The organism is Streptomyces sp. NPDC050508, assembly GCF_040655155.1.
In the GTDB taxonomy this organism is placed as follows: domain Bacteria; phylum Actinomycetota; class Actinomycetes; order Streptomycetales; family Streptomycetaceae; genus Streptomyces.
Genome location: NZ_JBFAJJ010000001.1, coordinates 1 through 56,065 on the forward strand (window position 1 = coordinate 1; position 56,065 = coordinate 56,065).

56 protein-coding genes, 2 pseudogenes and 1 riboswitch (1 of these 59 cut by a window edge) are annotated in these 56,065 nt (G+C 70.8%); of the genes and pseudogenes, 22 read left to right on the top strand and 36 right to left on the bottom strand.

Features of this window, described 5'->3' with window-relative positions:
* The 5 genes and pseudogenes from AB0I69_RS00005 to AB0I69_RS00025 all read right to left on the bottom strand — a co-directional run.
* Positions 1–335: pseudogene (locus AB0I69_RS00005) on the bottom strand (GNAT family N-acetyltransferase); the annotation flags it as partial.
* A gap of 144 nt (positions 336–479) precedes the next feature.
* Complete coding sequence (locus AB0I69_RS00010) at positions 480–3,143, bottom strand: DUF6493 family protein (RefSeq protein ID WP_363093139.1); 2,664 nt, start codon at positions 3,141–3,143, stop codon at positions 480–482.
* Positions 3,140–4,549, bottom strand: coding sequence for an SWIM zinc finger domain-containing protein (locus tag AB0I69_RS00015; protein WP_363093140.1), 1,410 nt, complete (start codon positions 4,547–4,549; stop codon positions 3,140–3,142). The genes AB0I69_RS00010 and AB0I69_RS00015 overlap by 4 nt, the downstream gene beginning before the upstream one ends.
* Before the next feature lie 141 nt (positions 4,550–4,690).
* Positions 4,691–6,274, bottom strand: coding sequence for an alkaline phosphatase D family protein (locus AB0I69_RS00020; RefSeq protein ID WP_363093141.1), 1,584 nt, complete (start codon positions 6,272–6,274; stop codon positions 4,691–4,693).
* 136 nt (positions 6,275–6,410) lie between these two features.
* On the bottom strand, positions 6,411–7,841 hold the full coding sequence (locus AB0I69_RS00025; protein WP_363093142.1) for a PLP-dependent aminotransferase family protein: 1,431 nt from the start codon (positions 7,839–7,841) through the stop codon (positions 6,411–6,413).
* 47 nt (positions 7,842–7,888) lie between these two features.
* On the opposite strand from AB0I69_RS00025, the pseudogene AB0I69_RS00030 reads away from it, so the two are divergent.
* Positions 7,889–8,725: pseudogene (locus AB0I69_RS00030) on the top strand (DMT family transporter); the annotation flags it as partial.
* A 45-nt stretch (positions 8,726–8,770) separates the two neighbouring features.
* Here the strand turns inward: AB0I69_RS00030 and AB0I69_RS00035 are convergent.
* Positions 8,771–9,601: an alpha/beta hydrolase gene (locus tag AB0I69_RS00035; protein WP_363093143.1), complete on the bottom strand. Its 831-nt coding sequence runs from the start codon at positions 9,599–9,601 to the stop codon at positions 8,771–8,773.
* 248 nt (positions 9,602–9,849) lie between these two features.
* Between AB0I69_RS00035 and AB0I69_RS00040 the strand changes: the two genes are divergently transcribed.
* On the top strand, positions 9,850–10,734 hold the full coding sequence (locus AB0I69_RS00040; protein ID WP_363093144.1) for an RNA polymerase sigma-70 factor: 885 nt from the start codon (positions 9,850–9,852) through the stop codon (positions 10,732–10,734).
* 239 nt (positions 10,735–10,973) lie between these two features.
* Positions 10,974–11,735, top strand: coding sequence for a GntR family transcriptional regulator (locus AB0I69_RS00045; RefSeq protein WP_363093145.1), 762 nt, complete (start codon positions 10,974–10,976; stop codon positions 11,733–11,735).
* Positions 11,736–11,931: 196 nt separating this feature from the next.
* Here the strand turns inward: AB0I69_RS00045 and AB0I69_RS00050 are convergent, their stop codons facing one another.
* From AB0I69_RS00050 to AB0I69_RS00060, 3 genes are all read right to left on the bottom strand, one after another.
* Positions 11,932–13,086: an ROK family transcriptional regulator gene (locus AB0I69_RS00050; RefSeq protein ID WP_363093146.1), complete on the bottom strand. Its 1,155-nt coding sequence runs from the start codon at positions 13,084–13,086 to the stop codon at positions 11,932–11,934.
* Between the two features lie 99 nt (positions 13,087–13,185).
* Positions 13,186–13,848, bottom strand: coding sequence for a response regulator transcription factor (locus AB0I69_RS00055; RefSeq protein WP_363093147.1), 663 nt, complete (start codon positions 13,846–13,848; stop codon positions 13,186–13,188).
* A 14-nt stretch (positions 13,849–13,862) separates the two neighbouring features.
* Positions 13,863–15,017, bottom strand: coding sequence for a histidine kinase (locus AB0I69_RS00060; protein WP_363093148.1), 1,155 nt, complete (start codon positions 15,015–15,017; stop codon positions 13,863–13,865).
* A gap of 108 nt (positions 15,018–15,125) precedes the next feature.
* Between AB0I69_RS00060 and AB0I69_RS00065 the strand changes: the two genes are divergently transcribed.
* The 3 genes from AB0I69_RS00065 to AB0I69_RS00075 all read left to right on the top strand — a co-directional run bounded on the left by AB0I69_RS00065 (position 15,126) and on the right by AB0I69_RS00075 (position 17,267).
* A complete protein-coding gene (locus tag AB0I69_RS00065) occupies positions 15,126–16,046 on the top strand; it encodes an ABC transporter ATP-binding protein (protein WP_363093149.1) in 921 nt (306 codons plus the stop codon).
* 2 nt (positions 16,047–16,048) lie between these two features.
* Positions 16,049–16,771, top strand: coding sequence for an ABC transporter permease (locus tag AB0I69_RS00070; RefSeq protein ID WP_363093150.1), 723 nt, complete (start codon positions 16,049–16,051; stop codon positions 16,769–16,771).
* A gap of 82 nt (positions 16,772–16,853) precedes the next feature.
* The gene (locus tag AB0I69_RS00075) at positions 16,854–17,267 is read left to right on the top strand and encodes a hypothetical protein (protein ID WP_363093151.1); all 414 of its coding nucleotides are present in this window, start codon (positions 16,854–16,856) and stop codon (positions 17,265–17,267) included.
* 4 nt (positions 17,268–17,271) lie between these two features.
* On the opposite strand, the gene mug is transcribed toward AB0I69_RS00075, so the two are convergent.
* From mug to AB0I69_RS00130, 11 genes are all read right to left on the bottom strand, one after another.
* On the bottom strand, positions 17,272–17,817 hold the full coding sequence (mug, locus tag AB0I69_RS00080) for a G/U mismatch-specific DNA glycosylase (RefSeq protein WP_363094136.1): 546 nt from the start codon (positions 17,815–17,817) through the stop codon (positions 17,272–17,274).
* On the bottom strand, positions 17,814–19,256 hold the full coding sequence (gene purB, locus AB0I69_RS00085) for an adenylosuccinate lyase (protein WP_363093152.1): 1,443 nt from the start codon (positions 19,254–19,256) through the stop codon (positions 17,814–17,816). Before purB ends, mug begins: the two co-directional genes overlap by 4 nt.
* A gap of 73 nt (positions 19,257–19,329) precedes the next feature.
* Positions 19,330–19,680 carry a DUF4326 domain-containing protein gene (locus AB0I69_RS00090; RefSeq protein ID WP_363093153.1) on the bottom strand — a complete coding sequence of 117 codons (351 nt, stop codon included), beginning with the start codon at positions 19,678–19,680 and terminating at the stop codon, positions 19,330–19,332.
* A gap of 6 nt (positions 19,681–19,686) precedes the next feature.
* Positions 19,687–20,469, bottom strand: a complete 783-nt coding sequence (locus tag AB0I69_RS00095) for an SGNH/GDSL hydrolase family protein (protein ID WP_363093154.1) — start codon at positions 20,467–20,469, stop codon at positions 19,687–19,689.
* 140 nt (positions 20,470–20,609) lie between these two features.
* Positions 20,610–20,786, bottom strand: a complete 177-nt coding sequence (locus AB0I69_RS00100) for a hypothetical protein (RefSeq protein WP_363093155.1) — start codon at positions 20,784–20,786, stop codon at positions 20,610–20,612.
* Between the two features lie 15 nt (positions 20,787–20,801).
* Positions 20,802–21,815 carry a hemolysin family protein gene (locus AB0I69_RS00105; protein WP_363093156.1) on the bottom strand — a complete coding sequence of 338 codons (1,014 nt, stop codon included), beginning with the start codon at positions 21,813–21,815 and terminating at the stop codon, positions 20,802–20,804.
* Positions 21,812–23,158, bottom strand: coding sequence for a hemolysin family protein (locus tag AB0I69_RS00110; protein WP_363093157.1), 1,347 nt, complete (start codon positions 23,156–23,158; stop codon positions 21,812–21,814). Before AB0I69_RS00110 ends, AB0I69_RS00105 begins: the two co-directional genes overlap by 4 nt.
* 220 nt (positions 23,159–23,378) lie before the next feature.
* A complete protein-coding gene (locus tag AB0I69_RS00115; protein ID WP_363093158.1) occupies positions 23,379–23,798 on the bottom strand; it encodes a GNAT family N-acetyltransferase in 420 nt (139 codons plus the stop codon).
* 120 nt (positions 23,799–23,918) lie between these two features.
* Positions 23,919–24,839 (bottom strand): LLM class F420-dependent oxidoreductase, encoded by a 921-nt coding sequence (locus tag AB0I69_RS00120; RefSeq protein ID WP_363093159.1) that lies wholly within the window; start codon positions 24,837–24,839, stop codon positions 23,919–23,921.
* 84 nt (positions 24,840–24,923) lie between these two features.
* Positions 24,924–27,494, bottom strand: coding sequence for an ABC transporter permease (locus AB0I69_RS00125; RefSeq protein ID WP_363093160.1), 2,571 nt, complete (start codon positions 27,492–27,494; stop codon positions 24,924–24,926).
* Between the two features lie 4 nt (positions 27,495–27,498).
* Positions 27,499–28,365 (bottom strand): ABC transporter ATP-binding protein, encoded by an 867-nt coding sequence (locus AB0I69_RS00130; RefSeq protein ID WP_363093161.1) that lies wholly within the window; start codon positions 28,363–28,365, stop codon positions 27,499–27,501.
* Between the two features lie 266 nt (positions 28,366–28,631).
* On the opposite strand from AB0I69_RS00130, the gene AB0I69_RS00135 reads away from it, so the two are divergent.
* Positions 28,632–28,871, top strand: a complete 240-nt coding sequence (locus AB0I69_RS00135) for a toxin-antitoxin system HicB family antitoxin (RefSeq protein ID WP_363093162.1) — start codon at positions 28,632–28,634, stop codon at positions 28,869–28,871.
* A 4-nt stretch (positions 28,872–28,875) separates the two neighbouring features.
* On the top strand, positions 28,876–29,250 hold the full coding sequence (locus tag AB0I69_RS00140; RefSeq protein WP_363093163.1) for a fic family toxin-antitoxin system, toxin component: 375 nt from the start codon (positions 28,876–28,878) through the stop codon (positions 29,248–29,250).
* Here AB0I69_RS00140 and AB0I69_RS00145 read toward each other — a convergent pair whose 3' ends face one another.
* Positions 29,251–29,946 (bottom strand): class I SAM-dependent methyltransferase, encoded by a 696-nt coding sequence (locus tag AB0I69_RS00145; protein ID WP_363093164.1) that lies wholly within the window; start codon positions 29,944–29,946, stop codon positions 29,251–29,253. It abuts the gene before it with no gap.
* 106 nt (positions 29,947–30,052) lie between these two features.
* Entirely contained in the window at positions 30,053–30,739 is a 687-nt protein-coding gene (locus tag AB0I69_RS00150; RefSeq protein WP_363093165.1) for a triacylglycerol lipase, read from the bottom strand.
* A gap of 115 nt (positions 30,740–30,854) precedes the next feature.
* Here AB0I69_RS00150 and AB0I69_RS00155 point away from each other — a divergent pair, with 115 nt between their 5' ends.
* Positions 30,855–33,131, top strand: coding sequence for a LuxR C-terminal-related transcriptional regulator (locus tag AB0I69_RS00155; RefSeq protein ID WP_363093166.1), 2,277 nt, complete (start codon positions 30,855–30,857; stop codon positions 33,129–33,131).
* A gap of 51 nt (positions 33,132–33,182) precedes the next feature.
* On the opposite strand, the gene AB0I69_RS00160 is transcribed toward AB0I69_RS00155, so the two are convergent.
* From AB0I69_RS00160 to bioB, 4 genes are all read right to left on the bottom strand, one after another.
* Positions 33,183–33,653, bottom strand: coding sequence for a DinB family protein (locus tag AB0I69_RS00160; protein WP_363093168.1), 471 nt, complete (start codon positions 33,651–33,653; stop codon positions 33,183–33,185).
* Positions 33,654–33,719: 66 nt separating this feature from the next.
* Entirely contained in the window at positions 33,720–34,460 is a 741-nt protein-coding gene (gene bioD, locus AB0I69_RS00165) for a dethiobiotin synthase (protein ID WP_363093169.1), read from the bottom strand.
* Between the two features lies 1 nt (position 34,461).
* The gene (locus tag AB0I69_RS00170; RefSeq protein WP_363093170.1) at positions 34,462–35,754 is read right to left on the bottom strand and encodes an adenosylmethionine--8-amino-7-oxononanoate transaminase; all 1,293 of its coding nucleotides are present in this window, start codon (positions 35,752–35,754) and stop codon (positions 34,462–34,464) included.
* Positions 35,747–36,955 carry a biotin synthase BioB gene (gene bioB / locus AB0I69_RS00175; RefSeq protein WP_363093171.1) on the bottom strand — a complete coding sequence of 403 codons (1,209 nt, stop codon included), beginning with the start codon at positions 36,953–36,955 and terminating at the stop codon, positions 35,747–35,749. The genes AB0I69_RS00170 and bioB overlap by 8 nt, the downstream gene beginning before the upstream one ends.
* A 147-nt stretch (positions 36,956–37,102) precedes the next feature.
* On the opposite strand from bioB, the gene AB0I69_RS00180 reads away from it, so the two are divergent.
* Positions 37,103–38,230: an 8-amino-7-oxononanoate synthase gene (locus AB0I69_RS00180; protein ID WP_363093172.1), complete on the top strand. Its 1,128-nt coding sequence runs from the start codon at positions 37,103–37,105 to the stop codon at positions 38,228–38,230.
* A 41-nt stretch (positions 38,231–38,271) separates the two neighbouring features.
* Here the strand turns inward: AB0I69_RS00180 and AB0I69_RS00185 are convergent, their stop codons facing one another.
* Positions 38,272–38,496 carry a DUF397 domain-containing protein gene (locus AB0I69_RS00185; RefSeq protein ID WP_363093173.1) on the bottom strand — a complete coding sequence of 75 codons (225 nt, stop codon included), beginning with the start codon at positions 38,494–38,496 and terminating at the stop codon, positions 38,272–38,274.
* Positions 38,497–38,505: 9 nt separating this feature from the next.
* Positions 38,506–39,375, bottom strand: a complete 870-nt coding sequence (locus tag AB0I69_RS00190) for a helix-turn-helix transcriptional regulator (protein WP_363093174.1) — start codon at positions 39,373–39,375, stop codon at positions 38,506–38,508.
* Positions 39,376–39,587: 212 nt separating this feature from the next.
* Between AB0I69_RS00190 and AB0I69_RS00195 the strand changes: the two genes are divergently transcribed.
* On the top strand, positions 39,588–40,058 hold the full coding sequence (locus AB0I69_RS00195; protein WP_363093175.1) for an ATP-binding protein: 471 nt from the start codon (positions 39,588–39,590) through the stop codon (positions 40,056–40,058).
* Between the two features lie 82 nt (positions 40,059–40,140).
* Here AB0I69_RS00195 and AB0I69_RS00200 read toward each other — a convergent pair whose 3' ends face one another.
* From AB0I69_RS00200 to AB0I69_RS00210, 3 genes are all read right to left on the bottom strand, one after another.
* A complete protein-coding gene (locus AB0I69_RS00200) occupies positions 40,141–40,614 on the bottom strand; it encodes a C40 family peptidase (protein ID WP_359610411.1) in 474 nt (157 codons plus the stop codon).
* Positions 40,615–40,617: 3 nt separating this feature from the next.
* Positions 40,618–40,829: riboswitch (cyclic di-AMP (ydaO/yuaA leader) on the bottom strand.
* 338 nt (positions 40,830–41,167) lie between these two features.
* Positions 41,168–41,476, bottom strand: a complete 309-nt coding sequence (locus AB0I69_RS00205) for a hypothetical protein (RefSeq protein ID WP_363093176.1) — start codon at positions 41,474–41,476, stop codon at positions 41,168–41,170.
* 7 nt (positions 41,477–41,483) lie between these two features.
* Entirely contained in the window at positions 41,484–42,119 is a 636-nt protein-coding gene (locus AB0I69_RS00210; protein ID WP_363093177.1) for an ATP-dependent Clp protease proteolytic subunit, read from the bottom strand.
* Positions 42,120–42,201: 82 nt separating this feature from the next.
* On the opposite strand from AB0I69_RS00210, the gene AB0I69_RS00215 reads away from it, so the two are divergent.
* From AB0I69_RS00215 to AB0I69_RS00250, 8 genes are all read left to right on the top strand, one after another.
* Complete coding sequence (locus tag AB0I69_RS00215; RefSeq protein WP_363093178.1) at positions 42,202–42,480, top strand: type II toxin-antitoxin system Phd/YefM family antitoxin; 279 nt, start codon at positions 42,202–42,204, stop codon at positions 42,478–42,480.
* Between the two features lie 167 nt (positions 42,481–42,647).
* Complete coding sequence (locus AB0I69_RS00220; RefSeq protein ID WP_019059531.1) at positions 42,648–42,950, top strand: urease subunit gamma; 303 nt, start codon at positions 42,648–42,650, stop codon at positions 42,948–42,950.
* A 17-nt stretch (positions 42,951–42,967) separates the two neighbouring features.
* Positions 42,968–43,279: an urease subunit beta gene (locus AB0I69_RS00225; RefSeq protein WP_329245133.1), complete on the top strand. Its 312-nt coding sequence runs from the start codon at positions 42,968–42,970 to the stop codon at positions 43,277–43,279.
* Positions 43,272–44,993 carry an urease subunit alpha gene (locus AB0I69_RS00230; protein WP_363093179.1) on the top strand — a complete coding sequence of 574 codons (1,722 nt, stop codon included), beginning with the start codon at positions 43,272–43,274 and terminating at the stop codon, positions 44,991–44,993. Before AB0I69_RS00225 ends, AB0I69_RS00230 begins: the two co-directional genes overlap by 8 nt.
* The gene (locus AB0I69_RS00235; RefSeq protein ID WP_363093180.1) at positions 44,993–45,667 is read left to right on the top strand and encodes an urease accessory UreF family protein; all 675 of its coding nucleotides are present in this window, start codon (positions 44,993–44,995) and stop codon (positions 45,665–45,667) included. The genes AB0I69_RS00230 and AB0I69_RS00235 overlap by 1 nt, the downstream gene beginning before the upstream one ends.
* Positions 45,668–45,898: 231 nt before the next feature.
* The gene (ureG, locus tag AB0I69_RS00240) at positions 45,899–46,576 is read left to right on the top strand and encodes an urease accessory protein UreG (RefSeq protein WP_363093181.1); all 678 of its coding nucleotides are present in this window, start codon (positions 45,899–45,901) and stop codon (positions 46,574–46,576) included.
* On the top strand, positions 46,564–47,331 hold the full coding sequence (locus AB0I69_RS00245) for an urease accessory protein UreD (RefSeq protein ID WP_363093182.1): 768 nt from the start codon (positions 46,564–46,566) through the stop codon (positions 47,329–47,331). Before ureG ends, AB0I69_RS00245 begins: the two co-directional genes overlap by 13 nt.
* 164 nt (positions 47,332–47,495) lie before the next feature.
* Positions 47,496–49,076 (top strand): alpha/beta hydrolase, encoded by a 1,581-nt coding sequence (locus tag AB0I69_RS00250; RefSeq protein ID WP_363094137.1) that lies wholly within the window; start codon positions 47,496–47,498, stop codon positions 49,074–49,076.
* Positions 49,077–49,163: 87 nt separating this feature from the next.
* On the opposite strand, the gene AB0I69_RS00255 is transcribed toward AB0I69_RS00250, so the two are convergent.
* The 4 genes from AB0I69_RS00255 to AB0I69_RS00270 all read right to left on the bottom strand — a co-directional run bounded on the left by AB0I69_RS00255 (position 49,164) and on the right by AB0I69_RS00270 (position 54,610).
* A complete protein-coding gene (locus AB0I69_RS00255) occupies positions 49,164–49,883 on the bottom strand; it encodes a lysophospholipid acyltransferase family protein (RefSeq protein WP_363093183.1) in 720 nt (239 codons plus the stop codon).
* A 202-nt stretch (positions 49,884–50,085) separates the two neighbouring features.
* Entirely contained in the window at positions 50,086–51,963 is a 1,878-nt protein-coding gene (locus tag AB0I69_RS00260) for an alkaline phosphatase family protein (RefSeq protein WP_363093184.1), read from the bottom strand.
* Between the two features lie 173 nt (positions 51,964–52,136).
* On the bottom strand, positions 52,137–53,354 hold the full coding sequence (gene efeB / locus AB0I69_RS00265) for an iron uptake transporter deferrochelatase/peroxidase subunit (RefSeq protein WP_363093185.1): 1,218 nt from the start codon (positions 53,352–53,354) through the stop codon (positions 52,137–52,139).
* Positions 53,351–54,610, bottom strand: coding sequence for an EfeM/EfeO family lipoprotein (locus AB0I69_RS00270; RefSeq protein ID WP_363093186.1), 1,260 nt, complete (start codon positions 54,608–54,610; stop codon positions 53,351–53,353). The genes efeB and AB0I69_RS00270 overlap by 4 nt, the downstream gene beginning before the upstream one ends.
* A 274-nt stretch (positions 54,611–54,884) precedes the next feature.
* Between AB0I69_RS00270 and AB0I69_RS00275 the strand changes: the two genes are divergently transcribed.
* The 3 genes from AB0I69_RS00275 to AB0I69_RS00285 all read left to right on the top strand — a co-directional run bounded on the left by AB0I69_RS00275 (position 54,885) and on the right by AB0I69_RS00285 (position 55,944).
* The gene (locus AB0I69_RS00275; RefSeq protein ID WP_363093187.1) at positions 54,885–55,118 is read left to right on the top strand and encodes a hypothetical protein; all 234 of its coding nucleotides are present in this window, start codon (positions 54,885–54,887) and stop codon (positions 55,116–55,118) included.
* Between the two features lie 72 nt (positions 55,119–55,190).
* Complete coding sequence (locus AB0I69_RS00280) at positions 55,191–55,628, top strand: HEAT repeat domain-containing protein (protein WP_363093188.1); 438 nt, start codon at positions 55,191–55,193, stop codon at positions 55,626–55,628.
* A gap of 88 nt (positions 55,629–55,716) precedes the next feature.
* Complete coding sequence (locus AB0I69_RS00285; RefSeq protein WP_363093189.1) at positions 55,717–55,944, top strand: hypothetical protein; 228 nt, start codon at positions 55,717–55,719, stop codon at positions 55,942–55,944.
* Positions 55,945–56,038: 94 nt separating this feature from the next.
* Here the strand turns inward: AB0I69_RS00285 and rocD are convergent, their stop codons facing one another.
* On the bottom strand, positions 56,039–56,065 hold the 3' portion of the coding sequence (gene rocD, locus AB0I69_RS00290; protein WP_363093190.1) for an ornithine--oxo-acid transaminase. Its footprint extends 1,200 nt past the window's final position; the window shows 27 of its 1,227 coding nt (coding positions 1,201–1,227); the start codon falls outside the window, past its right edge; the stop codon is at positions 56,039–56,041.

Here is a 56,065-nt window from a genome sequence, read left to right on the forward strand (position 1 = left end):
AAGTCCAGCGCCTCCCGCCAGCCTGCGCCCTCGGCGAGGAAGAACTCCTCGTGCCCGGGTTCGGCGGGCCGCGACTCCGCGGCCTGCCGGGCACCGGTATCGCCCGTCGGCGGCGCATGACCGTGGCGGCGTGACCACCATGTGTGGAACCCCGTCGTGGCGATCAGCGCCAGCGCGGAGATCGCCAGGAGCACCGGACCGTCGGGCCCGTGCCCCACCAGATCCGCCACGACGTCCGCCACCGCGACCGCCGTGAACAGCGCCGCCAGCTCCACCAGGTCCCGCCGCCAGTGGTGCACCGGACGCCCGTGCCTTGCGCGCGTCACATCAGACATGTCTCGACTCATGCAACCACTGTGAAGGAAGGGTGTTGCGTGATCACGAACGCTCTGTGACCGACCGGTAAAAGCGTGGTTCTGTACCTTTTGCAGTTCTTTTTATGAGTGTGGTGCCCTGAAGGTCAGCCTTACCGCCCTACGTCACGCGGCCACCTCCGCCACCAGCGCAGTGCGCAGCCGACGCGCCTGCGCGACCAGCCGGGACGAGCCGCTCCGGGACGCCGTCTGCGCCAGATGCGGTAGCTCGCCACGGGCCCCGGACCGCTCCGCGCATTCGGCGGCCACGGCGAGGAGGTCCCCGAGCCCCCGCGTATGGGCGGGTTTGGCGTCGCCGTCCGCGTCGGCGAGCAGCGCGGGCAGGGTGTGGCCGAGGATCCCCCATATGGTGGCGTTCGCCCCGGTGGCAGCCGCTGTCCGCACCGACTCGACGAGCCGCGACGGCTTCACGGCCCCGCTCCGCACCAGCTGCCCGAGATCCGTACCCAGCCGAGCCGCGTCCAACTGTCCCCGCGCCGCGAGCACCAGCAACGCGTCCACGGCGGCGAGCCGGTCCTCGGGGTGCCGCGCACCGAGCCCGTACGCCAGACACAGGTGCGTCGCCTCGCCGGCTCCGCCCCCGGATTCGGCCAGCAGCGGGAGTACGGCGGCTGCGCCGCGGGTGTCGTCCACGGCGACGGCGGACACGTCACGCAGCACCCGCACCGCCACCAGTTCGCGCAGCTCGGGGAGTATCGCGAGCCAGTGCCGCTGCATGTCCAGGCTCCAGTGGTAGCAGTACCCATGCTCGCCGTAGACCGTGTTCGGTTGCCCCAGCGCCCGGAACCCGGCCGGGAAGTCGGCCTGCAGCGAGACGAGTTCACCGAATTCGAGCAGGACGCGGGCCCCGGATGCCCGGCGTCGGCTCGTGGGCAGGACGGGGCCCCCGGACGTCAGCCATCGGGCGAGCCGGACGCCCTCCGCCGTGCCGAGAGCCCGCGCGCGCTCGGCCGCCGTTGCCGCCGCCGCCCCGTCCCCGCGGCGCACCCGCAGCAGTGCCTGTGCGAAGTCGGCCGCGGACGCCCGCGTGCCCAGGCGCCGGTATGTGTCGAGCCGGTCCACCAACTCGTCCGGCTCCAGCAGACCGGTACTCCAACTGGGAGTCGACAGCAGGAACGGCAGCGGCTCCGCGCGGAGCCGGTACGCCACCTCCCACACGCGAGCCGCGAAAGCCCGGGACAGCGCGCTGTGTCCGCACTCCCGGGACCGGGAGCCGTGCTGGACCGCGTCGTGGAGCGTGACGGTGCGCACCTTGTCCCGGAGGGTTGCCAGAAGGAGGTCGAGACCGTCCGACACACTGTTGAGGCCGTGGCGCGTCCTGCTGAAGTGGTCGTCCGAACGTCGGACGTACTCGGGATCGACGCTGTCCCACCAGCGGCGCGCGACCACCGGCCCCAACGCCTCCACCAGGGCATCCCGGTCCCGGTAGGCATGACGGACGAGTCCGTCCAACGTGCGCTCGAACGTGGTCACATCGCCGTTGGTCGCCAGCAACGCGCCCACCTCCTCGGCGAGTTCGACCACCGATTCGGGCGCCGGTGCGAGGCGAGCCGCCTCCGGGGACGGCGGGAGCACCTCCTCGTAGACCGTCGCCGCTGCTGTCACCGGAGCGGCGCCCAGCGTCTCGACCGCGCGTGCGCGCAGGGTGGGCACCAACTGGTCCGCCGCACCGGCCAGTTCGGCCCGCACGTCGGGGGAGTCGATCTTCTTGAGGTGTCGCTCGACCAGCTTCAGGGCCCGCTCCTGCACCTCGGCGTCCTCGTGCCCGAAGGCCTGCGCCAGGGCGGGCAGGACCTCGGCGGCGGCGGACGCGTCCCGCGCCAGCACCTTGCCCAGTAGTACGAGCTGTGCCCGGACGAGCTTCTTCTCGGTCCGGAACAGCACCGCGTCGGACATCTCCGCCAGCCGGCGTGACGTCAACTCCCCGTCCAGAACAAGGGAACCGAGCACCGACTGGGCATGCGACGCCACCACGGACACCGCGTCCGAGGCCAGCGCCAGCCAGTCGGGGGTACGCTCCCGCTCCTCCTCGCGAGTGAGGGCGAGGGCCTTCAACACGCGCAGGAACACCCGGTGATCGACGGTCGTACCGCCCCTCAGCAGCCGGGCCACGCACGCGTCCACCGTCCGCTTCCGGTCCAGGGCGCCTTCGGCGGTGAGCGCGGCAAGCGCGTCGACCCAACTGTTCGGGCCCTCGGTCGAGGTCCACTCCAGCGGGCTGCCGATGTCCTCCGTCTCGAAGACCGCGGTCACCAGCTCCGCGAGATGCGGATCCTGGCGCAGCCGGTCGAGGAGGGTGTCACCGCGCTGCCACAGGTGGCCGATGTGCTCCACCCAGCCCCGCACGTAGGAGTCCGTCGTCGGCACCGGGCAGCCCGAGAGCCGCACCAGGCCGGCCATCAGCTCGTACGGCACGCTGGAGGAGGCCGGACGCGCGGCGAGACGGTGCGTCACGTCGGCCAGCCAGACGGTGTCGCGGTCGCCCAGGATGTGGATCAGCAGCGCGGGGGACGACCGCGACCAGCGCATGTCGGTGGCGGCGATCCAGGTCGCCGCAGCTGCCGCTCCCGTCTCGCACGCCGCGCCGGCCGCGTGCAGAGCCGGATAGGCGCGGCGGGACGGCTCCTCCCACGGTGCCTTGCGCAGCTCCTTGCGAAGTTCCTTCAACTCCGGGAGAAACGCTCGCCGTTCGGTGTCGGTCAGCCCGTCGAGCAGTCCCACCGCCTCGGCCGTCCGCCCCGCCCGCACCGCTTCCATCAGCGAACTCATCGCACACCCCCGTCGACCCGCACCAGTTCCTGTTCCTGCTCCACCGCGGCACCCCGCCGCACCATCCGCACCGCCAGCGCGTGCTTGCACGGTCCGCGTCCGCCCCGGTACTTCGCCCACCACACACAGCTGCAGCTCAACACCCCCGCCTCGTCGCGCACCCGGTGCACATGACCGTCCTCGGCGGTCACCGTCCCGATCGCGCCCGCCAGAGTCACCGCCCCCGCGGCCACCAGCGCACGGGCCGAGCGCAGCCGCGGATTGTGACGCTCCACGCGCTGCGCGTCGTACGGCAGTTCACGGTGGAAGTAGGCCGCCTCCGCCGTGTCGTACCCGACGCGTCCCGAGGTGCCCAGTCGCGTCAGCGCGGCGCGGACCCGCTCGGGGGCGAGTCCCGAGGCGGCGGCCATGTCGGCGATGTCGATGCGGGGCTCCCAGGCCAGCAGCACGGAGATCAACTCGGCGTCCTCACCGGCCTCGTCGGCGGAGAGCGCGTCCAGGACCCCGCCCTCGCCGGAGAACCCGCGTGAGGCGTCCGGCGACAGGGTGAGGGTGAGCCGCATGCCCGGAAGGACGGCCTCCCAAGCACCGGCCGTCGCCGAGGCGCCGATGACGGAGGGGCCGTAGATCCGCAGGGCCGTCGCGTGACGCAGGACCCGCTGGAGTGCGATCAGCCGCTCCGGGCCCGGGAGGCACACCGCGCCCGGTACGGGGCGGGTGGTCGGGCGCAGGCCGCGGCCCGCCGGTACGACCCAGCGCGGGCCGCTCGTGGCGCCGCGTGCGCCGGCCTTCGGCAGTGAGCGCAGGAACCGCACCGCCTCCGCCGCGGGCAGCTCGGCCCGCAGGTCGAAGCCGGCCGCTATGACCTGGGCCTCCGCGAAGCCCCGCAGCCACCGGTCCGGCAGCGGCACCTTCTTCTCCACCACCGGGCCGTCCAGCGTGGTCACGGCCAACTCCTCGGGCCCGACCCGCAGATGGAGCGGATCGTCCGAGCCGATCCGCGACAGGGCCTCACGAAGCGGGTTGTTGACGTCGACGTTCGTCGTGCCGTGTCCCACCTCCCCGCCGTCGAGACCGGGGCCGAGGACGTCCAACCGCGCGTACACCCCGCCGCAGCCCGAGAAGGACTCGAAGCGGAGCCGGTCGCCGCCCGCCGTCACCACCGGGTCGAGGGAGGCGGCCAGTTGGCGCTGGTAGTACCGCGCGCCCGCCACGTCGGCCACCGCCAGCAGTGCGGCCGAGGCCACCTGAGGGGACGTCAGGAAGCCCGCGAAGAAGCGCGGATGGTCGGTGACACCCGAGGGAGTCGCACCTCGTGAGGTCTCCAGCCCGAGGCGCCGTCCATCCGCCGCGGACTCCAGTACGGAGGGTCGGCAGTAGGTCACGGCCTGCAAAGATCGCGTCATGGAAAAACCGTAGAGGCCACCACTGACAATCGGCTCTGACCTGCGAAAACACGGTTTTCGAGCGGGAGTTGGGGTGTCGCGGAGCGTGCCGCGCACCGGGGGATGACGCCGGTGCGCGGCACAGGTCCGAGGGTAGTGGAGTTACTGGCCGACCCGTCCCGGCTGGAGGGTCTGCGTGAACAGCACGGTCCCGTCCTGTTCGCGCAGACGCACCGTCAGTTCCCCGCTGTGGCCGTCGATGTCGACCTCGCCGAAGAACTGGTAGCCCTCGGCCGGCGACACGTTCGCCACGGTCGGCGCCTTCACGAACACCCGCTCCGGACCGAACGTGTTGTCGAGGTCGTTGGCCGGGAAGGCGCCCGCGTTCAGCGGACCGGAGACGAACTCCCAGAACGGCTCGAAGTCGGTGAACGCGGCCCGCGAGGGCTGGTAGTGCTGGGCGGAGGTGTGGTGCACGTCGGCGGTCAGCCACACGGTGCCGGTGATCCGCCGGTGCTTGATGTACCGCAGCAGCTCGGCGATCTGCAGTTCACGCCCCAGCGGCGCACCCGGATCGCCCTGCGCCACCGCCTCGATGTTCGCCCTGCCCTCGGTGGCGTCCGGCACGACCAGGCCGAGCGGCATGTCGGCGGCGATCACCTTCCACACCGCACGCGAGCGCGACAACTCCCGCTTGAGCCACTCCAGTTGCTCACTGCCGAGGATGCCCTGCGGGTCCACGGTCTGCTTGTCGGGCGAGTTGGCGTTGCGGTACGTCCGCATGTCCAGGACGAACACGTCGAGCAGCGGACCGTGCCGCATCACGCGCTGGACGCGGCCCTCCTTGGCGCCCGGTCGCAGCGTCGAGACCGGGAAGTACTCGCTGAACGCCCGCCGGGCGCGCGCCGCCATCACGTCGACGCTCTTCTCCGTGTAGCGGGTGTCGGAGGCGGCGATCACCTCGCCCGGGTACCAGTTGTTGCGCACCTCGTGGTCGTCCCACTGGATGATCGACGGAACCTGGGCGTTGAACCGTTTGAGGTTCTCGTCCAGCAGGTTGTAGCGGAAGTTGCCGCGGAACTCGGCCAGGGTCTCGGCGACCTTGGACTTCTCCTCGGTGGTGACGTTCCGGTAGAGGCTGCCGTCGGGCAGGGCCTGGGTCGCCGTGATCGGACCGTCGGCATAGATGTTGTCGCCGCTGCACACGAAGAAGTCCGGGTCGAGCTCGGCCATCGCGTCGTAGATGCGGTAGCCGCCGAGGTCGGGGTTGATGCCCCAGCCCTGCCCCGCCAGGTCCCCGGACCACAGGAAACGCACGCCGCGCCGCCCGGTCGGCACCGTGCGGAACGTACCCGTGACCGGCTCACCGGTACGGCGCGGGTCGTCGGGGTCGGCGAGCAGGACCCGGTAGTGGATCTGCTGCCCCGAAGGCAGCCCGCACAGCCGGGTGGTACCGGTGAAGTCGGTGTCCGCGCCGAGCAGCGGACCGTGCCACCTGTGCGCATTGCGGAACGACTCGGTGGCCGAGGTCTCCACGATCATCCGGGCCGGGCGGTCCGAACGCACCCACACCAGACCGGAGTCGGAGGTCACGTCCCCCGCCTGCACTCCCCAGCCCGCCTCGGGACGCCCGGACAGGGCGAAGGCCGGGGCGGCACCGAGGGCGGCGGGCACGGTCAGGGCCGCCGACGCGGCCAGGGAGCCGCGCAGGACGCTACGGCGGGCGGGGAACGGACGATGTGACATGGGGTTGCGCCTCCACGGACGGGATGCGGTCAGGGTGCACTGCCACAACTACTGGTGCGCCGCAGCGCACACGGAAACCAGAGGTGAACAACGGAACGCGGTGACATGGGAGCCCGCACGCCACGTCCGAGGCCCTCTACGGGCGTGCGGCGCCGGCCATCAGACGCACACCGGCACGAATCCGTGCGGGAGACAGATGCGCGTATCCCAGGACCAGCCGTACGACCGCGTCGTCCACGCGCGCGTGGGCGTAGGCGGTGAGCGGGCACACCGCGACACCGGCGGAGGCCGCGCGTTCCAGGAAGTGGTCCTGAGGGCCGTACGTCTCCGGCAGTTCGGCGATGACGTGCAGTCCCGCGGCGATCCCGGTCACCCGCGCTCCGGGGAAGTGTTCCTCCAGGGCGGCGACAAGGGTGTCGCGGCGCTGCCGGTAGGCGCGCTGGCAGCGGCGCAGTTGGCGGTCGTAGTCACCGCGTTCCACGAAGCGGGCGAACAGCGCCTGGTCGAGAGTCGGGTGGCCGAGGTCCATGGTCCGCTTGCGCTCCACGACCTCGTCGGCCAGCGACTCGGGTACCAGCAGCCAGCCGAGCCGCAACCCCGGCGCGAGGGACTTGCTGACCGAGCCCGCGTAGGCGACATGCTCCGGGTCGAGGCCCTGAAGTGCGCCTACGGGCGCCCGGTCGTAGCGGAAGTCGCCGTCGTAGTCGTCCTCGAAGACCAGACCGTCCACCGACCGTGCCCAGTCGAGGAGTTGGGCGCGTCGCCGCGCGGAGTAGGCGATGCCCGTGGGGAACTGATGGGCGGGCGTCGTCACCACGGCCCTGACGCCCGATGCCCGCAGCGGCCCGATCGCCAGGCCCTCGTCGTCCAGGGGCAGCGGTACGGTGCCGACGCCCGCCGAGCGGTAGAGGGCGTCGTGCTGGGGGCTGCCCGGGTCCTCGACGCCGACGGTGCGGGTCCCGCGCGCGTGGAGCACGAATCCGAGCAGGGCCGTCGCCTGCGCCACGCCGGAGACCACGACGAGCCGCTCCGGGTCGGCGACCACACCCCGGCGGCGCGCCAGGAGCTCCGCGAGAGCCGTACGCAACCGGGGCAGCCCGCGCGGATCGGGATACCCGAGCACCTCGTGCGGCAGGTCCGCCAGCACACCGCGCTGCGCCGCGGCCCAGGCGGCGCGCGGGAACAGCGCCAGGTCCGGCGTGCCGGGCACGAAGTCGGCCAGGGCGCCCGGGGAGCGGGGCGCGAGGTCACGCGCGCGTGGCCGGGCCGCCCGCACGGCACCACCCACCCAGGTGCCCGCGCCCAGGTCACTGCGCAGATACCCCTCCGCCGTCAACTGCTCGTACGCCTCGGTGACCAGCCCGCGCGACACCCCGAGGTCGGCCGCCAGGTCCCGGCTCGACGGCATCCGCGTGTCCGGCGCCAGCCGTCCCGACCGCACCGCCTCCCGCAGCGCCGCCTGGAGGGAACGGCCACGCGCGCGTGCCGGCGCCGAGACGGCGGGCAGCAGCAACTCCCAGGCGGCGGAACCCGTCAGACCCTCCGGATTGGTCCGCGATGACGTCATGGAAGTGGACCTTAAACCGGACCGCCGGACTTCCTAACGTCGCTGCCATGAACGCCACCACCGCCCGAGGCACCCCGCTCGCCGCCTTCGCCTGTGTCCTCGTCGGCGCGTCCTTCACCGCCAACAGCGTCCTGGGCCACTACCCGTACGCGGGCGGCCAGTTCCTGCGCTACGGCCTCGCCTGTCTGCTCCTCCTCCCGTTCACCGGCAAGGACGCGAGGACCCGGCTGCGCGGGCTCACCCCACGCCAATGGGCCCGACTCGCGCTGCTCGCCGCCGTCGGCATGGTCGGCTTCAACCTGGCCGTCATCGCCGCCGAACGCAGCGCCGAACCGGCCGTACCGGGCGTCTTCGTGGGCTGCGCTCCGGTAGCCGTCGCGATCCTCGTCCCCCTCCTGGAGGGACGCCGTCCGCGACGGATCGTGCTCTACGGGGCGTCGCTCGTCGCCGTGGGTGCGTTCACGGTCCAGGGGTGGGGCCGGACGGACGGCGCCGGAATCGCCTTCTCCGGGTGCGCCCTCGCGGGGGAGGTGGGTTTCGCGGTGCTCGCGGTTCCCGTGCTGCGGCCCCTGGGACCGAGATTGCTGTCGGCCACGGTGTGCGGAGTCGCCGCGGCCGAGGCGGCCACCGCCGGGCTGGTCCTCGACGGGACCGCCTGGCTGCGGCGCCCCGACGGCACGGAGGCCGCCGCGCTGCTGTGGCAGGCGGCGGTCGTCACGGTCGTCGGCTTCGTGTGCTGGTACATGGGCATGCAGCGGATCGGCGCGGAGCGCGCAACGCTCTTCTCCGGCCTCATCCCGGTCGCGGCCGCCGCTACCGCGCCGCTCGTCGGAACGGGCTCCTACGGGGCCGCCCAGGCCGTCGGCAGCGCCCTCGTCGGCGCCGGAGTCGCCCTGGGATCCGGTGCGTCGACGCTGTTCGCGCGCCGGTCAGCGGCTGCCGTCGAGGATGACGCGGGCGACCAGGGCCGGGTCGTCGTTCATCGGACAGTGCCCGCAGCCGGGCAGCCGCACGAGCCGCGAACGGGGGATCAGCCGCTTGGCGCGGACGCCCTGGCGGCGCAGCAGCAGCCGGTCCTGGGTGCCCCAGGCCACGGTGACCGGCACGCCGGGGATGTCGTCGGTGAACTGGACGGTCGTACCGGCCCGGAGCGTGTCGTCGAACCCGGGGGCGTTCACCAGCGCGAGCGTCTCGGCGACCACGGCCTCGGGTGAACGGCGGCCGGGGCGGGCGTAGATGGTGCTCGTCAGGGCTGTGCGGCCGGCCGTCGTGCGCGACAACCGCTCGACCATCGGGAGCGGCATCCGGCGGGCGATCTGCCGCATGGTGAGCAGCACACCGAAGGCGTAGCGACGCTCGGCCCGGGACCAGAAACCGGCGGGGGAGAGGGCCGTGACGGACCGTACGACCTTGTCCCGGCCCAGCTCCAGGGCCATCAGGCCGCCGAGCGAGTTGCCCGCGACATGCGGACGGTCGAGCCCCAGCGCCTCGCAGAAGGCCCTGAAGACGGCGGCGGTCGTGGACAGGTCGTACGCCAGCCCCTCCGGCAGCGCGGGGGAGGCACCGAACCCGGGCAGGTCCACGGCGATCACGTCCCGCTCGGTCGCGAGGATGTCCACCACCGGGTCCCAGGCCTGCCGGTGATGACCGATGCCGTGCAGCAGGAGCAGCGGCTCACCGCTGCCCACGCGCGCGTAGGACACGGTCACGGTCTTCGGACCCCGCGGGGTGGGGACCGGGAAGGAGACGGTGGCGGACATGGGGGTGCTCCTCGTCTGGGACGCGCTGACAGACGCCGTACAGGCCGTGTAGACAGCTTGTCAGCAACTGCTACCGACCGGTAGCCCCCGCGGCAGTGGACCTCGGCCCCGAGTCGGCACTTCAGCCCTCAACGCGCCCTGCGCACCTCCAGGTTGAACTCGGGGTGCCCGAGGTTCCGGACCACGTCCAGCACCCGGTACGCGTTTTTCTCCTGGACACGGGCCGACGCGTCGCGTGGGATGGCGAGGTGACCACCGACGCCCAGACCGATGTCTTCGAAGCGCACCGACCCGTCCTCATGGGGGTCGCCTACCGCATGCTCGGGCGGGTGGCCGACGCCGAGGACGTGGTCCAGGAGGCCTGGCTGCGCTGGTCCGCCGCCGATCGCGCCGAGGTCCGCGAACCGCGCGCCTACCTGGTGCGCGTCACCACCCGCCTCGCCATCGACCGCCTGCGCCAGGTCAAGGCACGCGGCGAGGCCTATGTCGGCCCATGGCTGCCCGAGCCGTACGTCACCGACTTCGGGGACACCGTCCCGGACACCGCGGAGCGCGCCGTACTCGCCGACTCCGTCTCCCTCGCCGTCCTCGTCGTCCTGGAGTCGCTGTCGCCGCTGGAGCGCGCCGTGTTCGTCCTCAGGGAGGCGTTCGGCTACCCGTACGCCGACATCGCGACCATGCTGGACCGCGGCGAGCCGGCGGTACGCCAACTCGCCGCACGTGCCCGCAAGCACGTCGACGAACGGCGCCCCCGCTACGAGGTCGACCCGGCCCAACGCCGCGATCTGACCGAGCGGTTCCTCGCCGCCGCGGCGGAGGGCGACCTCGCGGGCCTCATGGCGATGCTCGCCCCGGACGTCCGTCTGGTCGGCGACAGCGGTGGCAAGGCCCAGGCGCCGCTGCGGATCCTGGAGAACGCAGACAATGTGGGCCGCTTCCTGGTCGCCGTCGCCGAGAAGGGCGTCCCCGAGATGTCGTTCCGCTTCCTGGAGCTCAACGGCGGACCCGCGGTGCTGGTCCTTTCGGGTGACACGCCCGACAGCGTCCTCCAGGTGGACGTATCCGCCGGACGCATCCGTTCCGTCTACATCGTCCGCAACCCCGACAAGCTTCGATCGCTGGCTTCCGCTTAGCCGCGGCCCGGGCGGAGCCCCCGTTTCGTGACGGGGGCTTTGCTGTTACGTCACGAAGAACACCCAGCACGAACGCCCTGTGAACGCTCTGCGGCAGGCGCTCTGTGCATTGCATATGACATAGAGGATTGGTCTTGACCAAGGGTGGGGGCCGTCCTATGGTCGCTGATAAGTGAAACAACCTTTAATAAACAAGGGCGCTAAAACGCGGCCGGACCACGGCGATTGCGGAGGACAGGGTGGGGACCACGCAGTTGGAATCGGTGCCGGAGCCGAAGTACTGGCATCTCAAGACCGTGCTGAGTGAGGCACTGGACTCCGAGTTCTCCGTCGGCGAGATCCTGCCCAACGAGCGAGACCTGGCAGCCCGCTTCGGCGTCGCCCGGGCCACGCTCCGGCAGGCTCTGGAACAACTCGAACTGGAAGGCCGGCTGCAGCGCCGCCGCGGCGTCGGTACGACCGTCGCGCCGCCGCGCGTGGGCGTGGCCGTCGGCACCGAGCAGCACGCCTGGCCGGGCGCCGGGGAGGACGGCTGGCAGTCCGTCGACTGTGTGCTGGCGGCTCCGCCGGCCGCCGTGGCGGACGTCCTGGAGACCGGTTCCGAGGAACTGGTGCACACCGTGCGGCGCTCCCGGGTGAGCCACGGCCAGCCGGTCGCCGCCGAGCTGCTCTACATCCCGGAGTCGTCGGTGCCCGATCTCTCCGCCATAGACACTCCGTCCGCGACGGCACGCGCGCGTGCGGTACTGCGCGAGTTGCAGCGCCTCGAACTGGAGGGCCAGGACCGCGCCGTCGAACTCGGCTCGGCCCGCGCGGACGACGCCAAGGAGCTGGACCGCCTTCCCGGTGCCCCGGTCCTCGTCGTCACGACCCGCTTCTTCGCCGAGGGCCGCACCGCCGCGGTCTCCGTCGCGACCTACCGCGCGGACACCTGCCGCCTGACCTTCGCCGACTCCGGAGGCGTAGAAATCCACCACGGCCCAGAACGCCAGGCTTCCTGACCCGGTCACAGTCCATCGCGTCGCGCCCCGGAACTCCACCGGGGCGCGACGCGTTTTCGTCTCAGCGCCGGGCAGGACAGCGCCCCAAAGGGGCGCGGGGAACTGCGCGCCCAGCCCCAACGGCGCCGCAGCCGAAAAACCACCACCGAGCCCAGCCCCAACGACCCCGCACCCGACAAACAACCCCACGGCCAAGCTAGCGCCGCGTCACCGTGCCCTCGACCGCGAACAGCTGCTCCTCGACATGGTCAAGAGCCAACCGCAACGCCCCAGTTGCCGCAGCCGCCTCCCCGAGCAACGACAGGGCAACCTTCGGCGGCCGCAGGCAATACCGCGCCAACTCCCGCCGCAACGGCTCCAGTACACCGTCCAGGCCGGCCGCCCACCCGCCCACGACAACAAGCTCCGGATCAAGTGCCAGCACCAGCGCGGCGACATCGTGCACAAGGCGCTGGATGAACCGATCGACGGCCGCGCGCGCCCGCTGGTCACCGTCGCGGGCAAGCGCGAAGACCTCCGCCACCGCCTGCTCGTCCAACGGGTGCAGCGGCTTGTCCGTGGTGGACAGCAGCGTCTCCGGAGTCACGTCCCGGCCCAGGAGATGCAGTGCGCCGATCTCACCGGCCGCCCCGCGATACCCCCGGTGCAGCCGCCCCCCGATCAGCGAACCGGCGCCCGGACTCAGCCCGGCCAGCACCATCACCATGTCGTCGGACTCGGTGGCGGCGCCCTTCCAGTGCTCGGCGACCGCCGCCGCGTTGGCGTCGTTCTCGACCAGCACCGGGCACTTGAAGGAACGGCTCAGCCGCTCACCCAGGTGCAGGCCCGTCCACTCGGGCAACGCGGTACCCAGCCGTACGGTGCCGTCCGCCTCGACGATGCCCGGTGTGGCGACGCCCACCGCCCGCAGCGAACCGCGGGCGACTCCGGCCCGGCGCAGCAACTCGGCGACCGCGGTGCGCAGCCGCTCCAGACGCTCGTCCGCCGAAGCCGTCTCGTCGACGTCCTTGGCGATGGCGCCGAGCACCCGGCCGTCCAGATCGGCGAGGAGCACGGCGACCCGGTGTGCGCCGATCTCCAGGCCCAGCAGATGCCCGGCCTCGGCCCGGAACCGGAACCGCCGCGCGGGCCGCCCCTGCCGCCGTACAACGCTCTCGTCGGCCGCCTTCTCGACGACGAGCCCGGCCTCGATCAGTCCCTCTACGACGCCCTCGACGGTCGGCCGGGACAGACCGGTCACCCGGGTGATCTCCGTCAGCGTGGCGCAGTCCGTGGCACGCAACGCGTGCAACACCACTGCGGAGTTGATCCTCCGCAGCAGCGAAGGGTCCCCGCCGGTCAGCCCCGCCAAGGTGTGTCCTCCCAGCTCGTGCGCGTGTTGGGCGGATCGTACTCGGCGCGGCGTACCCCGGCGAGTGCCTGGTGCCCCGGACCCTTCGGCCCCACCGGTTCACCCGGGTGTCACGAACCCCGACTCGTAGGCCGCGATCACCGCCTGCGTACGGTCCCGCGCCCCCAGCTTCGCCAGTACGGCGCTCACATGCGACTTCACCGTCTCGGTCCCGACGACCAGCCGGGCGGCGATCTCCGCGTTCGACAAACCCCGTGCCATCAGCCGCAGTACCTCGGCCTCGCGCTCGGTCAACTGGGCCCGCTCCATCGCCGCGCGCGCCGCCCGGTTGCCGCCGTCGTCGCCGTACTCCGCGGCCAACTGCCGTACGGAGGCCGGGAAAAGCAGCGACTCGCCCTCGGCCACGAGCCGTACCGCGTGCACGATCTCGGCCGGCCGGGCCCGCTTCAGCAGGAACCCGTCGGCACCGGCCCGCAGCGCCTCGTACACGTACTCGTCGTTCTCGAAGGTCGTGATGACCAGGATCTTCGGCGGGTCGTCGACCGTGCGCAGCACCGCGCGCGTGGCCTCGATGCCGTCCATGAGCGGCATCCGTACGTCCATGGCGACCACATCGGGCCGCAGCTGCCGCACCAGCGGGATCACCGCCGCCCCGTCGGCGGCCTCCCCGACCACCTCGATGTCCGGCTGCGCCTCCAGCACGGCCCGCAGACCCGCGCGTACGAGGGGTTCGTCATCGACCAGGAGAACGGTGACCGGCATCGGGCCAGCGTAGATCAGCGCAGCGGCAGCTCCGCGTGCACCTGCCAGTCACCTTCGTCGGGCCCGGTGTATGCCCGGCCCCCGAGCAGCGCGGCACGCTCACGTATGCCCCGCAGGCCACTGCCCCGGCCCGGTCCGGATATCGCCGCCGTCAGCGGATTGCGGACCTCCAGATCGAGGGTGCCGTCGGCGACACCGATACGGACCCGCACGGGGACGGCACCCGCGTGCCGCAGCACATTGGTCAGCGCCTCCTGCAGAATTCGGTACCCCTCCCGGGAGACCGGCCCCGGCACCGTCTCCAGTGGCCCGGTCACCTCGGCGTCCACCTTGGCGCCGGAGGCCCGCGCCGACTCCAGCAGCCGGTCGGCGTCCACGAGCGTCGGCCGACTGCTTACCGGCCGCTCCGCCTCCCGCAACACGCCCAGCACCCGCTCCAGGTCCTCCAGCGCGGCCCGGCCGGTCTCCTCGATGGCACTCAGCGCCCGCTCGGTGAACTCCGGATCACCCGCCGCCCGGGCGGCACCGGCCTGCACCACCGCCACCGTCAGCGCGTGACCGATGGAGTCGTGCAACTCCCGCGCGATACGCGTGCGTTCCAGCAACTGCTCGGTGCGCTCCTCCAGGGCGGCGAGTTGCTCCGCGCGCGAGGGGCCGAGCAGCTTCCGGGCCAGTAGCGTGGCCAGCTCGCCGAGGCCGACGACGGCGGCGTACGTCGCGATCAGGGGAAGCGGTGCCAGGACGGCGTATCCCCAGTGCGGTTGAGCGTTGCTCAACACGGGGACTTCGTCCGGCACCTTGCCGATCGCCAACCCGACGAGCGTGACGGTCAGGATTGGCCCCCAGACGGTGCTGAACCAAGTCAGCACGCTCAGCGCCATCCGTGTCTCCAGCCACAACACGGTCCGGCCCCGGTCCCGCCAGGTCGCCGCCGACGCCACGGAGATGCCCGAGTCCTGCTTGTCCGGCGTCAGCAGCAGCCGTGCCTGCACCCCCTCACCCATGCGCACGGCCGGGATCAGGCCGACCGGGAGGAGCATGAGCGCGGGCACATAGGGGGTCGACATGTCGATGAACAGCCAGACACTCACGATGAGCATCGGCACCCAAAGGTGCAGCAGACGCGTGTACGTCGTCCCCCAGAGCAGCGGGCGCAGGAAGCGGGCCATTCCGACATCGTGACAGCCGGCACTGACAATCGGCCTCCCCCGGGCGGGGGAGACGATCTCCACGGTTGGGGGAGGCCCCAACCCCCTTGAACGGTAAGGCTGTTGGCCATGACCAGCATCGACGTACGAGACCTCACCAAGGAGTACGGCACTCGGCGAGCCGTGGACCACGTCACCTTCGACGTCCGCCCCGGCAAGGTCACCGGCTTCCTCGGCCCCAACGGGGCCGGAAAGTCCACCACCATGCGCCTCGTCCTCGGCCTCGACCGGCCCACCTCCGGAACCGCCACCATCGGAGGCCGCGCCTACGCCGCGCTCACCGAGCCCCTGCGCCACGTGGGCGCCCTGCTCGACGCACAGGCCGCGCACGGCTCCCGTACCGGACGCGACCATCTGCGCGCCCTGGCGGCGAGCAACCGCATCCCGGTCGCCCGGGTCGACGCGGTGCTGGAGGAGACGGGGCTCGCGTCGGTCGCGCGGCGCCGGGTGAAGACATACTCCCTGGGCATGCGGCAACGGCTGGGCATCGCCGGTGCCCTGTTGGGTGACCCCGAGGTGGTCCTGCTGGACGAGCCGTCCAACGGCCTCGACCCCGAAGGCATCGTCTGGATCCGGGAGTTGCTGCGCCGGCTGGCGGCGGAGGGACGCACGGTCCTGGTCTCCAGCCACCTGATGAACGAGACCGCCTCCTTCGCCGACCACCTCGTGGTCCTCGGTCGCGGACGGCTCCTGGCCGACACCCCGATGCGGGACTTCATCGACGCGCGCGTGCAACCCCACGTCCGCATCCGTACGACGGACTCCGGCGCCCTCAAGAGCACACTCGCCGGGCACGGTCTCGACGCCGTGGAGCAGGAGGACGGGCACTGGACCGTGGCGCACGCGCGCGTGGACGAGATCGGCGCCCTGTTGTCCGCCGCGGGCGTACCGATCCTCGAACTGGCCGCCGCCGAGGGCACGTTGGAGCAGGCCTATCTCGATCTGACGGCCACCGAGGCCGAGTTCAGCGCACAGCACCAGGAGGCCTGAGCATGACATCCACGCCTGTGTTCCACTCCGAGTGGATCAAGATCCGTACCCTGCGGTCACAGGTCGCGGCGCTCGCCATGATCCCCGTGGTGACGGCACTCTTCTCGGCGCTCGCCTCGTCCGACACCGGCGGTGACGACTTCGACCCGCTGTTCTCGGTCTTCTTCGGCGTGACCTTCGGCCAGATCGCGGCGATCGCCCTCGGCACGACCGCCGTGTCCTCCGAGTTCCAGGGCGGAGCGCTACGGCTGACGCTGGCCGCGGTGCCGCACCGGGGGCGCTGGTTCGCGGCCAAAGCGGCGGCCGTGGCCGTCCCCGTGTTCGCCGTCGGTCTGGTCACCGGAGTGGTGACGCTGGCGGTCGGCAAGGCGGTGCTGGGTACCAAGTTCGACGGACTCGACTGGGCGGAACAGGTGCGCGGCGTGGTCGGCTGTGCCGTCTATCTCACGCTGATGGCACTGCTCGCGGCCGGTCTCACGGCGGTGCTGCGCAGTGGAGTGGCGACGCTGAGCATCCTCGTGCCGTTCCTGCTGATCGTGTCCTTCGTGATCGGCGACGCGTCGAGCGGCGTCGCGGACCTCCTGCCCGAACGGGCCGGTCAGGTGGCGTTCCACGAGACCTGGGGCGGGGCGATGGGACCGTGGACCGGACTCGGGGTGACGGCATTGTGGGCCGCGGCGGCGTTGGCGGCGGGGGCGTGGAGCGTGCGACGCCGAGACGCCTGACACCGGAAGTGCCGGAACGTTCAACCCCCGGCAGCCCCTGACGCCCCGCCAATTGTCAGTGGCAACCGCTTTACTGGATCACATGGACATCGCGAAGCACCTCGCCACGATCGACCGGCTCTGCGCCCAGGAGTTCCCTGCGGAGCGGAGCCGGTCGGCTCGCTGCACGGCCGGGCCCGGCTATTTCATGGTGGAGTTAGAGACGGACCAGGAGCTGACGGCGGACGACTTCCATGCGTACCGGCAGGGGATAGCCGAACGACTGGACGACCGCCTGGGCGAACAACTCCCGTGGGGCCAGCTCACGGTGAGGGTGAGCATGGAGCGGGGCGAGGAGATACCGGAGCCCTGGGCCACCCTCGCCCTCCGCACCGACGCGCTGAACGTGTGGCAGGAGGTGGACACCGGCCGCTGGATCGCACTCGGCGTCGCCGACCGGGACGACCAGGACGAGATCCAACTCCTGGCCACGGTCACGGAGATAGACCCGCCGTGACCCGCTAGTCCCGCGCGGCGTCCCTCAACCGCCCGAACTCCTCAGCCATCGTCGCCGCCGTCCAGTGCGCGTTCAGCCCGCTCGGATTGGGCAGCACCCACACCCGCGTGTCCCCGAACGTCCGCTCCTGCGGCCCCACTTGGGCCTTCCGGTCGTCGAACGCGGCCCGGTACGCGGTCACCCCGAGCACGGCCAGCCACCGCGGCTTCCACCCCGTCAGCTTCGACGCGAGCAGTTGCCCGCCCTCGCGGTACTCGTCCGCACTCAGCTCGTCGGCCCGAGCCGTCGCCCGCGCCACCACGTTCGTGATGCCGAGCCCGTACGACAGCAACTCGCCCTGCTCCGCAGGCTTCATGAGCCTCGGTGTAAAGCCGGACAGCTGCAGCACCGGCCAGAAGCGGTTGCCGGGACGGGCGAAGTGATGGCCCGTGGCCGCCGTCATCAGCCCGGGGTTAATCCCGCAGAACAGCACGGCGAGGCCGTCCGCGACGACGTCCGGTACGAGACGGTCGCGAGCGGCCTCCAGCTCCGCCTGGGTGAAGCGCGTCAGAGGATCGCCCCCGGGGTGTAACCCGCGGCCTCCGGGTGCTGCTTCGCGAGCTCCTCGACACGGGCGACGACCACGGCGACCTGGTCGGCCGCGGCGCCCGTGAAGGACAGCTTGTCGGCCATCAGGGCGTCCAACTGGGCGCGGTCCAGCGGGATGCGCTCGTCGGCGGCGAGCTTGTCCAGCAGCTCGTTGCGTTCGGCACCCTGCTCACGCATCGCCAGCGCCGAGGCCACGGCGTTCTCCTTGATGGCCTCGTGCGCGACCTCACGGCCGACGCCCGCGCGGACCGCGGCCATCAGCACCTTGGTCGTCGCGAGGAACGGCAGATAGCGGTCCAGCTCGCGCGCGACGACCGCCGGGAACGCCCCGAACTCGTCGAGCACGGTCAGGAAGGTCTCCAGCAACCCGTCGAGCGCGAAGAACGCGTCGGGGAGGGCCACCCGGCGCACCACCGAGCAGGAGACATCGCCCTCGTTCCACTGGTCGCCCGCCAGCTCGCCCGTCATCGAGGCGTAGCCGCGCAGGATGACCATGAGGCCGTTGACGCGCTCGCAGGAACGGGTGTTCATCTTGTGCGGCATCGCCGAGGAACCGACCTGGCCCGGCTTGAAGCCCTCGGTGACCAGCTCGTGCCCGGCCATCAACCGGATCGTCTTGGCCAGCGACGAGGGCGCCGCCGCGACCTGCACCAGCGCGGTCACGACCTCGTAGTCCAGCGACCGCGGGTAGACCTGGCCGACCGACGTGAACGCCTGCGAGAAGCCCAGGTGGGAGGCGATCCGCTGCTCCAGCTCCGCGAGCTTCGCCGCGTCGCCGCCGAGCAGGTCCAGCATGTCCTGTGCCGTGCCCACCGGGCCCTTGATGCCGCGCAGCGGGTAGCGGCCGAGCAGCTCCTCGACCCGGGCGTACGCGACGAGCAGCTCGTCCGCGGACGTCGCGAAGCGCTTGCCGAGGGTGGTGGCCTGCGCGGCCACATTGTGCGAGCGGCCGGCCATGACCAGCTCGCCGTACTCACCGGCCAGCTTGCCGAGCCGCGCCAGAACGGCCACCGTACGGTCGCGCATCAGCTCCAGCGAGAGCCGGATCTGCAACTGCTCGACGTTCTCCGTCAGGTCGCGGGACGTCATGCCCTTGTGGACCTGCTCGTGCCCGGCGAGGTCGTTGAACTCCTCGATCCGCGCCTTCACGTCGTGCCGCGTGACCTTCTCGCGCTCGGCGATCGAGGCCAGGTCGACCTGGTCGAGCACACGCTCGTAGTCCGCGATCGCCGCGTCCGGCACCTCGATCCCGAGGTCCTTCTGGGCCTTCAGCACGGCGAGCCAGAGCTGACGCTCCAGCTTCACCTTCTGCTCGGGCGACCAGAGCGTGGCGAGCTCGGTGGAGGCGTAGCGTCCGGCGAGGACGTTCGGGATGCGGGGCTTGGCGGGCGCAGAAGTCACGTAAATAGATTCTACTGGCGATTCGTGCAGGCCAGCGCCAGGGTCCGGTTCGGCGGAAGCTACGAGACCCACGTCACGGCCCGTACTCCCCGCTGTCGGTGAGCTCGGCCAGCACCCCCGCATGACACCCCAGCGGCGCACACCAGCAGGCCAGCGTCCGCCCGCGCAGCGCCGGCACCAGGGCCAGCAGGTCGGGTCGCTCCAGCAGATACGCCCGGTACTTCGCCATCACCTCCGCGCGCGTGCCGTCCCGGCGGCGCGTGGGGGTGTCGTAGGCGAAGGGGTTGTAGAGCGGGTGGCGGGGGAGGTCCCAGCCGCCGAGGGTCCAGCGGCGGCCGACGTAGAGGATCTCCTGCGGGGCGAGTTCCAGGCGGGGGCCGAAGTCGTGGATCCTGCCCCTGACGTTGATCACCCGCGTGGTCATGGGGAGTTACGCCGCCGGGCCCTCGTAGGGGAGCAGGTCCGGGCGTTTCGGGGAGAGGCCGTCCCCCGAGGAGCGGCCGGTGAGGCGGCGGCCGATCCAGGGGAGGAGGTACTGGCGGGTGAAGCGAGCGTCTTCGATGCGGCGGGCGGTCCAGTTCGGGGGCGGGGTCGGCGGCATCGGGGTGCGCCACTCCGGGTCCTCCGCCTCGTAGCCGAGGGTCTGCCAGACGGCCTCGGCAACGCGGCGGTGGCCATCGTCCGTGAGGTGGAGACGGTCGACGTCCCAGGCGCGCTGGTCGGCGAGCGAGGGCGCGCCGTACAGGTCGACGACCAGGGCGCCGTGCCGGTCGGCGAGGTCGTCCACGCAGGCGAAGAGTTCCTCCATGCGCGGCCGGAAGCGTTGCTGGACCGGGCCCTCGCGGCCGGGGCTGCGCATCAGAACCAGCTGCTTGCAGGCGGGAGTGAGCCGTTCGACGGCCTCCTCCAGCAGGGCGCGGACGCGGCCCATGTCGCACTTGGGGCGCAGGGTGTCGTTCAGGCCGCCGACCAGCGTGATCACATCGGGTTGCATGGCGGCCGCCGGGCCGACCTGCTCCTCGACGATCTGCGCGATCAGCTTGCCGCGCACGGCGAGGTTGGCGTACCGGAAGCCGGGCGTCCGGGCAGCCATCCGGCCGGCGAGGAGGTCGGCCCAGCCCCGGTAGGTGCCGTCCGGGAGCAGGTCCGACATGCCCTCGGTGAAGGAGTCGCCGATCGCGACCAGGCTGGTGTGCGTGGGATTCGTCTGCATGGCGACGAAAATGATATCCCGCGTCCCTACCCGCCGGTAGGTCGGCCTCCACCAGCCGCCAGCCGCGCCAGCCCGGCATCCACCAGCGCCTGCCAGGCCTCCGCCGGCACGTGCCTGGCCTCACTGCTGGCCGCCCCGGCCTACGTCAGCGCCTGCCCGGCCTTCACCAGTGCCCGCCCGGCCGCCACCGGCACCCCGCCCGGGGCTGCGTCAGCGCCCGTCCGGCCTCCGTCAGCACCCGCCCGGCCTTCACCGGCACCCGCCTCGGGCTGCGTCAGCGCCCGTGCGGCCTTCACCAGCGTCTGCCCGGCCGCCACGGCCCCCGCCCCCGCCTACGCCCGCTGCCCGAACAGCTCCCGCAGGACGTCCTCCATCGTCACCAGTCCGGTCAGCCGTCCCTCCTCGTCGAGCACCGCCGCGAGGTGGGTACGGCTGCTGCGCATCGCGGTGAGGACGTCGTCCAGCGGGGTGGTCTCCTTCACGTTCGCGATGGACCGCATGTCCTCCACCTTGAACGGCTCGTTGCGTGGCGAGGCGTCCAGCGCGTCCTTCACGTGGAGGTAGCCGATGATGCGGCGCTCGGCGTCCACCACGGGGAAGCGGGAGAAGCCGGACTCGGCCGACAGCACCTCCAGCTCCGCCGGTGTGACGCCCGCGACCACGTAGTCGACGCGTTCGAGGGGGAGTACGACGTCCCGCACGGGCCTGCTGCCCAGTTCCAGGGCGTCGTTCAGCCGCTCCAGGGCCCGTTCGTCGATGAGGCCCGCCTCGCCGGAGTCCCTTACGATCCGGGCCAGTTCGGCGTCCGAGAAGGACGCCGTGACCTCGTCCTTGACCTCGACCCGCAACAGCTTGAGCAGCGTGTTGGCGAACGCGTTGATCGTGAAGATCACCGGGCGCAGCGCCCGCGAGAGGGTGACCAGCGGCGGTCCGAGGACCAGCGCGCTGCGGACCGGCTCGGCCAGGGCGATGTTCTTCGGGACCATCTCGCCGAGCAGCATGTGCAGATAGGTCGCCGCGGCCAGCGCGATCACGAAGGACACCGCGTGCCCCGCGCTCTCCGGCACGCCGACCGCGTGGAACACCGGTTCCAGCAGATGGGCGATCGCCGGTTCCGCGACGATGCCGAGCACCAGCGTGCACAGCGTGATACCGAGCTGGGCCGCGGCCATCAGCGCCGACACGTGCTGCAGACCCCACAGCACGCTCTTCGCGCGCCGGTCGCCCTCCTCGGCGTGCGGCTCGATCTGGCTGCGGCGCACCGAGATCAGCGCGAACTCGGCGGCCACGAAGAAGGCGTTGACGACGAGCGTCGCCAACCCGATCAGCAGTTGTACGGCGGTCACAGCTCCCCCTTCACGGAATCGGCGTCGGAATCGGATTCGTCGGGCGGCGCGTGCAGCAGCAGCCGCGCGGCCCTGCGCCCGGACGCGTCCACCACGTCGATCCGCCACCCGGAGACCTCGACGACGTCCCCGACCTCCGGAATCCGCCCCAGCTCGTTGGCCACCAGACCGGCCAGCGTCTCGTACGGCCCCTCCGGCGCCCGCAGCCCGACGCGCGCGAGCTGGTCCATGCGGGCCGCCCCGTCCGCCGAGTACAGCGTGCGGCCCTCGTCGTCCGTGCCGGCCCGGGCCAGGTCGGGAGTCTCGTGCGGGTCGTGCTCGTCCCGCACCTCTCCTACGACCTCCTCGACGATGTCCTCCAGGGTCGCGACCCCGGCCGTACCGCCGTACTCGTCGATGACGACGGCCATCGTGCGCTTGCCGGACAGCCGGTCCAGGAGGCGGTCCACGGTCAGGGACTCCGGGACGAGCAGGGGTTCGCGGATGACCTCGGCGAGGGGGAAGCGGGCCCGCCGGTCCGCCGGCACCGCCAGTACGTCCTTGATGTGCACGGTGCCGACGACCTCGTCGAGGTTGCCGCGGTAGACCGGGAACCGGGACAGCCCGGTCGCCCGGGTCGCGTTGGCCACGTCCTCGCAGGTCGCCTGGACATCGAGGGCGACGACCTGGACGCGGGGCGTCATCACGTTCTCCGCGGTGAGGTCGGCGAGGTTCAGGGTCCGTACGAACAGCTCGGCGGTGTCCGGCTCCAGGGCGCCCGCCTTGGCGGAGTGCCGGGCCAGCGCGGCCAGCTCCTGGGGCCCGCGCGCGGAGGCCAGCTCCTCGGCCGGCTCCAGGCCGAAGGCCCGCACCACGTGGTTGGCCGTGTTGTTCAGATGGCTGATGAACGGGCGGAACGCGGCGCTGAACCAGCGCTGCGCGTTCCCCACCCGCTTCGCCACGCTGAGCGGCGAGGAGATCGCCCAGTTCTTCGGGACCAGCTCGCCGACGACCATCAGGAACACCGTCGACAGCGCCGTACCCAGCACCAGCGCGACGGACTTCGACGCGGAGTGAGAGATGCCCAGCGATTCCAGCGGGCCCGCGATCAGCGCGGCGATCGACGGCTCGGAGAGCATGCCGACGACCAGATTGGTGACGGTGATGCCGAGCTGCGCCCCGGAGAGCTGGAACGTCAGGTTCCGTACGGCCTTCAGGGCACCCGCGGCGCCCCGCTCGCCGCGCTCGACCGCGCGCTCCAGCTCGCTGCGCTCGACGGTGGTCAGGGAGAACTCGGCCGCGACGAAGGCACCACAGGCGAGCGAGAGCAGGATCGCCACCAGCAGCAGAAGCACTTCGGTCATCGGGTCACCTCCGTCCCATGATCGGACAGGGCAGGGAGGTTCGCGCGATGTCGCGTACTGGGAGGCTCGCCCATGGGCGGACGCTCACACCTTTCGTGGAGATTTCGAAGTTCCGAGTCGTCCACCAATAGTAAAGGATAGGCAAAGCGATGGTTCGTGAGGTGCTTCACCCGGCGCCGGCCGTCGAATCCTGGCTGCTCACCAGCTTCCCGGTCCGTGCCTACAGGGGCTTGACCCAGCGCCGCCAGTGGTCCTCGCGATGGTATCCAGCCGCGGCCCATGTGCGGTGGGCCTGTTCGTTGGCCTCCAGGACCATGGCGTCGACGCGTCGCCCGCCGAGAGTGAGAAATCGCTGTTCGGCGGCCTGCAGCAGGGCGGTGGCGATGCCTTGCCGTCGGTTGTCGGGGTGTACGGCCAGTCGGTAGGCGGAGCATCGCCATCCGTCGAAGCCGGCTATGACGGATCCGACGAGCAGATCGTCGCGCGTCGCGAGGAGCAGGGCTTCGGGATCTCGTGTGATGAGCCGGGCCACTCCGTCGTGGTCGTCGCTGATGCTCGTTCCCTCCGCGGCCTCGCGCCAGAACTGCAGCACGGCGTCGATGTCGGAGAAGGTGGCACAGCGGATGTGGAGATCACTCATGGGCGTGAGCCAAGCACAGCGCTCGCTCGTCCGGCGAGCGGTTTCTGTGGCGGGGAACTGACACGCGGCGCCGGCGATGCCGACCTCGCGCTTGATGGTTCAGGCTAGGTAGTGGCCGGTCTAGTACTCGACGGGTCGGATGTCGCTTATCTCGCCGCCGTCACCTCCCAGTAGTGGATCTCGCCGCAGTTCCGCCACCACCGGCGCGAACTCCTCCAGGTACGGCTCCAGCACGGTGAGATAGGAGAACCCGTGCCGGTCGCGCAGCGTGCGCAGCTTCGCGGTGATGTGCTCCAGGGTGCCGACCAGCATGACGGGCAGGTCCAGCACTTGTTCCAGGGCCAGGTCCGGTCGGCGCTCCAGCAGTGGCCGGAGTGCGCTCGCGGGGTCGTCCGTGATCGCCACCAGTTGGATCAGCAGGTTCAGTTCGGCGGGTTCCGTACGGTCGGTCGCGAACTCCCGGTACCGGGCGACCCGTTCGCCGAGTTCGGCGGCATCGACCGGTGCCAGCTTGCCCGTCGTACTGCCCGGCTCCAGGCTCGCACCCGCGAACGCCGCGATGTCCGCGTGCTGGGCGGTCAGGCGCAGCACGCGGTCGCCGTTGCCGCCGAGCAGCAGCGGGACCCGGCACTCCGCGGCGTCCAGCAGCCGCCCCAACTCCTCGACCGTGTACCGCAGATGGTCCACCCGCTCGCGCGGCGAACCGAAGGGCAGCCCCGCCGTGTCGTGCTCCGCCTGTATGTACCCGGTACCCAGCCCGAGTTCAAGGCGTCCGCCCGTCAGGTCGTTGGTCGTCGCCACTTCACGGGCCAGCAAAGTCGGGTTCCAGAAGCCCGCGTTCAGCACGAACGTGCCCACCCGTGGCCGCTCGGTGGCCTCCGCCGCCGCGACCAGCGCCGGGAACGGCGCGACCATCTCCAGATGGTCGGGGACGAGGATCACGTCGTAGCCGAGTTCCTCGGCCCGTCGGCATCTGGCGCGCCACTCGTCGGCGGGCGCGGACGTGAGCAGACTGGCCCCGAAGCGGAACGGGCGCGGCATGAACTCTCCTCGGAGGCAGGGGACTTGAGAACGACCGCCGCGATCCCGTGGTGGCGGGTGACTCGACTGTCCGCCGCGATTCCATCACTCGTGCGCGATGGCCGCCAGCACGTTCATGCGGGATGCGCGCAACGCGGGCAGCAATGCCGCCACGATGCCGACCACCGCCGAGCCGATCACCACCGCGACGATCGTGGTCCACGGAACCGCGAGCGCCTTCATGCCCTGCAGCGCCAGGACTTGCTGCGCGCACACGCCCCACACCAGGCCGAGACCGAGCCCCAGCACCGCGCCGAACACCGCGATCACCACCGACTCCAGCCGGATCATCCGCCGCAGTTGGCGCCGCCCGAGCCCGATCGCGCGCAGCAGGCCGATCTCCCGGGTGCGCTCGACGACCGACAGAGCAAGGGTGTTGACCACGCCGAGCACCGCGATGACGATCGCCAGTCCGAGCAGTGCGTACACGAGGTAGAGCAGTACGGCGATCTGGTCGTGGACCAGCTTCTTGTAGTCGGCCTGGTCGCGTACCTGCACCTGCGGATAGGGCTTCAGCGTCGTCTCCAGCGCCTTGCGGAGCTGGTCGGCGCCGGTGCCGGAGGTGGCGTTGACGTACAGCGAGGAGTCCTGGCCGTTCGGGACGTACTTCTCGACCGTCGCGATCCCGAAGAACAGCCCGCCCTGCGTCCCGAACCCGCCAGAGGAGCCCTGGTCGCTCAGGGCGCCCACCGTCAGCTTCGTGGTGTGTCCGCCCGGGAACTCGACGGGGAGCACACTGCCGAGCCGTACGCCGTGCTTCTTCGCGAAGTCGGCCGCCATCGCGAGGTGTCCGGCGGCGAGCGCCGAACTCGTGTTGCCCGCCGCGTACTTGATGTGGGCGACGTCGTCGAGCGGGGTGTCGTAACCGGCGGCCGTCGTCTCCACCCGCTTGCCGTCCGGCAGCCGGACCGCGAGGGGTGCGAAGCGGGCCCGTACGACGAGACCGACGCCCTGGGTGGCGCGCACATGGTCCGTGACCTCCTTGGAGAACGGCAGGAAGTTGCCGTTCTGGATCACGAAGTCGGCGCCCAGGGTCTTGTCGATCTGCTGGTCGAAGGACTTGGACATGGAGGCGCTCGCCACCGACATCCCGCCGACCAGGGCGAGCCCCACCATCAGGGCCGCCGCGGTGGCGCCCGTACGGCGCGGATTGCGCAGGGCGTTGCGCTGGCTCATCCGGCCGACCGAGCCGAACAGGGCCGGGAAGGCGCCGCCCAGCACCCGGATCATCGGGCGGACCAGCAGCGGCCCAGCGATCACGGTTGCGATGAGGGTCAGGACGATGCCGAGGCCCAGGAAGGAGGAGGACGAGGCCGTGCTCGTCGCGGCGGCGCAGCCCGCCAGTGCGGCCACACCGATCGCCCCGACGACCGAACCCACGATCGCACGTACCTTCAACGGACGCCCCACGCCCGCGACTTCGGCGTCCGCGAGGGCCGCCATCGGCGAGACACCGGCCGCGCGCCGGGCCGGGAGATACGCGGCGACGAAGGTGACGCCGACGCCAACCACGTATGCCGCAACAGGAGTTGGCCAACCGACCACCATCTCCGTGGTCTTGAGGTTCATCCCGAACGCGGTCATCAGCTTGATCAGCCCGGCCGCGAGCCCGATTCCGGCCGCCAGCCCGAGAGTTGAACCGACCAGCCCGAGCAGCAGCGCCTCGGTGAGCACGGACCGCCGCACCTGCTTGCGGTCGGCGCCGAGGGCGCGCAACAGGCCCAGTTCGCGGGTCCGTTGGGCGATCAGCATCGAGAACGTGTTGACGATCAGGAACACGCCGACGAGGACAGCGATGCCGGCGAAGCCCAACATCACGTACTTGATGACGTCGAGGAAGCCGCCCAGGTCGGCGGCGGCCGACTTGGCCTGCTCGTCGGCGGTCTTGATGTCGTACGTACCGGAAGAGTCGATCGCGGCGGTCACCCGCTGCTTGAGTACGGCGTCGTCGACCCCCTTGGCCGCGTCCACCGAGATACTCGTGGCCCGGTCGGGCGCGCCGAGCAGCTGGGACTTCGCGGTGGCGGGGTCGAGGAAGACCAGCGCGGCACCGGGGTTGGTGGTGGTGAAGGTGGCGATGCCGACGATCTCGACGTGGAAGGTGCCCGGCTGCGCCTGGACCGCCAGCGTGTCACCGATCTTGACGTGCTTGTTGTCGGCGGTGTCCGCGTCCAGGAGGGCCTCGCCGGCGCCCTGCGGGGCATGGCCCGAGGTCAGTTTCACCGGGCTGCGGTCGGTGAGGTACCAGTCGGTGGCGATGGTGGGGGCGCCCGTGGTCGGGCCGACCGACTTGTTTCTGCTGTCGACGACCACGATGTTCTGGACGGAGACGTCGGCGTGGGTCGCGGCGACCCCGGCCACCTTCGCCACCTGGTCGGCGAGCGAGGCGGGCACGGTCTCGGTCGCGCCGGTGGGCACCGAGGACTTGAGGTCCTGCTTCGGCTCCACCGTCACATCGGCGGACGTGGAGGCGAACAGCCGGTCGAAGGTACGGGTCACCGTGTCGGAGAAGATCAGGCTGCCCGCGACGAACGCCACGGACAGCACGACGGCGAGCGCCGAGAGCAGCAGCCGTCCCTTGTGCGCGAGGAAGCTCCGGAGGGTCGCCTTCAGCACGGGTTCAGTCCTTGTCGAGGGTTACGTCGGTCGGGTCCTCGCCGGGACCGAGGTCGGGACCGGGACCAGGGCCAGGGCCAGGGCCGCCGAGTTGGCCCCTCCCCAGGTCGAAGCGCTTCATCCGCTCCAGCACCGCCTCCGCCGTGGGCCGCTCCATCTCGTCCACGATCCGCCCGTCCCCGAGGAAGAGCACCAGGTCGGAGTGGGCGGCGGCACCCGGGTCGTGGGTGACCATGACCACGGTCTGGCCGAGACCGTCGACGGCGTCGCGCAGGAAGCCGAGCACTTCGAGGCCCGCCCGTGAGTCGAGGTTGCCGGTCGGTTCGTCCGCGAAGATCAGCTCGGGCCGGGAGGCGAGCGCCCGCGCACAGGCCACCCGCTGCTGCTGGCCCCCGGACAGCTGGGACGGCCGGTGCTTCAGCCGGTCCCGCAGCCCGAGCGTGTCGATGACCTGGTCCAGCCACTTCTGGTCCGGCTTCTTGCCGGCGATGTCCATGGGCAGCGTGATGTTCTCGGCCGCGTTGAGGGTCGGGATCAGGTTGAACGACTGGAACATGAAGCCGATCCGGTCCCGGCGCAGCCGCGTCAGCTCGCGGTCCTTCAGCCCCGTGATCTCGGTGTCGCCGAGCCACACCTGTCCGGCCGAGACCGTGTCGAGCCCCGCAAGGCAGTGCATCAACGTGGACTTCCCGGAGCCCGAGGGGCCCATGACCGCGGTGAAGCGGCCGCGCGCGATGTCCACGTCCACCGAGTCCAGGGCGAGCACGGTCGTCTCACCCGATCCGTACGCCTTGGTCAGACCGTGGGCGCGGGCCGCGATCCCGCCGGCCGAGGCCTGGCCCGGAGCGTGCTCCGCAGCAGATGTGGACAAGACAGCCCCCCTGAGATTCCCTCACTCGTCGTCTTCGCTCGTCTTCGCTCGTTTTCGCCGGTCGTCGTTCCGGTCGTCGTTCCGACGCCCTCGTCGCGGGCCGAGCCTAGTGTGACGCGCCGCACACCCGATATCCCCCGTGCGGCCGAGGTGGTCTCCCTCCCAGGTCGGGCCCCCGATACCGGTGTAAGGGACACTCTCCACCCGTCCTCCACCCCTCGGAGGAGCACTTGCCGGTGCTAGCAATCCGGCGCTAGCGTCTAGGTATGGCGAAGACCCAGCTGAACGTACGCGTGGACGAGGGCACCGCCCGCGCGGCGCGGGAGCGTGCCCTGGCCCGTGGCATGAGTGTCAACCGGTACATAGAAGAGCTGGTCAGACAGGACACCGGAGAGGTCGGCCACACCTTCGTCGAGGCCGCCGCCGACTTCATGAAGCAGTACGAGTCCGTCTTCGCCGACGAGTTCGGCGCCGACGGGGAGAGCATCCGCGAAGGTCGCCGCTGATCCCTTGAACAACCTCAGGATCGACCTCGCCTGGCTGCTGATGCTCGCCGAACACAACACACCCGGAGACCCGCAGGTCACCGACTGGGGCGCGCTCGTCGCCGCCGTCGCCCGCCACCAGGCAGACATATTCGACGTCCCGGTCTACGACAGCCCGTACGCGCGAGCCGCCGCCTTACTCCAACTCCTCATCCACGTCCCCGCGTTGGAGCGCTCCAACGCCCTCTTCGCCTCCGCCGTGGCATACGCCTACCTCGTCGCCAGCGGCCTGAAGGTCGTCACCTCGCCCGAACAGGTCCGCGATCTGGCCCGGTTGGTCAAGAGCGGTGAGGCGTCGGTCGACGACATCGCGCAGGAACTGCGCCAGTGGAGCCTGTGATCACTCCTCGGCGGCAGGGCGCCACGCGGTACCCAGGACGCAGTACGAGGTCGGCAGCGTGGGCCCCTTCTCCGGGATCAACACCCGCCGGTACGGCCCGAGTTCGAACCCCGCGTCCCGCAGCGCGCCGACCGGGTCGCGGGACAGATGGCAGCCGCCGTTCAGGGGTGGCCACAGCGTGCGGTCCAGGGCGCGCTGGGTGAACGCCATCGCCGGTCCGCCGCCCCTGCCGTGCTCGAAGAACCGGACGACTCCGCCGGGCCGCAGCACCCGCCGTGCCTCGCCGAGGGCCCGCGGCACATCGTGCACGCTGCACAGCACCAATGACAGTACGACCGCGTCGAAGGCCTCGCTCTTCACGGGCAGCTTCTCCGCCGCACCAGGTACCACGTCGACGGGCACCTCGGAGCGAAGGGCGGACTCGACGGCCAGGTGCCGCAGGGTCCGCTCGGGCTCGATCGCGACGACCTCCGAGACGGCGTTCGGATAGTGCGCGAAGTTCAGGCCGTTTCCGGCCCCGATCTCGATCACCCGCCCGGAGAGCCCGGCGAGCAGCCGGTCCCGCATCCCGGCCAGGCCGAACCGTGACTCGGCGCTCACGCTGAAACGGGCGTAGTAACGGGCGAACAGCGGGTGGTGGACGGCGTCCCGCGGCACTGCGCCGACTGTGCCGGAGCCTGCGGACCGTAGCGGCATGGCGACCTCCCGGAACGGACCGGGCCGAAACCGGTCCCTACCGGGATTGTCCCCCCTGCCGCCCTTGACCACCCCCGCTGTCGCCGGGGAAGGAACAGGGCCAGGGTCAGGAGATGAAGTCCCGGACCTGCTCGTAGACGCCGTGGTCGTTGTTCATGTCGGTGTGCGAGATGCACCCGACGTCGACGTTGGTCGCGCCGCTCAGCTCGGCCGAGGTGTCCGGGTTGATCGCCTCGTCGCAGTCCGACCAGTAGGCCGCGTACGAGACGCTGCCGGGCGTCTCGTCACCGGAGTTGAGCGCCGTGAGGAAGGAACTCCCCGTCTGCATCTCCTTGCAGGGCGTGTACAGCCAGCCGCAGAGCGAGGCGATGCTCGTCCCGTGGTTCACCCCGGCGACCGACACGAAGTCGTCGACGTACGAGGTCCCGCCGAGGTTCTTGAGGTAGTAGCGGCTGTTGAGCGCACCCATGGAGTGGACCACCAGGTCGACCTTCGAGGCGCCGGTGCTGGCGAGGACTGACTGGATGTAGGTCGACAGCGTCGAAGCGGTCGTGACGTTCGACTTCGTCCAGTCGTACGAGATCGCGTACAGCTCGGAGGACGAGTAGCCGTCCGCCTCGAAGTCCGCGATCCAGTCGTCCCAGCTTGTGGAGTCGCTGCTCAAACCGTGCACGAAGACGATCGGGTTGTGGCTCGCCGCGTGAGCGGGCGTCGAGGCCAGGGAGAGTGACAGAAGGAGCGAGGTCGTCACGGCCGAGAGGGCCGTGGCGATGCGACGCTTGCGGCGCTGCATGATGCCTCCTGATACGGGTGGGGTTGTCAGGAGTGTCAGCGGGGGTCTACGCGCGCCGCATCGGCGAAATCGCCGGTCTTTACGGGTGAATTAACTCGCCAGTAACGTCAGTTGTGTGCTGACTCCGGTGAACCCCACTTCCCTAGACCGCACTTCGCCCCCGTCGCGCACCGACACGGGGCGAACCCTCGACCCCGCGCTCCCCGAAGGGGTCCGCATCCGGGTACTGCGCGCGACCTACGGCGATCCGCGGGCCGCCGCCGAACTCCTCGCCCGCCTGACCCCACGCCAGGCCGCGGGCCTCGACCCCCTTCCGACCGAACCGGCCTCCCTGGCACCGGAGTTGCTGAGCCTGCGACGCCGCGAGATCAGGGCACTGCCCGACGACACGCGCCTGCTCCTGCTGCTCGCCGCGGCCGACCAGTACCCCGTCCCCACCCACGCCTTCCTGCGCGCCGTGGCGGCGGCCCGACTCGACACCCGGCCCCTGGAGGCCGCCGAGACGGCCGGGGCCGCGCACGCGACGGCCGGCGGGGTGGTGTTCCGCGACGCGTGGACGAGGATCGCCGCGTACGAGACCGGGTCACCGGCGGACCGGCGGGACGTCCACCGGTTGCTGGCACGGGTGTTGCGCGCGGGCGGCGAGACGCCCAGACGGTCCTGGCACCGCGGAGCGGGCGCGCTCGGCCCCAGCGTGCGCCTCACGGCGGAACTCCGTACGGCCGCGCAGAAGGCACGCGACACCGGCGAGCACGCACTGGCCTGTGCCCTGGTCGAACGCGCCGCTGCCCTCTCCCGCGACCCGCGCGAACAGTCCCGCCTCCTCAACCGCGCCGCCGGTGACGCCTGGCAGTCAGGCGAGGGCGACCGCGCGCGAAGACTCGCCGCCGCGACGGACAGCGACGCGTTGAACGGGGTGTTCGCGCTGAGAGCGGGCAACGCAGCAGAAGCGTTCGACGCGTTGCTGACGGCGGTGGCACGGCGGGAACTGGAGGAACCCTGCGCCGACTTGAGACCGGCATCGGCGGCGACCGAAACACCCCGCATGGTCGCCGTGCCCCGAACTCCCGCCCCCGACCACGCAGTTCACCTCCTCGCCCGGGCCACTGAAGCCGCCGTCTACACCGGCGACCTGAGACGGTGCCGGGAGGCGGCGGCCGTCGCCTCCCGGCTCGGGATCGTGCCGCACGGGACGCTCGGGGGACTGGCCGCCGCCTTCGAGGGGCGGTACGAGGACGCACGGGACCTGCTCAAGGCCGCCGCCGGACGGTGCGGCCCCGGAGGCGACCCGACCCTCCTCATCCATGCCGGGATCGCCGCGTTGATGCTCGGCGACCACACCCGCGCCACCACCGCCACCGTCCGGGCGGCGACCTCGGCCCGGGCGCGGGGCGCGACCGTGGTCGTGGCGCAGGCGATGGAGTTCCGGGCCTACGCCGAGTTCTGGACCGGGCATCCGAGGGCCGCCGAGACGGCCACGGCGGACGCCCTGTGGCAGGCCCACGCGACCGGCCAGGACAACGGCGCCTGCCATCTACAAGCAGCGCTCGCCATGTTCGCGGCGCTCACCGGCGACGGCGACGTCTGCAGGGAACGTGCCGCCGCCGCCCGCTCGTACGCCCTCGGACGCGGCCTGGGCCTACCGGCCGCCCTCGCGCAATGGGCACTCGCCTATCTCGACCTCAGCAGCGGCCGTTTCGCCGCCGCCGCTGCCCGACTGCGCGCGCTCGCCGGGTTCGGCCCGGGCCACGGCCACCGGGCCATCCGGCACCTGGCCACCCCGCACTACGTCGAGGCCGCCGCCCGCAGCGGCGACACCCGAATCGCCCGCGCCGCACACGCCGACTACGACCGCTGGGCACGTGCCGTACGCAGCCCCGACGACCTCGCCCTGAGCGCCCGTTGCCGGGCCCTGCTCGCCCCAGGCGACGAGGCGGTCGAGCACTACCGCACCGCCCTCGACCTGCACGCGCGCGGCACCCGCGACTTCGAACGGGCCCGCACAGAGCTGCTGTTCGGCGGCGCCCTGCGCCGACTGCGCCGCCGCACCGAGGCCCGCGACCGGCTGCACACCTCGCTGGAAGCCTTCGAGTCCTTCGGCGCCCCGCACTGCGCCGCCCAGGCCCGCGCCGAACTCCGCGCCCTCGGCACACCGGTGGCCGCGACCGCCCTCCCCGCCCCCGGCGCCCTCGCCCCGACCACCCGCCTGACCGCCCAGCAACTCATGGTCGCCCGCATGGCCGCCGACGGCGCCACCAACCGAGAGATCGCCGTCCGCCTCGCCCTCAGCCCGCGCACGATCGACCACCATCTACGCGGTGTCTTCAGCCGGTTGGGCATCCGGTCGCGGATCGAACTGGTACGGCTGCTGGCCGAGGGAGAGGCGTCATAGACCGGACCGCATCGGATCGAGGGCTTCCGAAGGTCCGGCCCGCCCGTCGCGCTACTCGCCGACCGCCCTGTCGATCGCTTCGCGCAGCAGGTCGGCGTGGCCGTTGTGACGCGCGTACTCCTCGATCATGTGCGTCAGGACATAGCGCAGCGAGATGGTCTCGCCCCGAAATGCCACCGTGTCGTCGAGGGACTCGAAGGAGTCCGTGACGGCGCGGGATCTCTCGCACGCCTCTCGCCAGAGCGTGAACGACTCGTCGACGTCCGCGTCGGACACCAGGAACTCTCCGTAGACGCCGTCGACCGCAGGCCATCGGGGCTTGAGCTGCTCTTGGTTCAGCACGAAACGGAACCAGCTGGTCTCTACCTCGCCCGCGTGCCGGACGAGGCCGAGGAGAGTCAGACTTGAGGTCGGAACAGCTCGCCGCTTCAGCTGGTCGGCGTTCAACCCCTGGCACTTCATGGCCAAGGTGGCGCGCTGGTAGTCGAGGAACGAGGTGAGCGACACCCGGTCGTCGGCCACCTTTGAAGGGTCTGTCCGCTGGTGATCCGTCACCTGGTGATCATGTCAAAGGCCCGGCCCGCAGGGTCACCCAGGGCCGCCGTCCCAAGAGAGCGGCGCTTCCCGCCCCCGGAACCCCTCCGCATCCCACGTCCCGTCGAGCCGCGGTGCCAGCCAACTCGGCGCCGCAGCACGGAAGTCGGCGGGTGTGAGCGCCCCGGCCCCCTCCGGCAGCGCGCCCAGCAGCGGTGCCCCCGCCACCTCCGGCAGGTCGGCCACATTGCAACGCGACGCCAGATCAGGTGCGGTGGGCCAGCTGCCGATCACCACGCCGAGGAAGTCGAGCCCCCGGTAACGGAGTTCACGGGCCGTCAGTTCCGTCGTGTTCAGGGTGCCCAGACCCGCCGACGCCACGACCAGGACCGGGGCCCCCAGCAACCGCGCCGCGTCCGCCAGTGTGCCGCCCTCCGTGTCGAACCGTACGAGCAGCCCGCCCGCGCCCTCGACCAGCACCAGGTCGTGCTCGGTGGCCAACTTCTGGGCGGCTTCGGCCACTTCGTGCGGTCGGACAGGAGGCATACCGGCCCGGCGTGCGGCCGTGCCGGGGGCCAACGGCTCGGGGTAGCGGGCGAGTTCGGTGGCCGTCACGATGCCCGCGAGCCTCGCGACCTCGTCGGCGTCCCCGCGCTCGTCCGGTCGTAGACCCGTCTGCGCGGCCTTCAGGACGGCCACCGTACGGCCGGCCGCGACCGCCGCCGCGGCGACCGCGGCCGTGGTGATCGTCTTGCCGACCTCCGTGCCCGTGCCCGTGATCACCAGTACCGGCATGTCATCCCTCCCGCGCCGCCGCGCACACCGCGCGGGTGATCCGAGCCAGGTCGGCGTCGCCCGTGACGTACGGCGGCATCGTGTAGACGAGGTCGCGGAACGGCCGTAGCCACACGCCCTCGCGTACGGCCGCGTCCGTGGCGGCCTTCATGTCCACGTCGTGGTCGAGCTGGACCACGCCGATGGCGCCGAGGACGCGGACGTCCCGGACGCCGGGGATGCGGGACGCCGGGGCAAGACCCTCCCGCAGGGCCGCCTCGATGCGCTTGACCTCCGTCAACCAGTCCTGGTTCAGGAGGAGTTCGATCGACGCGCAAGCCACGGCCGCCGCCAGCGGATTGCCCATGAAGGTCGGGCCGTGGGCCAGGACAGGTACCTCGCCCCGCGAGATGCCCTCGGCCACGCGTGACGTGCAGAGCGTCGCCGCCATCGTCATGTAGCCGCCGGTCAGCGCCTTGCCCACGCACATCACGTCCGGGGTGACGGCGGCGTGCTCCGCCGCGAACAAGGCCCCCGTACGACCGAAACCCGTCGCGATCTCGTCGAACACCAGCAGCACGTCGTGCGCGTCGCACGCCTCGCGCAGCACGCGCAGATACGCGGGGGAGTGGAACCGCATCCCGCCCGCACCCTGCACCACCGGTTCCACGATCACCGCGGCCAGTTCGTGCGCGTGCCGTGCGATCGACTCGCGCAGATGGTCGGCGTACGACTCCTCGTACTCCGTCGGCGGCGCGTCCGCGAAGACCTGTTGGGGCAGCACCCCCGACCACAGCTCGTGCATCCCGCCCTCGGGGTCGCACACCGACATCGGCTGCCAGGTGTCGCCGTGGTAGCCGCCGCGCCAGGTCAGCAGGCGCTGTTTCGCGGGGCGGCCGAGCGAGCGCCAGTACTGCAGGCACATCTTCACCGCTACCTCGACCGACACCGAACCCGAGTCGGCGAGGAATACGTGATCCAGGCCGTCCGGAGACATGTCGACAAGGAGCTTCGCCAGCCGAACGGCGGGCTCGTGCGTGAGCCCGCCGAACATCACGTGACTCATCCGGCCGAGCTGCTCGTGCGCGGCCTCGTTGAGCACGGGGTGGTTGTAGCCGTGGATCGCCGACCACCAGGACGACATCCCGTCGACCAACTCGCCCGCGCCGTCCGCCAGTCGGAGCCGCACCCCGCTCGCCGACTCCACGACGAGCGGGTCGACACGGCCGGGCATCGGACCGTACGGATGCCAGACGTGCCGCCGGTCCAACTCCAGCAGCTCCGGGACAGGCAGGCGGCCGGTCGGGTCAGGCATTGGGCGCGATGTCCGTTCCGGCACCTCGACGGCGTACGGAGACGAGGTCACGGCGCACCTCGTCGACCTGCGGCACGGGAGCGGACGTAGACGCGGCAGCGGGAGCGGGAGCGGAACCGCAGACTCCGGCGCCCTCGTGCCCGCCGCAGCCCCCACCGCACCCGGCGCCCTCGTGCGATCCGCAGCCGCCCACCGTCGCCCGGTGCTCCGGCAGCGTCACCTCGCCCGCGCCCTCCACCTCGAAGCCCGCGTCCGCGATCATCTCCAGGTCGGCGTGGCCGGCCTGGCCCTCGCTGGTGAGGTAGTCGCCGAGGAAGATCGAGTTGGCGAGGTTCAGGGCGAGGGGCTGCATCGTGCGCAGGTGGACCTCGCGGCCGCCCGCGATACGGACCTCGACGTCCGGGCAGACGAAGCGGACCATCGCGAGGATGCGCAGACAGCGCTGCGGGGTGAGGTGCCACTCGGCGGCGAGCGGGGTGCCCTCCATCGGGATCAGGAAGTTCACCGGCACCGAGTCCGGGTCGAGGTCGCGGAGGGAGAAGACGACGTCGACCAGGTCCTCGTCGCTCTCGCCCATGCCGGCGATCAGGCCGGAGCAGGAGGACAGGCCCGCCGCGTGCGCCTTCTGCACGGTGTCGACCCGGTCGGCGTACGTGTGGGTGGTCGTGATGTCCCCGTACGTCGACTCGGACGTGTTGAGGTTGTGGTTGTAGGCGTCCGCGCCGGCCTCGCGCAGCCGGTCGGCCTGGCCGTCGGAGAGCAGGCCCAGGCAGGCGCACACCTCGACGCCCTCGTTCTGGTCCTTGATCGCCTTGATGGTGCCCGCGACCCGGTCCACGTCCCGGTCCGTCGGACCCCGGCCGGAGGCCACCAGGCAGACGCGCTTGGCGCCTCCCGCCACTCCGGCCGCCGCGGCCTTCGAGGCGTCGTCGGGTTTCAGCCACGTGTACTTCAGGATGTCGGCCTTGGAGCCGAGCCGCTGCGAGCAGTACGAGCAGTCCTCGGGGCACAGGCCGGACTTCAGGTTGACGAGATAGTTGAGCTTCACCCGTCGGCCGAACCAGTGCCGGCGCACCTTTCCGGCCGCGGCCACGACATCCAGCAGGTCGTCGTCGGAGGTGGCGAGGACGGCGAGAGCTTCCGCGCGGGTCGGCAGCTCGCGCCGAAGCCCCTTGTCCACGAGCGTGTTCAGCAGGTCCATGAGTCCCGATCCTGTCCTACGGGACCGCCCGCGGCCAAGGAGAGATTGAACAAGACACAGGGTTCGACGTGTGGGTATTGCCACACCCTGGGCGGCTGGTCGTCCGATTAGTGTCTGTGCACTGCCTACAAAAGTCCCGGAGGAACCATGGCGTTCGGCTGGATCGACGACCAGGCGGAGCAGCGCCGCCGCGCCGGGCTTGTCCGGACGCTACGGCCGCGTCCCGCCGACTCTCCGCTTCTCGATCTCGCGAGCAACGACTACCTGGGTCTGGCCCACCACCCCGAGGTCGTCGAGGGGGCTGCTGAGGCGGCGCGGACCTGGGGCGGGGGGTCCACCGGGTCGCGGCTCGTCAGCGGTACGACCGAGCTGCACACCCGACTGGAGCGTGAACTGGCCGAGTTCTGCGGTTTCGAGGCGGCCCTCGTCTTCTCCTCCGGTTACGCGGCCAACCTCGCCGCCGTCACCACCCTCGCGCCGCACGGCTCGCTGATCGTCTCCGACGCGGGCAACCACGCCTCCCTGATCGACGGCTGCCGACTGGCCCGGGGCGCCACCCAGGTCGTAGGCCACGGGGATCCGGACGGGGTGCGCAAGGCGCTGCAGACGCACGACGGGCAGGCCGTCGTCGTGTCCGACTCGGTGTTCTCCGTCGACGGGGACGCGGCGCCGGTGGGTGCGCTCGCGGAGGCGTGCCGGGAGTTCGGGGCGGGGCTGCTGCTCGACGACGCGCACGGGCTCGGGGTGCTGGGCGACGGTGGGCGCGGGGCGCCGTACGGGGCGGGGCTCGCGGGGGCCGAGGACGTGGTCGTGACAGTCACCCTGTCCAAGTCGCTGGGAAGTCAGGGCGGTGCCGTGCTCGGACCGGCGCGGGTCATCGACCATCTGGTCAACGCGGCGCGGACCTTCATCTTCGACACGGGACTCGCGCCCGCGGCGGCGGGTGCGGCCCTGGCCGCGCTCACCCTGCTGCGGCGCGAACCCGAGCGGGCCGCCCGGGCCCGCGCCGTGGCGAGTGAGCTGCACACACGGTTCACCGCCGCGGGTCTGGAAGCGGTACGTCCGGACGCCGCGGTGGTCTCGGTGCGTGCGCCGTCCCCGGAGGCGGCCGTGCAATGGGCGGCCGACTGCCGTACGGCAGGGCTGGCCGTGGGCTGCTTCCGTCCTCCTTCCGTGCCCGACGGCATCTCACGGCTCAGGCTGACCGCCCGAGCGGACCTCTCCGGGGCCGAGATCGAACGCGCTGTACGTGTGATCGGCGAGACGCGACCATGAGTCGGCGTGACACGGTCGTGCGTCGCTGACGGTCGGACAGATCAGTGGAACGCGGTGAGGAAGCCCGTCCAGCTCTCGGGGGAGAAGAGCAGGGCGGGTCCTTGCGGGTCCTTCGAGTCGCGTACGGCGAGCAGCCCCGCGCGGGGGCCTGAGTGCGGACTTGCCGCCTCGACGCAGTTGTTCGCTCCCGTGCTGTAGCTGCTGCGCAGCCACCGCACTCCGGACAACTCGGTACTGGAAGGTACGTTCCGAGGCAGTGCAGACATGGTGCCTCCTTACGCGCCGTCACCTATCCCGGCGATGTAATCCAACGAGTCCTCGGGTGAAAGGGCGTGGAACTGAAGGGTGTTGAAGGCCTCGCTGTAGGCCTCTAGGTCTTCTTTCCGTTCGAGGTAGAGGCTACTCGTCAAGTGGTCGAGAACAACCACGTCCAGATCAGAAGTGCTCGGAAAGGAGAAGATAACGAAAGGGCCGGTGATGCCGATGTGCGCTCCTGCGGCGAACGGCAGCACCTGAAGCCTGACTTGGGGCAGGTGAGCCGCCTCGACGAGCCGGTCCAGCTGACGTGCCATCACTCCGGGCCCGCCGACCTCCCGGCGCACCACCGCCTCGTCGAGGACCACGCTCAGGGCCAGCGGCGGATCGGCGCGCAGCACGTCCTGCCGGGCCAGCCGCACCTGCACGAGTGCGTCGAGCCGCTCGGGGCCGTCGTTGTCGAGGCCTCCCACGGCGGCCCGGGTCACCGCCCGGGCGTACTCGGGTGTCTGCAGCAGTCCGGGGACCACCGACGTCTCCAGGCTGCGCATCGTGCTGGCCTGTGCCTCCAGGCTGATGAAGTCCCGGTAGGTGGGCGGCAGTACGCCGCGGTAGGCGTGCCACCAGTGGTGCCGGCCGCCGCCGTCGTCGGAGCCCGCGAGCACGAGCAGCATGTCCCGAAGTTGTGGGTCGCCGACCTGGTAGACGTCCAGGAGTAACCGGACGTCGGGCGGTTTCACGCCACTCGCGCCGGTCTCGATCCGGCTCACCTTCGACTGGTGCCAGCCGACGAGCCGGGCCGCCTCACCACTGGTGAGCCCCGCTACCGCACGCAACGCGCGAAGTTCGGCGCCCAGTTTCCGGCGGCGCACCGCGGGACCGTACTGCATGGGTTACTCCTTACTCCTTTCGGGCCGCCCAAATACGGTCTGGGGTCGCAGAGTTCACCGCTTTGAGCGACAGATATATGCATATCTTGGTGGATCGCCACCGTTACCGACGCGGTAATGGCAGTCTGGCGAAGAAGCACCAGTCCGGGACCGTACTCGAACCATCCGCTCCGTGTCGGACACCGGTCCCGCGGGAAAGGGACGACCGCGCCATGGCAGACCATCTGGAAGCATCCGTCACTCTGCCGAGCGATCCCGCCTCGGTCTCCGCCGCCCGCTCCTACGTGGTCGGGACCCTGGTGGAATGGGGACTTCCGGCGGACACGGAGGTCGCCGACACCATCCGCCTCATCGTCTCCGAACTCGCCACCAACGCCGTACAGCACACCTTCGGGCAGTCACCCACCTTCACGGTGGACATCGAGCTGGAGCGTGACGAACAGCTGCGCATCGGCGTCACCGACAGCCACCCGCGTTTCCCGAAACGCCTGCCGGCCGCCGTCCAGCAGGACAACGGCCGCGGTCTGGTCATCATCCGCTGGCTGACCGCGGAGTGCGGCGGCAAACTCCAGGTCCGGCCCACACGGGAGGGCGGGAAGACGGTCTCCATCGAGGTGCCCTGGACGGCGCCCGCCCGCCCGGTGACCGCGGCCGGCCAGCAGGAGCCGCAGTCCGCGCCGTGAACACCCAGGAACACCCGAGGGGGTGGCGGCCCGTCAGGTGGGACGCCACCCCCTCGGGAGGTTCAACGAGGTCGGACAGGCCCTAGCTGACCCGGCCGTACCAGACGCTCTTGGTCCAGATCTTCTGCAGTCGCACCACGTCCCCGGTCTTCGGGGCGTGCCAGATCTTTCCCTTCCCGGCGTAGATGCCGACGTGGTAGACGCTGGAGCCCGAGTGGAAGAACACGAGGTCCCCGGCCTTGCGGCTCGCGGCCGAGATGTGGTGGGTCTTGTTGTACTGCTGGGCCGCCGTACGGGGCAGTTTCTTGCCTGCCTTCTTGTACGAGTACAGCGTGAGCCCTGAGCAGTCGAAGCGGCCCGGTCCGGTGGCCCCGTACCTGTACGGGGCGCCCTTCTTGGACGCCGCGACCTGGAGTGCCTTCGTCGCGGGTGTCGCGGCCGCGGCGTCGGATGCGACACCCGGTATCACGACGGAGCCGCCCACGGCGGCGATGGCGAAGGCCGAGGCCGTACCGGCCCGGACCATCAGCGACGGGACACGATTGAGCGCAGTCATGCGCAACCCTTCGTCAGCCGCCTGTGAAGGATGACCTGTCGGATTCGGGCTGGCGAAGTTGCCCGGCCGCTGACGCGGCTTCACCCCAAGGGCTGCTCGACCCGGTCATGGCGTGACCGTCCCGGCGACCCGTCGTGCTTGGGTCCTCCACTCCTGCCGATGCAATCCTGTCGACCTGTCATCCGGGCGTTGGCAGGACTCGGCGTCCGTCCGGATCGCCCCGCCGCTGCGGCGGGGTCTTGTCGTCAGACAGGGATCTTCACCTATGGATGTCCGAAAATCCCAACGGAATCGGGGATTTGTGGGGTTACTCACCACTCACCCGTTCGGGTGGACACCCCCGTGTTCGAAGGGGCGTCGGGGGGTCCGCACCCCTCGGACCAGCACCGGAACGTCCCCTTACGTCCTCTGACTACGCGCGTTGCGCAACCCCAACGGCCTTGCGGGGGGAGGGGCGTCTACTCCGAACGGGGGTACGCCGTTCGGTCCGTTTCGACTCCGTCCCGGACGGATCCACGGCAGGACGCGTCCGTCCGGAACGGTCCCGCGTGCCTCAACTGTCCGAGCGCGCGGGGAGGGTGACGCGGGCCGTGCGGCGCTCCCCGTCCAGCACGCGCAGCGCCCGCGCCAGTGTGGGGGCGTGCAACTCGGTCTCGCCCCGCTGGTGCATCAGCGCCAGCGCGTCCCGCAACTCGATGGCCTTGGCCACCAGCGCCTGAGCGGCCCTCAGCCCACGGTAGGTGTCCCCGTGATGTGCCGGGTTGATACGGCCCAGCAGGTCGGCCACGTCCAGGTAACGGTCGATCAACTCGCCCTCGGCGCGCGTCAGTGCGGGCAGCGGTGGCAGTTCCGGCGGCAGCATCGTCGGCTCACTCCCCGCCCGGCTCGGTGAGCGAGGTCTTGCGGGTGGACACGATCCGGTCCACCAGCCCGTATTCCAGGGCCTGTTGGGCGTCCAGGATCCGGTCCCGCTCGATGTCCGCGCTCACCTGCTCCACCGTCCGGCCGGTGTGCCGGGCGAGCAGTTCCTCCAGTTGGGCCCGCGTGCGCGCCAACTCCTCGGCCTGGATGGCGAGATCACTCGCCTGACCCTGGATCGGCTCGGGCAGCGAGGGCTGGTGGAGCACCAACCGCGCACCCGGCAGCGCCGACCGCTTGCCCGGGGTGCCCGCCGCCAGCAGCACCGCAGCGGTGGTGCCGGCCTGGCCGAGGCAGATCGTCTCCACGTCGCACGTGACGAACTGCAGCGTGTCGTAGATCGCCGACATCGCGGTGAACGAGCCGCCGGGGGAGTTGATGTACAGCGAGATGTCCCGGTCCGGCGCTTGGTACTCAAGGTGCATGAACTGGGCCATCACATCGTTCGCCGAGATGTCGTCGATCGGCGTCCCGAGGAAGACGATGCGCTCCTCCAGCAGCTTCGAGTAAGGGTCGAGCGTCCGGTACCCGGAGCTGCTGCGCTCGGTGAATTCTGGCAGGACATGGCGGGCGGACGGTCGGGTCATGGCGTAGCCCCTCAGTGACTGGCCTCTACTCTGGCTGGCTCTGTACAAAATGTACAGGACGTATGGAACGTATGATGGGCTCATGGCCTACGAGATTCCGGTGACGCAAGCCAGGGCTGAGCTCGCCGACCTGATCAACAAGGTGGTGTACGGCGGTGAGCGCGTCGTCGTGACGCGGCACGGGAAGCCGCTCGTCGCCCTTGTCTCCGCCGCCGACCTGGAGCGACTGGACGAGCTGGACCGGGTCGACGAGGGGCGGGTGATCAGTGCCGTCTCCGCCGTGCGCGAGGTCGCTTCCGCTCCCCGCGAACACCAGCGGTTCGGTATCGCGGCCGAACACCGGGGGCCGAATCCCTCGTAGCGAGGGCGTGCTCTACGGGCGTAGATGCGATTGCCCTGATCACAGCTCGGTTAACTTGCTTGAAACCCGGTCCAACTAGCCTGCCGATCCACGCCACCAGGGACTTTGCCCGGCGGCTGCGGCAGCCGGACCCCGCACGGTCCGGAGCGAGGACTGTGAGGTGGGACGTGCAACTGACCCCGCACGAGCAAGAGAGGCTGCTGATCCACGTGGCGGCCGACGTGGCCGAGAAGCGCAGGGCCCGTGGTCTGAAGCTGAACCACCCCGAGGCGGTCGCCCTCATCACGTCGCACATCCTCGAAGGCGCCCGTGACGGCCGTACCGTCGCCGAGCTGATGTCCTCCGGGCGCAAGCTGCTCACCAGGGACGACGTCATGGTGGGCATCCCCGAGATGATCCACGACGTGCAGGTCGAGGCGACCTTCCCGGACGGCACCAAGCTCGTCACCGTCCACGACCCGATCGTCTGACGAAGGGGAGCGACGCCATGATTCCCGGAGAGATCCTGTTCGCGGACGACCCGATCGTCTACAACGCGGGCCGTGAGGTCACGCGGATGACCGTCCTCAACGCCGCCGACCGGCCCGTCCAGGTCGGCTCCCACTACCACTTCGCCGAGGCCAACCCCGGCCTCGAATTCGACCGTGCCGCCGCGCGCGGCAAGCGGCTAAACGTCGCCGCCGGAACGGCCGTGCGTTTTGAGCCGGGGATCCCCGTCGACGTCGAACTCGTCCCGCTGGTCGGCGCCCGTATCGTGCCCGGACTGCGCGGGGAGACCGGAGGTGCCCTCGATGCCTGAGATCTCCCGCGCCGCGTACGCGGACCTGTTCGGGCCGACCACCGGCGACCGGATCCGGCTCGCCGACACCGATCTGCTGATCGAGATCGAGGAGGACCGCTCCGGCGGTCCCGGACTCGCCGGTGACGAGGCCGTGTTCGGCGGCGGCAAGGTCATCCGCGAGTCGATGGGGCAGGCGCGGGCCACGCGCGCAGAGGGCACCCCCGACACCGTCATCACCGGTGCCGTGATCGTCGACCACTGGGGCATCGTCAAGGCCGACGTCGGCATCCGCGACGGCCGGATCACCGGCATCGGCAAGGCCGGCAACCCCGACACCATGGACGGCATCCACCCCGACCTGGTGATCGGCCCCGAGACCGAGGTCATCGCCGGCAACGGCCGCATCCTCACCTCGGGCGCCGTCGACGCACACGTCCACTTCATCTGCCCGCAGATCGCCGACGAGGCCCTCTCCGCCGGTGTCACCACGCTGGTCGGCGGCGGCACCGGACCGGCCGAGGGTTCCAAGGCGACGACCGTGACGCCCGGTCCCTGGCATCTGGCCCGGATGATGGAGGCGATGGAGCAGTACCCGCTCAACATCGGCTTCCTCGGCAAGGGCAACACCACCTCGCACGACGCGATGATGTCCCAGATCCGAGGGGGAGCGCTGGGACTGAAGCTGCATGAGGACTGGGGCTCGACTCCCGCCGTCATCGACGCCTCGCTGACCGTCGCCGACCGGACCGGCATCCAAGTCGCCATCCACACCGACACGTTGAACGAGGCCGGGTTCGTCGGTGACACGCTCGCCGCGATCGCCGGACGCGGTATCCACGCGTACCACACCGAGGGTGCGGGCGGCGGGCACGCGCCGGACATCATGACCGTGGTCTCCGAGCCGCACGTGCTGCCCAGCTCCACCAACCCGACCCGGCCCTACACCGTCAACACCGCCGAGGAACACCTCGACATGCTGATGGTGTGCCACCACCTCAACCCGTCGGTCCCCGAGGACCTGGCCTTCGCCGAGTCCCGCATCCGCCCCTCGACGATCGGCGCGGAGGACATCCTCCACGACCTCGGCGCCATCTCGATCATCTCCTCCGACGCGCAGGCGATGGGGCGTGTGGGTGAGGTCATCATGCGGACCTGGCAGACGGCCCATGTGATGAAGCGACGGCGGGGTTCGCTGCCGGGCGACGGGCGTGCGGACAACCGTCGCGTACGGCGCTACATCGCCAAGTACACGATCAACCCCGCCCTCGCGCAGGGCCTCGCCCGCGAGATCGGCTCAGTCGAGACCGGCAAGCTCGCCGACCTCGTGCTGTGGGAACCGGCGTTCTTCGGCGTCAAGCCGCACCTCGTCATCAAGGGCGGACAGATCGCTTACGCGCAGATGGGCGACGCCAACGCGTCCATCCCGACCCCGCAGCCGATCCTGCCGCGTCCGATGTTCGGGGCGATCGGGCGGGCGCCCGCTTCCAACTCGTTCAACTTCGTCGCGCCGTTGGCGATCGAGGACGGGCTGCCCGAGCGGCTCGACCTCGGCAAGAAGTTCGTCGGTATCGAGTCCACGCGCGCGGTCACCAAGGCCGACATGCGGGAGAACGACGCCCGGCCGCGCGTCCAGGTCGACCCCGACAGCTTCGCCGTGCACATCGACGGGGAGCTCGTCGAGGCGACTCCGGCGGCCGAACTGCCCATGGCCCAGCGGTACTTCCTCTTCTGATGTCCAGGGGAGCGCTACTTGTTCTCGCCGACGGCCGCTTTCCCGCCGGAGGGCATGCGCACTCCGGCGGGGCCGAGGCGGCCGTCAAGGCGGGGCGGGTCACGGGCGCGGCCGGCCTCGGTGAGTTCTGTCGGGGGCGGTTGCACACGGCTGGGCTCGTGTCGGCTGCCCTCGCCGCGGCTGCCGTACTCGGTGTCGATCCGGTGGAGTTGGACGCCGCTGCGGATGCGCGGACGCCGTCGCCCGCGTTGCGGCTTGCCGCGCGGAAACTCGGGCGGCAGTTGATGCGGGCCGCTCGGGCGACCTGGCCGTCCGCCGAACTCGACGCCCTCGCAAGGGAGTTCCCCAAGGGGGCGCACCAACCGGTCGTGCTGGGGTTGGTGGCCCGGGCGGCCGGTCTCGGTCCCGAGGACGCGGCGTACTGCGCGGCCTACGAGAGCGTGAGCGGGCCGGCTTCCGCGACCGTACGGCTGCTCAGTCTCGACCCTTTCGATGCCACGGGTGTACTGGCCCGGCTGGCACCGGAGTTGGATCTGGTCGCCGATCGGGCGGTGGAGGCGGGGCGGCGCGTGCTCGACGAGGGGGTCGACGCCTTGCCCTGCGCTTCCGCGCCGTTGCTGGAGATCGGGGCGGAGGCGCATGCCGCTTGGGCTGTGCGGTTGTTCGCGTCGTAGGGGGTTTTCTCGCCCCCGCCGCCCCTACCCATTCCCTCACCAGGGGCTCTGCCCCTTCGGCCCCGCCAAGGGGCTCTGCCCCCTGGACCCCCGATCGGCCTGGACGGCCTCGTCCTCAAACGCCGGACGGGCTGATGGGTGCCGGCCCCGGCTGACAAGAACCCGGAGCCGCAAGGTGTCGTAACCCCCAAAACCAAAATAGGCGCCGTAGAAATCAGAAGGAGCCGCCCCATGCATCTCGACCACACCCACGACGGCCCCGCCGCCGTAAGCGCCGACGCGCGGCGTTCCGACGGTACCCGTCGTGCCCTTCGTATCGGGCTCGGTGGGCCCGTCGGTTCCGGGAAGACCGCCACCGTCGCCGCGCTCTGCCGGGCCTTGCGCGATGAGCTGTCCCTGGCTGTCGTCACCAACGACATCTACACCCGCGAGGACGCCGAATTCCTGCTCAGGGAGGCCGTGTTGCCGCCTGAGCGGATCACCGCGGTGGAGACCGGGGCCTGTCCGCACACGGCGATCCGGGACGACATCTCCGCCAACCTCGAAGCGGTGGAGGACCTGGAGGACGAGGTCGGGCCGTTGGATCTGATCCTCGTCGAGTCCGGTGGGGACAATCTCACCGCGACCTTCTCCAAGGGCCTCGTCGACGCGCAGGTCTTCGTCATCGACGTCGCCGGCGGGGACGACATCCCGCGCAAGGGCGGGCCCGGTGTCACCACCGCCGATCTGCTGGTCGTCAACAAGACCGACCTCGCGCCGTACGTCGGCTCCGATCTGGGGCGTATGGCCGCCGACGCCAAGGCCCAGCGGGCCGAACTGCCCGTCGTCTTCCAGTCGTTGCGGACCGAGGCGGGCGTAGCCGATGTCGCCGCCTGGGTGCGCGCGCAACTCGCCGCGTGGACGGCGTGATCGCGACCGGGGTACGGGCCACCGCGCGGATCGTGGCCCGGGAGGACGGGCGCGGCGGTACCGCGCTGCCCGTGCTGGAGGGTGACGGGCCACTCGCGCTGAGGCGGACGCGGGCGAGTGGGTCCGAGGCTCGGGTCATGCTTGTCGGAGCCATGAGCGGGCCGCTCGGCGGGGATCACTTCGCCGTCGAGGCGGGTGTTGAGGGTGGGGCTCGGTTGCGGGTCGGGTCCGCTGCCGCGACCATCGCGCTGCCTGGGCAGGCGAAAGGCGAGTCACGCTACGACGTGCGTCTCGACGTTGCCGAGGACGGCGAACTGCACTGGCTGCCCGAGCAGTTGATCTCCGTGCGCGGCAGTGATCTGTATGTCACCACCCGCGTCGACCTCGCCGCCTCCGCCCGGCTCGTGCTGCGCGAGGAGCAGGTGCTCGGGCGGGCCGGTGAGGAACCCGGACGGCTCACCAGCCGTCTCACCCTGCGGATCGCCGGACGGACCGTCCTGGACCAGGAGTTGGCCTGTGGCCCCGGAGCGCCGGGGGGTTGGGACGGGCCCGCCGTGCTCGGGGGACATCGTGCTGTGGGACAACTCCTTGTCGTACAGCCGGAGTTCGAGCGGGAGCCGGTCGTGGCGCGGACGCTGGGGGAGCATGCGGCTCTGGTGCCGCTCGCCGGGCCCGCCGTGTTGGTGACGGCTGTCGCGGCGGACGGGCTGCGACTGCGTCGGGTGCTGGACGAGGCGTTGGCGTCGCTCGGCTGAGTATCCGCTGAGCGGTACGCCTGTTTCCGCTTATCGGATTGGTAAAGAAGGTCAACCGCCTCTGTCCTCAGGTGGCTCACAGCCGCGAGGATCCTCCGAGACCATTTCGCAACGATGTACGGGGAGGGGCCCACTTGAGGCACAACAGACCGAAGAGCCGGGTGATGGCGTTCGGTTCGGCCGGATTCGCGGCGGCGGCACTGATAGCCGGCGCCGTGGTGGCACCCGCGGCCAACGCGCAGACCAGTCGGACGGCAGGGCACGGGCAGGACCGTGCGGCGGCCCAGGGCGCCGCGCTCACCGCCGCCCGCGCCGCCAAGGCCGGGATCGACTGGCAGGACTGCCCCACCGCCTGGGGCTTCGCCAAGCCGGTGCAGTGCGGCTGGGTCACCGTACCGATCGACTACACCAAGCCGAACGGCAAGAAGATCAAGCTCGCCGTCGACCGTGCGGTCAGCACCGGCACCGCGGCGGAGCGCCAGGGCGCGCTCGTCTACAACCCCGGCGGTCCAGGTGCCTCCGGGATGCGCTTCCCGCTCCGGGTCACCACCAAGAACCCGCTGTGGGTCAACACGTCCAAGGCGTACGACTTCGTGGGCTTCGACCCGCGCGGTGTCGGCCACTCGGCGCCCATCTCCTGCATCGACCCGCAGGAGTTCGTGAAGGCGCCCAAGGCGGACCCGGTGCCGGACACCACGGCCGACAAGGACGCGCAGCGCAAGCTGGCCCGTGAGTACGCGGACGGCTGTGCCGAGCGCACCGGCCGCACCATGCTCGCGCAGATGACCACGCCGAACACCGTGCGCGACCTGGACGTCATCCGCGCCGCCCTCGGCGAGAAGAAGCTCAACTTCCTGGGCGTCTCCTACGGCACCTACATCGGCGCCGTCTACGGCACCCTGTACCCGAGCCACGTGCGTCGCATGATCGTCGACAGTGTCGTCAACCCGGCGCGCGACAACATCTGGTATGAGGCCAACCTGGGCCAGGACGTCGCCTTCGAGGGCCGCTGGAAGGACTGGGAGGACTGGATCGCCAAGAACGACGCGGCCTTCCACCTCGGCACCACCCGCGCCGCCGTCCAGGCCAAGTGGCTCGAACTGCGCGCCACCGCCAAGAAGACCCCCCTCGGCGGGGTCGTCGGTCCGGCCGAGCTGCTCGGCTTCTTCCAGGGCGCCCCGTACTACGACTCCTCGTGGATACCGGTCGCCACCGCGTTCAGCAAGTACTTCGCCGGTGACCCCCAGCCGCTGATCGACGCGGCCTCGCCCGACCTGTCGAACACCGCGGGCAACATCTCCTCGGAGAACGGCAACGCCGTCTACACGGCCGTCGAGTGCACCGACGCCAAGTGGCCCACCAGCTGGGCGAAGTGGGACAAGGACAACACGGAGCTCAACAAGCAGTACCCGTTCCTGACCTGGTCCAACGCCTGGATGAACCTGCCGTGCGCCACCTGGCCCGTCAAGCAGCAGTCCCCGGTCGAGGTCAAGACCGGCAAGGGCCTGCCGCCGGTCCTCATCGTGCAGTCCCAGCGTGACGCCGCCACGCCGTACGAAGGCGCCGTCGTCCTGCACCAGCGCTTCAAGGGTTCACGCCTGATCACCGAGAAGGACGCGGGCTCCCACGGTGTGACCGGCCTGGTCAACCCGTGCATCAACTCCCGTGTGGACACCTACCTGTTGACCGGCAAGCTCGACGCCGCCGACTTCACGTGCACCCCGCACGCGACGCCGGTGCCGTAAGCAGCAAGTCGTAGGCAGCAGTCGTACGTGACGAGGGGCGGCCGGTTCTGAACCGGCCGCCCCTCACTCGCGTCAGCTCGAACGCGCTCAACTCAGCGGCAGCCGCGGGAACTTGCGCTCCTTCGCCGCAGCCGCCTCCGCCGCCTTGGCGACGGCCGCGTACTGGTCGACGTACTCCTGCTCGGAGAGCATCAGGATCGCGTACATGATCTCGTCGGTGATGGCGCGCAGGACCGCCTTCTCGTTCTCCATGCCTTCGTAGCGGGAGAAGTCGAGGGGTTTGCCGAAGCGGATCGTCACGGGGTGGATGTTGGGGATGACCTTGCCGGGCGGCTGGGCCTCGAAGGTGCCGATCATCGCGCAGGGGATGACGGGGACCTGAGCCCTCAGGGCCATGACCGCGACGCCGACCTTGCCCTTGTAGAGGCGGCCGTCGTGGGAGCGGGTGCCCTCGGGGTAGATGCCGAGGAGCTCGTCCTTGCTGAGGACGCCGAGGCCCTCGCGGATCGCGGCCTGACCCGCCTCCTTGCCGGAGCGGTCGACCGGGATCTGGCCCGCGCTGCGGAAGAAGGTCGCGGTGAGGCGGCCCCTGATGCCGGGGCCGGTGAAGTACTCGGCCTTGGCGAGGAAGGTGATGCGGCGCTTGAGGACCGCAGGCATCAGGAAGTGGTCGGCGAAGGAGAGATGGTTGCCGGCGATGATCGCCGGGCCGGTCTCCGGTATGTGGTCGAGGCCCTCGATCCGAGGCCGGAAGACCAGTCGGAGCAAGGGCCCCAAAATGACATATTTTAGGAGGTAGTAGAACAAGGGGGGTCGCTCCTCACTCCGGCGGGTCGGCTCGACCGACCTGTTCTCGCAGGTCACCCGGTACCTCGTGGGCTGCCAGTGTAGGGGCAGGCGTCGCCACGTGGAACCGGGCGATCGGGCCGCGGCCGACACGACGGAGGGCGGCGAGGAGATCGTCCTCGCCGCCCTCCGCACGGGGCAACCGGCCCCGGTTCACCCGGACTTACCGGGACGCGGTGTGCGTCCTGCGGCGGTACACGGCGAACGCCGTGGTGGCTCCCACCGCGGTGAGCAGACCGGCGCCGACCGCGACCGGCAGGGCCGTGGAGGAGCTGCTGCTGTCCGCGACGTTCTGGGCCTTCAGGTCCTGGACGTAGGCCGGGTACGGGGCCGTGGTGGCCGTGGACGACGTCTGGCTGTAGTGCGGGATCCGCTTCACCGACTTCACGGAGCCGTTCGCGTTCAGCAGCACCTGCTTGTTGTTCGGGTGCTTGAAGTCGAACATGCCGCCCAGGCTGCCCGCCCGCGTGTCGAAGGACGCGTCACCGATGCGGCCGGTGTGCCAGTTGTCCTCGATGAACTGGGTGATCGACGCCTGCTCGGTGGCGGTGTGGTCGATCTTGTTGACCTTGCTGTACGGCGAGATGACCAGCAGCGGCTGCCGGGTACCGGGACCGCAGCGGTCCGCGTAGCCGCCCTTCGCGGCCGGTCCGGACTGGCAGGCCGGGCTGTCCGTGGCCTTGCCGTTGGAGCCGACGGTGGAGTCCGTGGAGCCGTTCAGCACCTTCGAGGTGACGTGGTCGTACCAGCCGTCGGAGTCGTCGTAGGCGATCACGACCGCCGTCGACTTCCACTCCGGGGACTGCTGGATCGCGTTGATCTCCTTGATCAGGAAGTTCTGCTCGTCGGCCGGGTCGGAGTAACCGGCGTGCCCGTCCTGGTACTCGGCCGCCTTCAGGAAGCTCACCGCCGGAAGGCTGTCGGCCTTCAGCGCGGCGTCGAAGTCGGTCAGGTCGTAGTTGTGGTTCGCCCGTCCGTTGTGCCCGATCTCGGCGACGGACTTCGGCGCCAGGTGGTGCGGGTTGGACGTCGACTGGTAGTACTCGAACGGCGAGTGGTGCGGGCTGTAGTCCTCGGACGCGGCGCCGCCGACGTTGGCGTGGGTGGTGCCGCCGCACTTCGCGTAGTCGCCGCTCTTGCCGTCCCACGCGGTGCTGGGCCGGAACCCGCCCTGGAACCAACCCCAGCTCACGTTCTTGGAGTTGAGCAGGTCACCGATGTTCTTGCCCTGCATCGCCGCGAGCGCGCTGGTGGAGGTGTGGTCCTTGTCCGAGCAGTCGTCGAAGGCCGGGTCGGGGTCGTTGATGACCGTGCCGACGCCCTTGGCGTTCGGGGAGACCACGGCGTACGAGTCCGGGGTCGACGTCTGCTTCGGGTTCTCGGTGCCGGAGGCCGGGTCGACGGATATCACGCCGTGCGTCTGACCGGAGATCAGGTTCAGGGCGCCGGGCGTCGAGGGGCCGTAGACCGAGCTGAAGGAGTGGTCGTTCAGGGCGTACTGCTGGGCGTAGTTCCACATGCCCGTGACGGTGTTGCCGTCGTAGTAGTCCATCACCAGGCCGGGCTCACCGAAGAGGCCGCTGCACTTGTTGACCTCGGTGTTCTCGACGTACTTGTCGGCCTTGCCGCCGTCGGCCGCGTACTGCTCGGGGCCGTAGGAGTGGTTCTGGTCGCAGGTCATCACCTGCGAACTGCTCAGCCGGGTGGGCGTGTAGAGGTTCGGGTTCGTCTTCAGCAGCCCGGCGTTGAGCAGGTTGTCGGCCTTCGGCGTGTGGGCCGCGGCCTTGAACTTCGTGCCGTCGGTGTTGGCGGCCTTCGGGTAGGTGGCGAAGTAGTGGTCGAACGAGATGTTCTCGTCGTAGAGCACCACCACGTGCTTGATCGGCGTCGACGTGTGCGTGCTGCCGGAGGGCTGGTGACCGCCGGAGTTCGCCGACGCGGGGACGACCCCGCCCGCGGTGGCCAGCGCCGCGGCGCCGAGCAGGGCGCCCACGCGGGTCAACCCGCGCCGTGCGCCGGGGATTCTTCCTGTGCCGATCATGCTGTCTCGCCTTCCGGAAGCACTGGTTCTGCTGCCACGCCATCCGTGGCCATGACACCTACGGCCGTAGCCTGGGCAATGGTGACGGCGGGGCGGGGGAGGGGCAATGACGTGAGAGCGAACGCCCGGTCAGGAAATTCTCATGGTCTGTTGGCCTGTTCTTGACCCGAGTCTCAGGTCAGCAGGGTGCGCCCCAGCCAGTCGCTCGTGTCGCGGGCGCCGGGCAGGGCGAAGAAGTAGCCGCCACCGTACGGCGAGACGTAGTCGACCAGCGGTTCTCCGGCCAGGCGCTTCTGCACGGTCTCGAACTGGCGGGCCAGGTCCTGCTGGTAGCAGCAGAACAGCAGGCCCATGTCGAGGTTGCCGTTGCTGTCCATGCCCCGGTCGTAGTTGTAGCCGCGGCGCAGGATGCGTTGGTCGGCGCTCAGTGTGGTGCGCGGGTTGGCGAGCCGGATGTGGCTGTCGAGCGGGATCACGTCGCCCTGCGGGTCCTGCGCGTAGTCGGGCGTGTCCTTCTCGTGCCGCCCGTCCAGCGGGGCGCCGGTGTCCCGGGCACGGCCGAACATCCGCTCCTGCTCGGTGAGGGAGACACGGTCCCAGAACTCCACCAACATCCGTATCAGGCGTACGACTTGATAGCTGCCGCCGGTCGTCCACTCCGGTTCGCCGCTGCCCCTGCCGACCCAGACGAGGTCGTTCATCGCACGGGCGTCGGTCACCTCCGGGTTGGCGATGCCGTCCTTGAAGCCGAGGTGGTTGCGCGGGGTGCCCGAGGGCCGCGGCGGGCTGATGAAACCGTCCGTCCGCCAGCGAACCTGCATGCCGCCGCGAGTGTGCCGGGTGACATCGCGCAGGGCGTGCAGCACGGTGTCGGAGGTGTCGGCGCAGAACTGCACGCTCAGATCACCGTGGCACCAGGCGGAGTTGAGGTCGTCGTCGGGGAAGGCGGGCATCGCGGTCAGCCGGCGGGGCACGCGCTTCGCGAGCCCGTAGCGGTCGTCGAAGAGGGAGGCGCCGACGCCGACCGTGACGCTCAGCCGGTCGGCCGGGAGGTCGGGGCCCAGGGTGCCGGAGTCGGCGGGCGGGGCGGTGATGCCCAGGTCCGCCGGGCTGCCGCCGGAGGTCAGGAAGCGCGCCCGGTCGGTCAACGTCCGCAGCAGGTCGGTGAGTTCGGCTCGGTTCTCGGCGGTCGCGTCGAAGGAGACGAACGCCGTGGCGCGCTGTGCCGGGGTGATGATCCCCGCCTGGTGGAGCCCGTGGAAGGGCACGCGCGCGACCGTCTCCGCCGCGGCCGACGCCGTGCCCCGGTCGGCGGCCACCAGACCGGCACCGGCCACGGCCGCCGCGCTCGCCAGGAAGCCCCGGCGGCCCACCTCGTGTCCGTGCTTCACGCGGTCCTCCGTACGTCCGTGAGGGCGGCCACATCGGCCAGCCGCTCGACCAGTCCACCCAGGTCGGAATCGACCTTCTCCCTTTGCGGACGGGTGAGTTGAGCCAAGGACGTCCACTTGCCGGAGTGGTCGAAGCCGTCCAGGGTGTGCTGGGCCCGGTCCATCCAGTCGCCGAGTTCACCGAAGCCCGCGTCCCGCGTCTTCAGCAGCGGGCCCAGATAACCGAGCAGCACGCGGGTGCCGTCCAGGTTGGCGCGGGCGGTGGCCAGGTTGGTGCCGCTGCCGTAGTCGGTGCGGCCGGTCAGCTCGAACTGCACGGTGTTCTCCAGGATCTCGTGCGCACGCAGACCGGTGTCGGCCGGATCCATCCGCTGGGTGGGCCAGCTGCCTTCCAACGCGTGGACGTCCTTGGCGAGTTGGTCGGCCGGTCCGCGCAGCCCGCTCGCCGACTCGCCGTGCCACAGCCCGTACTCGACCCGGTGGAACCCGGTGAACCCGGCGTCGTGCACCCCGCCGGACAGCCCGGCCGTGGTGCCGTTGATCGCCCCGTCGGAATCGCCGAACGTGCCGTAGGCGGCGCCCATCTGCTCGTACACGAGATGCGCGGGCAGCCACGCGGCGCGGGCGGCGGTGAGGTCACCTCGATCAACGGCAGCACGCAACACGTCGGTCTTCCGGGCGAGTTCGACGGTCCGGGCCCGGATCCACTTCTGGTAGGCGAGCGTCGGCGGGATCAGCTCCTGCTGGGTGATCGGCACGGCGGCCGGGCCGCTCCTCACCTTCGAGCCGGTGATCCGCACGGTGGGCCCGGTCACGGCGTCGGCGTCGTCGGGCAGGCATGTGAAGGCGTACGAGCCGTTGCCCAGGGTGACCCCGAGCGACCGGACCGTCCCCGGGGCCAGCCCCTCGACCTCGCCGTAGACGGCGCCGGTCTTCGCATCGGTGAGATACACCTCGGCCGCCGTGCTGGACGTGTTGTGCAGCTCGAAGACCTGGTGACCCGCCTGCGGGTGCGTCCAGCCCCTTCCGCAGCCGGAGCTCGCGACCTCGACCGTGGTGTGCGGGAGCCCGCCGGCGGCAGCAGCGGCCTTTCCGCCCGAGCCGCGGGCAGCGAGCACTCCAGCGACCACTGCCGCCACGACGACCAGGGCGCCGGCCGCGAGCAGCACGGTGCGGCGGCGGGCGACACGGACCGACGAGGCCGGTATCTGACCGGGCTCGGCTTCGGCTTCGGCGCCGCGCGCGGCTTCGGGCACGCCGGGCCTCCAGGGGGAGTCGTACGAAAGGTGGCGGTGCCAGCGATCTTATGAGGGCGCGACGGTCCCGACCGTGTCCTTTGACCGTGTTCTGACCGGAGGGCGGGCGAGAATTCGCCCGGGGTTCACCGGACGGCCCGTGACCGCGACGGTGCGGTGTGCGGGGGTGCACGGTGGGCTACAGCTGGGCTGGGGGTGCCCCTGTGCGTCTGGCCAAGGTCGAAGACCAGTAGGTTCGTGTGGTCGAGGGCGGGGCCGAGCCGGAGGGGTGCCCATGAGCGATGGTCAGGTCACGATCAAGCTCACGAGTGACGAGGCACTGGTGCTGTCACACTGGCTGGAGAAGCTTCAGATGACCGACCTCAGGCGCGTTGTCGACGATCCGGCGGTCTGGGCGCCGATCCATCGAATCGCCGGAACGCTGGACAAGGCACTTCCTGAACTGTTCGCCGCCGACTATGACCAGCGACTTGAGGCCGCTCGACAGCGACTTCGACCGGAGGACTGACGTCGAGTGTGGGCGGTGGCATCGGCCCCGGCGGGGAGCATGAGACCGTCTGGTCGTGTCGGAGATTCGGAGATGACGAGTGGGCTGGAGGCGGCCTTGGCCGGGGCCTCGTCCTCGTCATGGTCGCAACGTGTCCGTGCCGGGCGTGACCTCGCTTCCTTCGCTGACGTTCCTGAGGCTGCGGAAGCGTTGGTGAGGTTGCTGCTGGACGTCGAGGACTCGGCGGTGACCCGGCGGACGGCGGAGGCGCTGGCGCGGGTGGGGACGGCGGCGGTGACCCGGCTCATCGCTCTCGCGGGTGCCGAGGCCGACGACAGCCAGGCCGACTGGATACAGACCGGGGTGCACGACGCGCTTGCGGGAGCGGACGTGGGCCGGTCGGCGCAGGGGACTGACACGACCCGGCAGCCGACCGGAGTCGATCAGGAGCAGCCGCTTCCGGCGTCGGCCCGAACGGGTGGTGCAGCCGGTGTCCGGGAACAACCCGGCCCCGTTCGGCGCTGCTCCTGATACCTCGCCGGGTACTCAGGGAAGGGTCGTGGAGGAGATGAATCGGTCAGGGCAGGAGCCGCAACCGCCGTCAGGTGAAGCACCGTTGGTGACCACCTGCGGCCGACAGGTCGCCGTGAAGCGGCTGCTGCTGGCGATCCCGGAGCGGCCGATCACCCGGGTCACCCTGGACGTCGGCCCCGTCGTGCACGGCGAACCCGGACTCTGGGCCTCGCTCACCGTGGCCGAGGCCCGCGACCTGGCCCGTCGCCTCCTCGCCCAGGCCGCCCTGGCCGACACCGGCACCCCGGCGGAACAGAGCGCGGCGGGCAAGTAGCCGCCGCCGACTGGGGAGTTACGTGCATCCCTGTGGGTGTGGCTGCACCGGCCCCGTTCGCCGGTCCAGCCACACCCCCTGCACTCCCTACACCTCACGCCTCTTGCGTCAGCACCCTCTC

Coding starts and splice junctions, on each gene's coding strand:
- AB0I69_RS00010 (WP_363093139.1), bottom strand. CDS start 3,143: ATGAGTTCGCTGATGGAAGCGGTGCGGGCGGGGCGGACGGCCGAGGCG.
- AB0I69_RS00015 (WP_363093140.1), bottom strand. CDS start 4,549: ATGACGCGATCTTTGCAGGCCGTGACCTACTGCCGACCCTCCGTACTG.
- AB0I69_RS00020 (WP_363093141.1), bottom strand. CDS start 6,274: ATGTCACATCGTCCGTTCCCCGCCCGCCGTAGCGTCCTGCGCGGCTCC.
- AB0I69_RS00025 (WP_363093142.1), bottom strand. CDS start 7,841: ATGACGTCATCGCGGACCAATCCGGAGGGTCTGACGGGTTCCGCCGCC.
- AB0I69_RS00035 (WP_363093143.1), bottom strand. CDS start 9,601: ATGTCCGCCACCGTCTCCTTCCCGGTCCCCACCCCGCGGGGTCCGAAG.
- AB0I69_RS00055 (WP_363093147.1), bottom strand. CDS start 13,848: ATGCCGGTCACCGTTCTCCTGGTCGATGACGAACCCCTCGTACGCGCG.
- AB0I69_RS00060 (WP_363093148.1), bottom strand. CDS start 15,017: ATGGCCCGCTTCCTGCGCCCGCTGCTCTGGGGGACGACGTACACGCGT.
- AB0I69_RS00065 (WP_363093149.1), top strand. CDS start 15,126: ATGACCAGCATCGACGTACGAGACCTCACCAAGGAGTACGGCACTCGG.
- AB0I69_RS00070 (WP_363093150.1), top strand. CDS start 16,049: ATGACATCCACGCCTGTGTTCCACTCCGAGTGGATCAAGATCCGTACC.
- AB0I69_RS00075 (WP_363093151.1), top strand. CDS start 16,854: ATGGACATCGCGAAGCACCTCGCCACGATCGACCGGCTCTGCGCCCAG.
- AB0I69_RS00090 (WP_363093153.1), bottom strand. CDS start 19,680: ATGACCACGCGGGTGATCAACGTCAGGGGCAGGATCCACGACTTCGGC.
- AB0I69_RS00095 (WP_363093154.1), bottom strand. CDS start 20,469: ATGCAGACGAATCCCACGCACACCAGCCTGGTCGCGATCGGCGACTCC.
- AB0I69_RS00110 (WP_363093157.1), bottom strand. CDS start 23,158: ATGACCGAAGTGCTTCTGCTGCTGGTGGCGATCCTGCTCTCGCTCGCC.
- AB0I69_RS00115 (WP_363093158.1), bottom strand. CDS start 23,798: ATGAGTGATCTCCACATCCGCTGTGCCACCTTCTCCGACATCGACGCC.
- AB0I69_RS00120 (WP_363093159.1), bottom strand. CDS start 24,839: ATGCCGCGCCCGTTCCGCTTCGGGGCCAGTCTGCTCACGTCCGCGCCC.
- AB0I69_RS00135 (WP_363093162.1), top strand. CDS start 28,632: ATGGCGAAGACCCAGCTGAACGTACGCGTGGACGAGGGCACCGCCCGC.
- AB0I69_RS00145 (WP_363093164.1), bottom strand. CDS start 29,946: ATGCCGCTACGGTCCGCAGGCTCCGGCACAGTCGGCGCAGTGCCGCGG.
- AB0I69_RS00150 (WP_363093165.1), bottom strand. CDS start 30,739: ATGCAGCGCCGCAAGCGTCGCATCGCCACGGCCCTCTCGGCCGTGACG.
- bioD (WP_363093169.1), bottom strand. CDS start 34,460: ATGCCGGTACTGGTGATCACGGGCACGGGCACGGAGGTCGGCAAGACG.
- AB0I69_RS00170 (WP_363093170.1), bottom strand. CDS start 35,754: ATGCCTGACCCGACCGGCCGCCTGCCTGTCCCGGAGCTGCTGGAGTTG.
- bioB (WP_363093171.1), bottom strand. CDS start 36,955: ATGGACCTGCTGAACACGCTCGTGGACAAGGGGCTTCGGCGCGAGCTG.
- AB0I69_RS00180 (WP_363093172.1), top strand. CDS start 37,103: ATGGCGTTCGGCTGGATCGACGACCAGGCGGAGCAGCGCCGCCGCGCC.
- AB0I69_RS00185 (WP_363093173.1), bottom strand. CDS start 38,496: ATGTCTGCACTGCCTCGGAACGTACCTTCCAGTACCGAGTTGTCCGGA.
- AB0I69_RS00190 (WP_363093174.1), bottom strand. CDS start 39,375: ATGCAGTACGGTCCCGCGGTGCGCCGCCGGAAACTGGGCGCCGAACTT.
- AB0I69_RS00195 (WP_363093175.1), top strand. CDS start 39,588: ATGGCAGACCATCTGGAAGCATCCGTCACTCTGCCGAGCGATCCCGCC.
- AB0I69_RS00200 (WP_359610411.1), bottom strand. CDS start 40,614: ATGACTGCGCTCAATCGTGTCCCGTCGCTGATGGTCCGGGCCGGTACG.
- AB0I69_RS00205 (WP_363093176.1), bottom strand. CDS start 41,476: ATGCTGCCGCCGGAACTGCCACCGCTGCCCGCACTGACGCGCGCCGAG.
- AB0I69_RS00210 (WP_363093177.1), bottom strand. CDS start 42,119: ATGACCCGACCGTCCGCCCGCCATGTCCTGCCAGAATTCACCGAGCGC.
- AB0I69_RS00215 (WP_363093178.1), top strand. CDS start 42,202: ATGGCCTACGAGATTCCGGTGACGCAAGCCAGGGCTGAGCTCGCCGAC.
- AB0I69_RS00225 (WP_329245133.1), top strand. CDS start 42,968: ATGATTCCCGGAGAGATCCTGTTCGCGGACGACCCGATCGTCTACAAC.
- AB0I69_RS00230 (WP_363093179.1), top strand. CDS start 43,272: ATGCCTGAGATCTCCCGCGCCGCGTACGCGGACCTGTTCGGGCCGACC.
- AB0I69_RS00235 (WP_363093180.1), top strand. CDS start 44,993: ATGTCCAGGGGAGCGCTACTTGTTCTCGCCGACGGCCGCTTTCCCGCC.
- ureG (WP_363093181.1), top strand. CDS start 45,899: ATGCATCTCGACCACACCCACGACGGCCCCGCCGCCGTAAGCGCCGAC.
- AB0I69_RS00250 (WP_363094137.1), top strand. CDS start 47,496: ATGGCGTTCGGTTCGGCCGGATTCGCGGCGGCGGCACTGATAGCCGGC.
- AB0I69_RS00260 (WP_363093184.1), bottom strand. CDS start 51,963: ATGATCGGCACAGGAAGAATCCCCGGCGCACGGCGCGGGTTGACCCGC.
- AB0I69_RS00275 (WP_363093187.1), top strand. CDS start 54,885: ATGAGCGATGGTCAGGTCACGATCAAGCTCACGAGTGACGAGGCACTG.
- AB0I69_RS00280 (WP_363093188.1), top strand. CDS start 55,191: ATGACGAGTGGGCTGGAGGCGGCCTTGGCCGGGGCCTCGTCCTCGTCA.